The organism is Paenibacillus terrigena DSM 21567, from assembly GCF_000374845.1.
GTDB classification, from domain to species: domain Bacteria; phylum Bacillota; class Bacilli; order Paenibacillales; family Paenibacillaceae; genus Paenibacillus_K; species Paenibacillus_K terrigena.
Map to the genome: position 1 here is coordinate 230,687 of NZ_KB895414.1, position 57,671 is coordinate 288,357.

The window sequence follows — 57,671 nt, forward strand, 5'->3', positions numbered from 1 at the left end:
AATCGACTTAACACATTCTTACTCACAATATATCTCTAGATCACACCGTTCACTTTCCAAAATATGGTTTATTTTCACAATCGTCGCTTAAATAAAATAAAAATGCACTCCTTAGAATTCATCGGATTGGACGAGACTCGGATTGCTGAAGTGTTCCAAGCGATAACTAGAAATGGACGGTTCTTAGGGATCGTCCATTTCTAGTTGACTTCGTTGATAGAATACAGAAATCGTTGATGAGGAAAGTAGTTATACCTGTTGAGAGACTATAAAATATAGTACATAAGGCGGTGCTAGTGACATTTCAGGAATCGCTTTCATGACGAATCTAGTAGATGATTCTATACCATAAATGAACGGAGGGTATTACTGTGTCTATATTTGCAGTGGAAGGTAATCAATTTGTTTTTGACGGCAAGCCGGTCAGGCTTATTTCAGGTGCAATCCATTATTTTCGCGTCGTTCCCGAATATTGGCGGGATCGTCTGATGAAACTGAAGGCTTGCGGCTTCAATACGGTAGAAACCTATATACCGTGGAACTTGCATGAGCCAAAGGAAGGACAGTTCAACTTTGAAGGCATCGCCGACATCGTCAAGTTTATCGAGACGGCTGGCGAATTGGGGCTATATGTTATCGTTCGTCCAAGTCCGTATATTTGCGCAGAGTGGGAATTCGGCGGATTGCCGGCATGGCTGCTGGCCGATCCCGGCATGCGGTTGCGCTGTTTCCACCAACCATTCCTCGACAAAATTGACGCCTATTACGACGTCTTGTTGCCGAAGTTTGTTCCGCTGCTCTGTACCAATGGCGGGCCGATCATCGCGATGCAAATCGAGAACGAATACGGCAGTTACGGCAACGACACGCAATATCTAGAATATTTAAAAGAAAGCAAGATCAAGCGCGGTATCGACGTATTGCTGTTCACCTCCGATGGACCGGGAGACTTTATGCTCCAAGGCGGCATGGTGCCGGGAGTCCTCGAGACTGTCAATTTTGGTTCGCGGCCAGAGGAATATTTCCCTAAACTGCGCGAATATCAGCCGGAAGGCCCGATCATGTGCATGGAATATTGGAACGGCTGGTTCGACCATTGGTTCGAGCAGCACCATACTCGCGATGCCGCTGATGTGGCGAAAGTATTCGACGAAATGCTGGCGATGGACGCTTCGGTCAACTTCTATATGTTCCATGGAGGAACGAATTTCGGCTTCTGGAGCGGCGCGAATGACGACGGCACCACGTATATGCCGACAATCACAAGCTACGACTACGATGTACCGATCAGCGAATGCGGCGATTTGACGGACAAGTTCTATGCCGTACGCGAGGTTGTATCCAAATATATCGACCTAGGACCGCTGGAGTTGCCTGAACCGATCAAGAAGAAAGCTTACGGCCAAGTGAACATGTCGCAGCAGGTTTCACTGTTCGAATCACTCGATAAGCTGTCGACGCCGGTGCAAAGAACTTGCCCAGACCCTATGGAGCTGCTCGGACAAAACTACGGGTTTATCCTGTATACAACGCGGATATCCGGGCCGCGCCCAGAGACGAAGCTGAATCTGCAGGATGTGCACGATCGTGCGCAGATCTTTGTCAACGGTGAATTCAAAGGTGTCGTTGAACGCTGGAACAAAGACGCGGAGCCGATCACTTTCAGTATCCCGCCAGAAGGCGTCCAATTAAGCGTGCTTGTTGAAAATATGGGTCGAACCAACTACGGTCCATCCTTGCGAGATGTGAAAGGGATTACGGAAGGAATTCGCTTCGGAGCGCAGTTCCTGTACCATTGGACGATCCATACGCTGCCTATGGAAGATTTGTCGAAGCTGGAATATACGCCTACAATCGCGAAATGCGAAGGCAAGCCGACATTCTACAAAGGGACGTTCCAAGTGGATGAGGCGGCAGATACGTTCCTTGAGCTGAAAGGCTGGAACAAAGGCGTCGCGTACATTAATGGCTTCAACCTTGGTCGATATTGGGAAACAGTAGGTCCGCAAAAAACACTGTATATCCCGGCTCCACTTCTTCGCAAAGGAGAGAACGAGCTCGTGCTGTTCGAGCTGCATGGTGCCGAAGAGCCGGTCGTAATGCTGCGAGACAGCGCTATTCTCGGATAGAAATCCGCAAGAAAAAAGGAGAAGGCGATATCACGCCTTCTCCTTTCCCAATTAGGGGGCCTTTACTCAATAATTTTCTGTGCCAGTATGGCTAGGTCTTTAATGTCTACTTGGCCATCGTTATTCAAATCGGCTTGCTTATATTTCGCCCAATCTGGATCCGCTGTTGTCTTGCCATAAGCTGCTGCGACGATTGCGAGATCCCCGATCGAATATTTGCCATCGCCGTTCAGATCGCCCGGCTTCCCTTGGATCATGCTATCGGTAAAGGCCTTCAGTGCTACTGTCAATGCCGATACCGCTTGCTCGACCTGCTCCTTACTCGCATCGTTTAGATTTGCTACGGCTTTGGCTTGATCGATCGCTGCTCGAAGTATCGCTTTGGAACCTACTGGATACTGTCCAGCGCTCGTGCCTTCCACAGCCGCATCATAGATATGCTGTCCTTCTGTAATTAATGCGAGGAGGGCTCCTTTGTCGACTCCTTCTTGAATGATAGTCTTATACGTCGAACCGGTTAGCGGCATTTCCTTACCTTCACCATCCGCCAACACAAGATTCGAAAGTCCAACCGAGGCTTCACCCATCGATTTGGCAGTAAACCGCAGTTTTAATAGATCACCCTGAACTTGTGCACCCGATGTATTCGCCAAGAGGAGCCGCAGCTTCCCATCAGATGCTTTCTTCTCGACAATTAAGGTCTTCTCTTCTACAGTGCTGACGTCCATCAATTCCAACTGCTTCGCATCATAGTTGAACGTTAGATCTTGAGCATATACGCTCTGCGTTACATTGTTCAGACGATACGATAGATCAAAGGTTTGACCTTTAGCGATTATCGCAGGTCCTATTAGGGATGCCTCAGGTTCAAGCTTGATGCTAGGAACAAGAATGGCATCCGCCCAATCGCCATGGTCTTGCGTTATCCCGTCACCGTTATCTGCAACGACAAGCTTTAGCTCCTTCGCCCCTTTAATTGGCACTTCAATTGCTTTCGCTACGGTGGTCGCCCGCATCAGCCCGCTATCGTAAGCCATCTCGCCGTCCAAGAAGACTTGGAAGACAATCGTGTTCTGATTGGATGCCGTGCCGCTGATCTCCTGATCAACCCCGATAACCGCCTTAAACGTGTCGTAACTTCGTCCCGTCAGATCGTATACAATTTCCGAGTTGGCATGCGTTCCGATCCCTTTGTCATACGTTACCGTTCCCGAAGGACCACGCAGCCGAATCGGATTGCCTTCTACGCTCTGATCCTTCTGCACTGTAAGCCACCCTGACGTAGCACGAACCCACTCCATGTCGCTTAAATATTGATCCGTCACATTGAATTGAATCTCATACGTCTTCGAGAGCAGCCCATCTGAAGAGCTTGCTGTAACAATCGTCTTACCGGATAGATCTGCAGCCGGCGTTACCGTAATCCGTACATCTTTGCTCGTCGCAATAGCTTCAACTGTAGGTACCTTCTGTGTGCCGCGAAGCACGTTGTGCGTGTAGCTTGTTTTCTCCGGATCGAATCCAGTGAGCGCCCGCCCATCTACTTGAATTGAGCTGATCAAATTGACGGTCGAGATCGCTTTGCTCAGTTCCATCAAATTCGAAGTGCCAGCCGGGATCGGACGAAGCGTGTAGCTGTAGCTATATTCCTTGTTCGGTAGCAGAAGGTACGCTGGATGCGGTTTGGCTCCCCAACTGTCGTCACCGCCGACGCCCATTTGCTTATAATTCACGCGCAATGTGATGTCATCACGATGTGTAACTTGATACGGATGCAGCGGTCCATCCAGATCGTCTGGTGTGTAATGCAGCGCATTCGCCTCGATCGTCGGGGAGCCAATGGCCATAATTCCCGCGCCTTCTGGATTGGTTAGCGCTACGAATCGCACATCGGTCTTGTTCCCTGTCTCCGACGGCTCGATGTACGGGAAGAATTGCTCCTCTACCGTACCGCTGTACAGCCCGACATCCGATCCTGTATTGCGGTCCTGATAATTCTCGTAAGGTCCACGGCCATACCATGCCATTTGCTCAAATTCCTGCGGGACTGTCATGAGACTTCCTACTTCAGGAATTTCCGGAAGCGTGCTTGCCCCCGGCTTTAAGCTGTTCGAGACGGTAATGTCGCCATTACCGAAGATCGTATAAGACGTCTTATACGAGGAGACGGTCGTCGTTGGCAGCGTCCCTTCCACATCAATCCTCACGATTTTGTCGCCGATCTTCGTTACACTCACCTTGGTAACATCTCGATTCTTCCCAGCGTTCTTCCAAGTTGCCATCCGGGATGGGCCGCCGTTACCTTTGTCATTGTCAATCGGGGCACGCCAGTAATTCGGTATCGGCCCGTTTTTGATCAACGATTTGCCTTTATAATTGAAGGTCTGAATCGTTCCTGCCGCTTTATCAAAGGTCAATTCGATGTCGTCATTCTGGATCTTCACTTGCGTACCCTGCTCTTCCGTCGTCAGATTCGGCATCTTCGACAGATCAAGTGCGGTCTGCGCTGGCGTATTCACCGGTAATTTGAACTGCTGCTTCGCCACCACATGGCCCTTGGAAGCCCATAACGTATCGTTCTTCAACGTGAAGCTGATATTGAGCCAATACTCGACACCTGGTTGCTCTTTCGGCCACACATAAGGAACTGTAACTTGCTTGGACGTTAGCGCCGGGATATCCAATCCCGTTAGGTCTCCGTGCTGAACGACTTGATGATCTGCTCTTAACTCCCAGGTAGCATCGTATTGATTAACATTGCTAAATAAAAATTCATTCTTAATCTCGACGAGCCCTTTCTTAAGATCTACGTCCTTCACGTTAATGTTCTGGTAGACCTGCTTGACTTCCCATAGCTCAGGCTGTACGGTGCGATCAGCCGAAATCAAGCCATTGGCCATAAAGTTGCCGTCATTCGGATTGTCGCCGAAGTCGCCGCCGTAAGCGAGATATTCATGCGACTCCAGCGGGATGGACTTGGCATCCGATACATTGAAATCCATCCATAACACCGTATTCGAATCTGGTGTGCGGTCAGAATTATTTAACTCTGTCAAAGATAATCCTCGATTGTATACACGAATTTTGTCAAAGCTCATGTTGGAAGTTCGACCTCTCTCCGCATCTTTGCCGATCGTAAGCGGATATGAACTTGCGGCAATACTTCCTGTATAGACTTTAGTTGCGACGATTTGTCCATCAAGATAGAGACTCAAGTTCGAGCCGTCATAAGTACCTGCCACATGATGCCATTGATTCAGCCAATTCGCAGGCAAGTTCGCCGTCGCCGCGGTCCAGACGCCACCTTTGTAGACGAAAAACTCCAATTTGTCCGTACCGTTCATTTTCAGGGCAAATTGTGTGTCGCCTTTGGCGATGATTGGACTATTGGCGATGCTCGCGAGCGGTTTCACCCAAGCCTCGACGGTCAGTGGGCCTGTTAGGTTATACTTGGCATCGTTAGGCAGCGTAACCGAAGCAGAAGCCCGATCTTTCGCCTGTAGGACGCCAGTTACACCATCAGCCTGTTCCACGACACTTCCAGTGTAATCCGCTTGATAAGACTGATTCGCATCCGTCAGATAGAGCTTTTCTGACGGCGTCTTCATGCGCACCGCTTGATCCACCCAATCCCATATGAACCCGCCTTGCAAATTCGGATATTTCTTGATCATATCCCAATATTCTTGAAGATTGCCCGTACTGTTCCCCATTGAATGCGCATATTCGCACATAATATAAGGTCTTGGATCACTACTCTTCGCATACGTTTCAAGCGTCGAAACTACTGGATACATGTGGCTGACCATATCCGTGACCTTCGCGTCATTATAGCCTTCATAATGAATCGGGCGCGTCGGATCTAGACTGCGGATATAATCCGATTCCGTCTTGAAATTCGATCCTTGGCCAGCTTCATTGCCAAGGGACCAGATGAGGACAGACGGGTGGTTCTTATCGCGTTCGACCATGCTGCGGGCCCGATCCTTAATATTCTCGGTCCACTCCGCTTTGTTCGTCGGGACAGATCCGTTGACGCCGTGCGTCTCCAGGTTTACCTCGTCCAAAATATAAATCCCATATTGATTCGCAAGATCATACCAGAATGGATGATTCGGGTAATGCGAGGTACGGACCGCATTAATGTTAAACTGCTTCATCAATTTGATGTCTTGAATCATCAGATCCAGATCAATCGCATGACCCGTATCCGGACTGCTCTCATGCCGATTGGCACCTTTTAGCATAATCGGCTTACCATTGAGCAGCATTTGTTGCTTGCCGCTGTCGCCCACCATCACCTTCACTTCGAATTCCCGGAAGCCAACGCGCGTACCAGCTGTCTCAATGACCTTCCCCGTGTCATCTTTAAGACTAAATACGATGGTATACAAATTCGGTGTCTCGGCTGACCACTTGAGTGGATTCGCGACGAGTTGTGAGCCGCTAGCCTGAACTTCAGCTTGACCGTTCAGATCTGCCTTCATCACGACGGGCTCCGTCAGCACGGGTTGATTGCTCGCGTCATAGAGCATCGCTTCAACGGTATGCTTTTCCTCTGACGCGGTCGCACCATCTTTTTTCACGTTGACCTTCAATTGCAGATCTGCATCTTTATAGTTCGTGTCCAAGTCCGTCACGATTGTGAAATCCCGGATATGAACCGACGGCGTACTGTACAAGAACACATCGCGTTGAATGCCACTAACGCGCAAGAAGTCCTGGTCTTCAAGCCAACTGCCATCTGACCAACGGTAGACTTCTACGGCGAGGGAATTCTCGCCTTCTCTTAAATACGGCGTAATATTGAAATCCTTAGCCGTATAGCTGTCTTCAGCGTATCCAACCTGCTGGCCGTTCACCCACACATAGAATGCGCTTTCAACGCCTTGGAACGAAATAAATGTCTGCCGATCCTTCCAATCTGCCGGAATCGTGAAGGTACGCTTGTAAGAACCGACTGGGTTGTACTGCGTCGGCGCGAAAGGCGGCTGGACATTCGGCGTATTGCCGTTGCCCCAGAACGGGTATGTAACATTGGTATAAATCGGAAAATCATAGCCTTGCATCTGCCATTCCCCGGGCACTTTAATGTTCTTCCAAGCACTCGTATCATATGTATCCTGGTAGAAATCCACTGGGCGTGAGGCTGGGTTATTCGCCAGATTGAATTTCCATTCACCGTTCAACGAACGATAATAAGGCGACGGATATTTGGTCATCGCTGAGATCATATCTGCACCTTTCAATGCGGAATCGACATCCCCAAAGGGAATAAAAGATGCATGTGCTGGCTCGCGGTTCACCTGAAAAACAGTCGGGTTGTTATTCCATTCGGGGTAGCCGTTCGCAGGTGCAGCCCCCGCAGCTAATCCCCAGAATGTATTCGCCACCATGAGCAGCATGAGTAGTAACGACAATCTTTTTTTCATCAACGTTACAAAGCCTCCTTCTCAGATATTTAATGCCGTCCTCCTCTAAATTCTTGCTGCGTGCCTTACAATACCATTATTACGTTGCGCCCGTCGCAATTACATCCAAAATCCTCATATGTTCTAGGGAAATTCTCATCAATTCGTAGGAAAAGAAAAAAGGTAACTCCGTCGAAAGGAAGTTACCTTAACATGCATGTCTTCGTTTGGTTCGTCACTTCTGAGTAATCCATTAAAACTGAAGAGACACCTTTTGATCTTTGCTTATCTCCAAGGACAGATAACCTTCGATCGGTTCAAGGGTCCAGTCTTGCTTCCCATCTTCTTGGACAATTGCCGATTTATCGGATTTCATTCTAAACGTATTGTCGACACAGCAAGAGATCTCCAGCTGACAGACTTGCATGCGATCCCAGACAAGGGATATTTCGAACCCTCCGCGAACACGAACGCCCGATAACGATCCGCTCTGCCAAGCGGAAGGAATCGCAGGCAATAATTCAACATACCCTCTGTGGGATTGAACTAGCATCTCTGCAATGCCCGCCGTATAGCCGAAATTCCCGTCAATTTGAAAAGGAGGATGGGAGCCGAGAAGATTCGGAGATATGCCGCTGCCTCTCCCCCCATAGGCTGTAACGACGTTAAAAATGCGCTCTAGTAACAGAAAAGCACGTTCCCCATCCTTCAAACGAGCCCACAGACAAATTTTCCACCCGAGACTCCAGCCTGACCCGGCATCGCCGCGTCTGTTCAACGTTTTCCGGACGGCATCCAGCAAGACACCGTCAGTCAGTTGATACCCCGGAAAAACTCCGTAAAGGTGGGAAACATGACGATGGTCTTGATATTCATCCTCATAGTCTATGACCCATTCTTGCAGTTGGCCGTATTTGCCGATTTGCATCGGATGCAGACGTGCCTTGGCCGCAGCCATTTGCTTCACCCATTCATCCTCAACACCAAGAATAGCGACCATTTTAAAGCCATTTTCGAATAAATCGTTGATCATCTGAAGATCCATCGTCGCTCCCTGTGTGACAGCTCCCAACTGACCTTCATTCGAATAAAAATGATGCTCCGGCGATGTCGACGGCGATGTAATCAAATATCCGCTTTCATCCTCCACCAGCCAATCCAGACAAAATTGAACCGCGCCTTTCATTAACGGATACACTTCTTCGGCAAGAAATTGTTTATCCTGCGTGTACTCGTAGTGCTCCCATAAGTGGCGGCACAGCCAAACCCCGGACATCGGCCAGAACGCCCACGCCGGATCTCCGTTCCGCTCTGCGCCTACAGGCTGTGCATGTCTCCATAAATCCGAGTTGTGATGCGCCGTCCAGCCCTTTAGTCCAAACCGCTCCTCAACCATTTTTCTGCCGTTTACTGACAGCTCCTGAATCGCCTTAAGCAGCGGACGGTGGCATTCGGACAAATTCGTCACTTCCGCAGGCCAATAATTCATTTCCGTATTAATATTCAGCGTGTAATTGCATCCCCAAGGCGGCCGTACCATATCGTTCCATATCCCTTGCAGGTTGGCCGGCTGCGTCCCTTCCCGGGAAGAGGCAATCAGCAAGTAGCGTCCGAAATGGAATAACAAGGCAACCATTGCCGGGTCGCTAGCACCATATTTTTGGATCCGCTTATCGGTGTCAAGTATTTCGTCCCCCTGGTCAGTTTCACTTAGAGTGAAATCGACTCGATCAAACAGCTCGCGGTAATCGCGTATATGCTCTTGTTTCAATTGATCGTACGGAATTTCCATCGCTTTCGAAAGAATCGACTCATTCCGGCAGGCCAGTATGCCAAAATCAGTGCCGGGCAATTGATCGTAGCCGTTGAAGGACGTCGCAGCCGCAAAGTAAAGAATTACTTTCGTTGAGTCTTGCACGCACAGCTTGCCATTCCGATACACTGCTTGACCGTCTTCGATCGAAGCACCTAATCTCCCCTCGAAATGAATCGCTTTCGTTTTGCCTATTTCTCCATACACAATCGGCTGCAAATCCTCTTCATAATAACCCGGTGCGCAGTATTCGGGACAAATCCCTTGCACGAACAATGCATTGTCATCTTGCAACGTAAATGCTCTGTGCGGACTGTCCAAGGTCACATCAAAGTTAAGCTGCTTGGGAATGGAGCTTGTCAGTCGGATTGCCAACACTTGATGGGGATTGGATATGAAAGCTTCACGCGTATATTCGACCGGACCGATCGTGTACGTTACCGAAGAGAGCGCGCGTTCAAGATCTAGCGATCGTTTATACCGCCGGCCTTCCTCGCCGTGCATAAAGCGTATGGTCAAGTTCCCAAGAGGCATATACACTTGCGCATAAGGGCCGAACATGTTTTTCGTCTCCTCGTCCGCCTCGCTGTATTGGTGTTCTCGAAGGAGCTGCCTTACTTTCTGCAGCGATTCCCGGTCATCATGAGGCTTATACCGACTTGGGGGACCAGACCACAACGTATCTTCGTTCAGCTGAAAACGATCCTCTCCTACGCCTCCAAAATGCATGGCACCTATTCTCCCGTTGCCAAGCGGCAATGCCTCCGACCAATGCATCGCAGATTTGCTATATGATAAACGTTTCATATCGTTCTCACAACTCCTCATCCAGAATTCATTGCTTTTTGGCAATCATTTTTTTCCTCTAATTATAACAAGGAGCGTGACAACATCACGCTCCTAAGTTCAACTCAATTTATATCCATTATTTCTTAAAAGTCTCGTCATAGGCTTTATTGATTAGTTCCAGAGCTCGATCAGAGCCAAGTTTTTTAACCTGTGAAATAACTTCCGAATCCCAGGTATCAATGCTTTTCTTACCGATAATCACATTAACCGAAGCTTCCTCTACGTAGGTATCAATAGCCGTTTTGAGGTCGGTATATTCTTTTTTCTCATTCGTATCGCTGAATTTTGCATCAAAGACCGGCTTGCCAAAACCTTTGTTTTCTTCCAAAAATTGTACAGATTTTTTCATGGCAGCACCATTTAATTCAAACGTATTAATAGCCGCTTGATTTACAACGGTGAAAAGGTCTTGGTTGTTTAGCCCCGCATTCTTGATCGTACCATTCGGTGTAGCAGGCGTTTGAAAATCCTTTAAAAATTTAACAGTACCATCAGTATTCTTTTGATAAGATTCGCCTTCGATACCAAATTGCATGGCATCGATACCCTGCGGGCTGTACATCCAATTCAGGAAATTAACCAATTCATCTTTGTATTTCGTTTGGTTTGAAATTACTTTGTAACTCCCTAAATAGCCGCTTAAAACACCGGTACCAACTCTTTTATCGTTATACGCAGGTTGAAGCATCGCCGTAAATTCAAAGCCCTGTGGAATTTTGCTTCCCATTTGTTGAACAATCTCGTCGCCAACTTGTGGGTAGTCAAAGGTTACAAAACCTTTGTTGGTAGCTAAAAGTTCATTCCATTCTTCATCGGTAATCGTAGCAAAGTTTGGATTTAATAAGCCTTCAGAATATAATTTATTCAAGTAAACCAACGTATCCTTGTAGGCTTGGCTTTCTGGACCAAATAAATATTTTTGTTGATCTGGTTCAAGATAGAAAGAGGTGCTCGTTCCTCTAAAGTAAGCTTGGTTGCCAATGAGGTGAGGCGTCCCCCATCTTACAAAATAGGGGTAAGAATCCGGGTACAGTTTCTTCAGTTGAACTAAGGTATTGTATAAATCGTCAAACGTTTCGAACTTCGTGGATAGATTGTTTTTTGCAAAAATATCAGTTCTGCCAAGCATAACTTCGTCGGCACGATATGGCACATCATAAATTCTTGGGAAGCCATAATATTTTCCGTTAGGCGAACGAGTCAGATCCATGGCAGGTGGATATTTTTCTAACATCGCTTTGTAATTATCAAGTTTCCCTGCTTCCATATAAGGCGTTAAATCTAAGAATGCTCCTTGTGGACCATAACGGTCCGCATTATCTCTAGATAACGTAATCAAATCCGGTAGTGATCCAGATGCTAACACAGTATTCAGTTTTTGCGTAACGTCAGCACGGGCTACGCTAATGGGTTTGATTTTAATATTTGTGTACTTTTGAATTGTCTTAAAAATTTCTTCGTCGCCAGTGTATGGGGTATTAGACATAAAAAACCAAGAAACTTCAATTGGTTTTTCGCTAATTTTTTGTTCGGCGGCATTGGGGTCTGAAGTCTGTGACGGCTCTGTGTTTTTAGCAGGTTCGCTTGGCTTGCTACACGCTGTAACTAACAACATCATGGTAGCTAAAAATAAGACCAATAATCTTTTCATGATAAATCTCCTTTTTAGTAAATTTTATGAATTACCCTTTAATTGAGCCAACCATAAGACCCTTAACAAAGTACTTTTGTAAAAAAGGATAAATACACATAATAGGAAGGGTAGTAATGACAATGGATGCCATTTTTAAAGATTCCGTTGCCGAGTGATTTAATGCAGTATAAGCGTCTTTTTCGCTTGGATTGAAGGTTGCAGCTACCAGAATACTTCTTAAAATCATCTGCAAAGGATACTTTTCAGTGTCATTTAAGTAAAGCAACGCATTGAAATATCCATTCCAAATGCCAACAGCTGTAAATAAACCGATGGTTGCCATGATTGGCTTGGAAAGTGGCAAAATGATCTTTATTAATATTTGAGGATCAGTAGCCCCATCAATGTAAGCAGATTCACTTAGGCTTTCCGGTATATTCCTAAAGAAGGATCTCATGAGAATAATGTTCCATGCGGACAACGCTCCCGGAAGAACCATAACCCAAATGGTGTCTAATATACCCAGGGACTTATAAGCCAAATAGGTTGGAATCATACCGCCACCAAAAAACATGGTTATAAGGTACACCTTGGAGAGAAATGAACGCATTTGAAACTTATCTTTGGAAAGTGGATATGCTGTTATAGCTGTGAAAAATAAGGTGAAAAACGTTCCAAGCGCAGTATACACAATCGTGTTTTTATATGCCGTAAAAAAAATAGGATGGTTTATCATGGTCTTGAATGCACCTAGGTCAAAACCTTTTGGAAAAAAAGTAACTTTCCCCGCAATGACTTCTGCGGGATCGCTAATAGACACAGACACAACATAAACAAAGGGATAGAGCATAGCTAGTACAACAATAGCCAAAATGACGTACACAACGGAAAGAAAGACCCGATCTCCCAATGGTTCTTTGATTCTATAAGGACTCTTTTTCATGACATCACCATAAACTTTCCTTTAGAAGTTTTCTGGAAAAATAGTTTGCTCCAAATACAAAAACAATGGAAACCAAACTGTTAAACAACCCAATCGCACTTGAAAATCCATAATCTTGGTCGATAATACCTTTACGATAAACATAAGTAGAGATAACATCGGCAACATCATATGTGGCAGGGCTATACATTAACAGAATTTTATCGAATCCAACGCTGATAATACCGCCAATGGATAAAATTAGCAAAGTAATGATGGTTGGGCGGAGGCTGGGCAGGGTGATGTGAAAAATCTGTTTAAACTTAGAACAGCCATCCATCTTAGCCGCTTCATACATTTCTGAGTCAATCCCTGTAATAGCCGCCAAGTAGAGTATGCTGGAATAACCAATCTCCTGCCAAATACCTGAGCCAACATACAAGCTTCTAAAGAAACTGGATTCGTTAAAAAATTGGATCGGCTCAACACCGAAATTGGCTAACAATTCATTTACAATTCCAGTACCACTAAACATGGATTTCATAATGCCCACGATGACAACAATCGAAATAAAATAAGGTAAATACGTAGCGGTTTGAATAAATCTCTTCATTTTGGGATGTATCACTTCGTTAATCAACAAAGCCAGAATAATAGGTGCGGGAAAAGACCAAAGCAAGTTAAAAAGACCTAGAACAAACGTGTTTTTTATAATTCTAAAAAAGTTTGGATCATTAAAAAATCGAACAAAGTTGTCAAATCCAATCCATTCAGAGCCTTTAATTCCTAAAAACAAACTGTAATTTTGAAAAGCAGTTACGATACCGACCATAGGATAATAAGCAAACAAGGCAATCATGATTAACCCTGGAAGCGACATCAGTAAGAGAAAGCGGTTACATTTCCAATCGTAATTTAACTTAGAAATAAATGACTTTTTAGATATTTTTTCGATAGTCGTCGACAAGAGTTCACCTCATCCCCTATTTTTGAATCGTTCGAACTGCTTGAGTCCCACCCATTCGCTGCACTCGATACCCTTGGTTGGAAGAACTCCTTTCGCGTATGAAGGTCGGCAGCCGTACCAGGTCCTATCCCCATTTTTAGTCAATTGCATGCCAAGACACCCCCCTTTCTTAGATGTAAGCGGATTCACGTCATGTCGTGAATATCAATGAATCCATGTCATGATTAATACTTAAATCTTACTCTCCCGCCAATGTGAAGTTAATGACATTAATTTAGATTTCTTGATTTATTTTACGAATTATTCCGTAACAATAAATTATATCATTGCGCTTACTCCGTTAATCCTTTTCCCCAGACCCTTGACGCCAGTTTGCTCTTTATAAAATTGTGAAAGATATGCTCGTCTGATTTCTAATCTGAACGTCTCTTGTGCAGGAATGATTGTCTTCATTCTGGATTCCACATTAAAACAGCGCTTCCAATGTGTCTCTACCGAGTTCGTTATCAGCCTCCTAATTAATCACATTTTATGGGTTTTTGATGTAGAAAAATACTGCACTCAGCAACGATTTCTGCACTCTATCAATGAAATTCATCGCAATGAGTGAAAAAAAAGAAAAAATAAAAGGTCAGCCAGAATTGGCTAACCTTTTAGCGCGATGTCCCAATGAACTTGGGCTTCAATATGCAGCTGATAGAATGCAAAAATGGAGGGCTGATTAGATCAACTCTCCATCCTTGTCGCTGGTTAGAACAGACAGCTCCCGGTATAAAGGAATAACAACGCGAACCGTCGTCCCCACACCCAATTCGCTCTCGATCGTGATACCGAACGATTCTCCGAATTGCAGCTTGATCCGTTCATTCACATTTCGGATTCCATAACCAATACTTTGACCTTCAGATCCAAATATTTTACTCACCGTCTCCTCGCTCATCCCGACGCCGTTATCGATGACTTTCATGACGATGGTTCCTTCTTCCTGATAGGCGATGATCCGGATATGAAGGGGCTCTTCGGACATGGCATGCTCCAAGGCATTTTCAACGAACGGCTGTAAAATCAGCTTCACTGTATCGTATTCCAAGACAGAGAATTGAATGTCATAGCTGACATCCAGCCTGTCGACATGCTTTATCTTTTGAATGCCAATGTACGAGCGGACCTGCTGAATTTCCTCACGAATCGGGATGATCGATCTCCCCTGATTCAAGGTCAGACGATAGAACATGGCCAGCTCTGTGACCATTTGGTGGAGCTTCTCCGTTTCGCCTAAACGCGCGAGTCTGCTAATCGAAGATAATGTATTGTACAAAAAGTGCGGTTTAATTTGAGCCTGAAGTGCATCCAGCTCGGCTTCTTTCTTCTGCAAGTTGCTGATGTAGACCTCCTGAATGAGGTCTTCTATATTCTCAGCCATTTCATTAAATGCTATGGCAATTTGCGCAAACTCATCCGAGCCAGAATATTGGACCCGCTTCGCAAAATTCCCTTCCTGAAAGGCTCGGAGTGAGCGAACAATCCTGGAGATTTGCTTCGAAAACGTATTCGATATAATCGCGCTGATCACCACGAGTACCAAAAAACTTGCTAAACAGACGAGTAGTGTAACATTCTTTACTTTCTGCGCAGCATGTTCCAACTCCTGAAGCGGAACAAGCGCCATAATACGCCATTTTGTTCCGTCGATGGGCTCATGAATCTGCATATAAGCTTCCGCCTCAGATTGCCAATGCTGCGGGAGCGGATTGCTCCTATTCTCGTATACAGTTTCGTTCTGCTCGTTGATCACGGCGAAATACCCTGGGATGCCATCTCTGCTGTCGCTATAATTCAGGTTTCCAAATAAATCATCCATTTTGACGGTAATCCGCATCGTACCAATCGGCTTAATGGTCTGGAAATCCATCATCTTTCTAAGCCAAGAAACATTCCCAAATTTCGAATCCGAACCAACCTGCATCCATATGGAGTCTACAGGCATGTCGTCAAAACTTTTCACCCAATCCAGCTGCTCCATTCGAAGATAATGAATCAGATTATACCGTTTGCCATCCAAGAGTGGGTCTTCACCGGTCTCTGTATTATAAATTTCCGGTAAGCTTTCATTATGCAATAACAAATCAATCACGACGTTATTCGGAGACAAGTTCAATGCCGATTCCAGCTTTGGAATGATCTTATCCTTAACGGTCTGATAACTTTCCAAGGGCTCATACCGTTTGTTGAATGCCCGCTGCAGCGACTGGTCCAGATAAAGCTGATTATCGACCTGCTCTACCGTTTTCATTCTTCTCTCAACATTATCGTTAGCCTGCTTTAACGTGCTTTTCACATTTTGAACCGTCTGCTCTTTTACATATTGTACAGAGGTATTATAAGCGTAATAACCGATCGTAATAACTGGCACGATAACCAGGAGCATATAAGATGCCATTAGTTTATATCTGAAAGTGAACCGTTTCATGGTTGACCACGGCCTTGTTTACGATAATCGACCGGCGGAAGACCGAAGCTTTGCTTGAAATGTCTGCTGAACATCGTCAGATTCTGGTAACCTACCAGGTGCGCCGCTTCAAATATTTTCAATTTCGGGTCCTGAAGTAATTCCCGCGCTTTCTCCATCCGTTTCTTCGTGACAAAATCACTAAACTGTTCATCGGTTACCTCTTTGAACAAATAACCCAAATAGTTGGGTGAAAATCCGAACAGCTTGGCTACATTCCTGAGTTGCAGTGATTCTACCAGATTCGCTTCAACATATCTTTCAATTTCATCAATCAGCTTCCGGTTCGGATTTTTCTTCTTGTTATGCAGATGCTCAGAAACCTCATACAATTGCTTACGAAGCCACGACTTGATGTCGTCAATCGTCTCAAAATCGTACAGTATGTTCAAATTTTTCAGTTCGATGCTTAATAGGTCATATAGACTGACGTTCAGTGATTGCAGGAAAAAATCCGTTTTGGAAACGACATACAACGCAAAATTATAAACTGATAACTTGTCCTTCAGGCGTTGCACCAATTCGAAAAGCTGTTCCAAGCTGTCATGAATGCGTACAAGGTCATAGTTCGCTGTGGCCTCAAACATCTTGTCCATGATCTGCTCCAGGTTAAGCGATGTTTGAACGATCTCGCCCGCCGTTTGCTCCTGCGTGATGACCCGACATTTGCCGATGAACATTTTCGTTGCAAGCGCCTCTCGGGCTTGTAGGTAGGACTCAGGGGCGTCTTGAAGGGAGGCGACCTCTGAGCCCAGTCCAACCGTAATGGTCAAATTGGAATGGTTACAGACATGTTCAACCAAAGACTGCATCGCTTCCGCAGCATTGAGCCTTGCAGCGTTAATGACGATGACAACCTTATCATCACCTGTTTTACAATAAATCCCCAGCTGCCGGTCTTGAAGATAATCACTAATCAACCGAAATCCATGATCGATGGCGAATCTTCGCTGATCATCTGAAAACGCCTTCAACTTCCAGGCCATGTCATCCATTTCGATAATACCAACGCAGCATGGTCCGCCATGCCAATAGATTCCGCTTCTCTCATAAAGTCTGTACAGGGTGCTATAATCGATCGTCCGCCGAAGCCACTGATACATCATTTCATTCTGCAACAGCGGAATCGATGAGTCCAGTTGCTCTTCTTTCTTCATTTGTTCCTGTTCGTACTTCAATTGCTCTCTGACAAGCTGCAGCGTGTTCAGCAGCTCTTGATCATCCACAGGTTTTAGAATGTAAGAACTGGCATTCATCGCAATCGCTCTTTTGGCATATTGGAAATCCTGATGACCACTAATAAAAATGATTTTCAAATGGGGAAGCAAGCTTCTGGCCTGCTCGGCCATCTCCAATCCAGACATAATCGGCATCTGGATATCGGTGATCAGAATATCAACTGGCTGTTCACGCAACAGGTTCAAGGCTGCCCCTCCCCCGTGTACAGCACCAACGATCGCCATGTCAAGCTGCTCCCAAGGGGTAAAACGCTGCAATACTTCCAAATCTAACTGTTCATCATCTACTAGCAATACGTTATATATGGCAATCAGTCCTTATAAAAATGTATAGAGTATACTATAATAGTATACTCTTCCATTCGACAATTCTGTAGGTATTTGTTGCTATTTGTTACTATTTGTTACTATTTGTCGTTTAATTATAATCAGATTATCCTGCCACTTCTTCTGAACATGTTTCAGCATTAACTTCATTACTCCATTCACTATAACCAGCAACGTTTTTAGCCCTTACCTGTACCGTATGACTGGAGCGCGGTGAGAGACCCGTTTGTGAGAAATCACTAGTAATATTGCTAATAACACTGCCATCAAACATCATGTCATATTGCAGCGCTCCCGGTGATTCATCCCATTTCATATTTAGAATGGATTCATTTTCTGCCGCGACTGTCAAATTTTCTGGAACGGGAGGGATTTGAGGAAATTCTCCAGAACCAAACATAAACCAGTTCAGTTTGCACAGATCGTGATTCGCACCATGGAACACAAGATATACCTTTTGAATTCCAGTAACTTTTGTTGTAAGATCACTCTTCACATTGACATACTGGTTGATATCACCTGTATTGGGAATAGGAAATGTACTTATTACATGACCATCAATGCTGTCAAGTCTTACCTCTATCGTACCTCCAGTGAATGAACTTGCTACTCGTGCATTAAACCATGCTGCATCACCAGCACCAAAATCGACCTGATCATATTGCAACCAATCTCCGTCTTTCAGATTAGATATACTTAGATCATATTCACGGTTTGCATCATCACTTGTCCATTCTGTTTTGGCGTTGATTTGCAGTTCCTTATCGGATACAAACTTTTGATCATCATAGCGCTCCGCATCAATCTTTCTATTGATACCGAAGAGGTTTCCCTGATTTTCTGTCGTTGTTAATTCAAAGGAATCTACATCTACATATCCGCCAAGCTTGATGGTTGCATACTTGAAAATACCGAACCTCATTCCGACATAGGTTCCATATTGCATATCGTATCTTCCACCAAGTCTTGTAAAGTGGATGCCGTCTATACTATAGGAAAACTCCATTCGATATTCGTTTCTTGGCGTCTCAGCTCTGAACCATACTTCTTGAATGCTTTTGGGTAAGGTCAGGACTGCATGCTCAATCGAATTATCGTTAATCACGATCGACTGATGACCTTCTTCATATTTCATTCCGATAAAAGTAAATTCTTTTTGCATCAAACATAGACCCGCTACATCACCATTCGCCATATGACTCACATCGAGCTTCACGGTCCCTACACAATCCGGCCCAACGACGCGTTGCGTGAGCGTATTTCTGGCATAGGATAAATTATCGGTCACACTTGATGTATGCAGCCGCATAAATCCTGGTCTTTCTTCAAGACTCCATTTCCTGTTATCCGGATTGTGATTCCATTGCCACTGTAACCCTAATTTATTCGCGCTAAAATCATCCGAAGTTGGGAGTGCCTTAGGTTCAACATGCTCTACATTGGGTATGTTAGGGTTTCTATACGTAACAACGGCTTTTTCACCATCTACCTGTCCCATGTATGGCCAGCCATTCTTCCATGTTACTGGCTGCAGTGTAGGCACTCTTCCAAGTTTCGATCGATCTTGGAAAATGATCGCCCACCATTCTGAAGTACCATCCTCCTGAGGAACATCAACAATTCCCCCTTGATGAATACCATTACCCCAGAAATTCATAAAGCTTGTCATAATATCTTCAACTTCATAAGGTCCATTTGCTAAATCCTTTGTTCGAATGGCAACTTCTTTTTTGGAGCCATGCTTCCAAATCGGCGTCGTTAGAATATAGTAGAAACCATTAATTTTGTATACATGAGCTCCCTCATTATACCCATTGTAACGATGACCGGGAACTGGATAAGCATAAATCATCTTCCCGTTTCTTTTGGCACCAGCTTCTCTTTTAGAGATGATAGATAATTGGCCTGTTACTTCATCTACGATCTCTAACTCACTCAGATAGAGTTCTCCTTGTCCATGCACGACATAGATTTTCCCATCATCGTCAAACAATAATCCTGGATCATAAAGTTCGTCTTCCAGTTTATACAGTGTCCATGGACCTTTTGCGCTATCTGCAATACTTACATATGCAGAATCTCTATTGATATTAAACATAAGATAGAATTTATTGTTATGATATCTTAAACTCGTTGCCCACGGACCTTCATCATAGACATCACCATTGATAAGGTCGTATGGGTCACCTTCCATGCGATCCACAGCATAACTTTCATATGCCCAAGTCACTAAGTCTTTGGAACTCATAATGGGGCATCCTGGGAATAAATGCATACTGGTTGATGACATATAATAGGTGTCGCCAACTCTTATAATATCATTATCCGGATAGTCACCCCACATGATCGGATTTGTATAAGTACCATTCCCATTGTCAGCAATCCATCCATTGGTAGGAATCATTGTAGGAGTTGCAGGATCTGTAACTTCTCTTCTCATCGTTCGTAGTACCTCCATTTTTTAGGAATCACGATATTACGCAATAGGCAGAAATATATCAAAAAATGTAAGAGTATACACCACTAGTATACTCTTACATTCGACAAACCTGTAGTTATTTACCGTTTATTTTATTCAGGTTATCCTGCCATTTCTTCTGCACGAAATCGAGTACTTTAGGGAAACCAAGCTTCTGCATTTCTTCATTCGTCTTGGTCAGGATCGACTCTACTTCCGCGTCATTCTTGGCATAAATCATGGTGGAGAACGCTTGATCAAACATATCCTTCACCGACTGTAGAATAATGCCTTCTTCAGAGTCCCCTTGCGGGTCCGTATTCGCAAAGGCTGTAATATCCATAGACGTCTTCCAACCGAAGTTCACCTGCTGCTGCGTTTGGAAATCCTGCTGCTCTTTAGGAAGAAGACTTTCTCTGGCTACTTTGGCTAGATCGACCCAAGTTGCATTTCCGGCCATCATGTTGTCGGAAATGTGCATCTTGTCCAATTCTGCTTTGTCCATCGTTTTGTATTTGTCATTAGGGATTGGAATTCCGTTCTCGTCCTTCGTATCCCATAGGAATCCCGGAGGTCCAAACCAGAGAACTGACTGCCCCTCGTTGCTTGTCGCCCAATCCAGATAAGCGAAAATTCGTTCAGGATCTTTCGCATTCTTCGTAATGACGATTTTGCCGCCGCCTTCTCTACCGGTATAGTTAGGATAAATTTTGTTCTTGTCCAAACCTTCTTTGTGGATTGGCCAAATAAATTCATATCCACCATCAGGATCTTGTGCGCGGAGCGTAGAGTTCGGAACACGCGCTCTGCCCGATAAGTTCGCACTAATGGAAACAGCTACTTTCCCTTGGCTAAGCTTCTCTATCATTTGATCAGCCTTTTGAGTGAACACGTCCTGTGTCATCAGCTTGTCGCGATACAATCGGCTAGCGAACAGCATAAACTCTTTGAAAGCAGGGTCTTCCGTAATTGGCTTCAACGTGTTGCCTTCCGGATAGAACATTCTGCTCGCAAAATACGGCGTGCCGTTCTCTTTAAACGCGGAATACATCATCTTGATATCGTATGGAGCGCCGACTTCAAGCGGGATTACATTCGGATATTTTTCTTTCACTGCACGCAGATAGCTCTCTAATTCAGTTAACGTCTCCAGCTTCGGCGAGCCCATTTCTTTATAAATTTTGCGGTTGATGCCCCAACCGCCGTTCCCGTTCATATGATCGCCACCAACATACCATTCCGGGAAGACATACAGCTTGCCGTCTTCCGAGCGGTTAATATTAATGATCTGGTCACCAGCAGCCTTCTTCAAGTTCGGATATTTGTCGAGATACGGATCAAGCTCCACCAATTGGCCTTCACTGATTAACCTATCCAGCTCGGGTCCGGGACTAAGCGAAATCACTTCAGGCAGCTCGCCGCTGGCATACATGGCGTTAAATCGTTGTTTGGCGTTGCCGTTCGTTGGAAGATAATTGATGGATACCTTCTTGTTTTCCTGAATCCACTTGGTAGTAACCGTCTCTCCCCAAGGAGCAGGCTGCCATCCGTCATCAAAGTTGTACATCGAAAACTCTAGCGGTTGGTCTTGGCTTGCAGTTTCTCCGACTTTACCATTCTCTGTTGCAGCTTTGCTCTCGTCTTTATCGCTTCCGCAGCCAGATAACAGTGTACTGACTGATAGAACTGTAACCAATAAACAGGTCAGCCATTTTTTCTTGTTCATTGTTTCGATTACCCCTCTCGAACAATCTTTTTATATGTTATCACCTATCGGCGTATAACATCTCCCTATTCTTTCAATGATCCGACAAGTACCCCTTTGACAAAATACTTCTGCACGAATGGATACACCATAACAATTGGAATGGTTGCTACCATCGTAGTTGCCATAACGACCGATTTATGCGTGACACTCTGCGCGTTCTGCAGAAATTCCTGTTTGGTCGCACTGATCACCGTTGAGGATTCAAATGATAAAATCGATTGTATGGTTTGGTTCAGAATAACTTGTAGTGGCAGCAGTTTCTGATTCGAAATATAGATTGAAGCATCAAACCATGAGTTCCAGTGACCAACCGCCGTAAACAGCGATAGCGTCGCGATGACCGGTCCTGATACCGGCAGAACAATTCGGAAAAAAGTATTGATATGATTGCATCCGTCGATTCTGGCCGATTCCTCCAGTCCGTCAGGGAGCCCTAGGAAAAAGGTGCGGAAGATGATCATATTCCAGACGCTGATGAGACCAGGTATTACCATAACCCAGAAGGTGTTCATCAAATGCAAATCCTTGATTAATAGATAACTCGGGATGAGACCTCCGCTGAAATACATCGTAATGACGCACAGAATCATATAGAACTTTTTGCCGATCAACCCACGCCTGGACATGGCGTAAGCAAACATGGCGGTAAACAGAATCGATAGGACGGTTCCCGTAACGGTTCTTGCAACAGTGATCCAGAAAGCATTAACTAATCGAGCATCTTTGAAAACATATTTATAGTTCTCGAGTGTAAATTCTCTCGGCCAAATGGTAACGCCCCCAGCCGCCGTATCATTTCCTGCATTAAAGGAAAGGACCAGAGAATTCCAGAACGGATACAAAGTGACAATGGCTAGCAACAACAAGATTCCGTATACCACAATATCGATTATATTATCTTCGAGTGAGCGTTTCACAAGCTGCCTCCTTTCTTGAAGCCGTTACCATAAGCTAGAGTTCCCCAGTTTTCTAGCGATCCAGTTCGCGATTACAAGCAATCCGACGCTGATCACGCCCTTGAACAAACCAGCCGCCGTCGCATAGGAGAAGCGATAATTCTCGATCCCGACACGATAGACATACGTATCGATCGTCTCCGCCACCGGCCGCAATACGACGTTCTGCCCCTGATTGGTAAGCAGCAATATTTCTTCAAAACCTGCATTTAAGATTTGTCCTACTTGCAAAATGAGGAATATGATAATCACGGGTGCGATGGACGGAATTGTAATGGATACCAATTGCCGCATCCGGCCAGCGCCGTCAATCGAAGCCGCCTCGTACATGTGGGGATCGACTCCCGTAATTGCTGCCAAATACACGATTGCGCCGAAGCCGATATCTTTCCAGATCCCCGACGAGATCAGAATACTCCAGAAGTACTCGGGAATCGACAGCCAATGGACAGGCTCATCGATGATGTTAAGCTTCTGCAGCAGGATGTTCACACTGCCGTTATCAACTGACAATAAGGAGATGACGAATCCCGACACGATGACCCACGAAATAAAATGGGGCAAATAACTGACCGTCTGAACGAACCGCTTAAAGAACGCGTTTTTCACCTCATTCAGCATCAGTGCCAGGAAGATCGGCGCAGGAAACGCAATGAACAGCTTCAGAAGACTGATCACAATCGTGTTCCGCATGATCTGCCAAAATTCCGGAGCGTTAAAAAACATCCTAAAATGTTTGAACCCTACCCAATCGCTTCCAAAAAAGCCTTTCGCCGGACTATAATCCTGAAACGCGGTAAGAACACCCCACATAGGGATATAAGAAAATATAATGATCATGATGATCGCAGGGATGACCATAACTTGCAGGTCCCACTGCTGTATAAGACGTCTATTCAAACGACTCACCTCCTGCTATTCTGTGAAGTTCCGTTGAATCCAAATGTTCTATTTGATTGTGAATATGACGGTAGAGGATAATCCTTTCTCATGGGCCGTCAAGATCACTTCTCCAGGTACCGGACGCGATTGCAGCAGTACCGTCGCGATGCCCGCTTCGGCCTGAACCGGATTCTCGCCAATAATGACAGCGGATCCTTCCACTTCAAAAGTCACTTCATAGTCCGCAGAAGGGACGACAGTCCCGTTGGCATCCAGGATCTCGGCATAAGCAAAGACAAAATCGGATCCGTCTGCGGCAAGCGCTTTGCCGCCCATATCTATCCGGATAGACAGCACTTCAGGCTCAAGTGGGGTACACACGACGAAGGAGGCTTTTTCTACTCCTCCGATTCGTCCAATCGCCTTCAGTTCTCCGGGCTCATAGGCCACGCCTACAAACGTAAACGGCGCTCTAGCTAGATTGCGGCAATTCCCTCCATCATGTCTGTTTACCATCACAATGCCGGTGTCGTCTTTAGACTCCACACTGCCTTCTTTCCACTTATGCTGCTCCTCGTCGGTCAGCCAATAATCGACTTCATAGCCCGTTACGCGTTCACCGTATTCCGTGTCGGGTCCTTGGTCAGGCTTCCGTACACCCACCGATTTTCCGTTAACAAACAGTTCGATTTCATCACAGTTGGAATACACGACAATCTTGGCCGGTGAGACACGTTCCGTCCACTCATTCGCAATGAACACCATCGGTCCGCTATCGATTTGATCGTGAATAACATCCGGTCTTCTCTGACTCTGATAGAAATAATACACGTATTTAGGCAAACGGAAGGTATCTAGCGCTCCGCATTCCGCTACTCGCGGATAGCAGCCTCGGTTATGATCAATGCCAACCCACGAAGCGTCCCCAAGCGACCAGCGATTGCCACGGTTCCGGTTCAGCGACCATTGATAATTCCATGCTTGCAGCAGCAGCTTCTCTTCTCCAGCGCCGCGCGGCATACGGCTCGTACTCTCATGACCGCCAAATTCATAATCCCCGTACTCCCTGTCAAATCCTCCCTTGTCAGGCAGGACATCCTCCAATGGACGGGACAAATTACTATCTTCCCACATCGTGTACGGCACATCATAATTGACGTAGGCAGGGTCTACCCTACCGATTGTATCTCCCGATGTGTTCATTTGATCTCCCGGATATTCTTCATGAGCAATCAGGTGGCATTCGCGGAAAAATTCGTCTGTCGCGCCTTGCCGTCTGTTATAGGTCTCATTCAGACTGACCTCCCACATGATCATGCATGGATGATTCCGATCGCGGCGAATCATATCCCGGATATTCTGCTTGACGATCTCCTGGAATTCTCCAACCTCGCAGTACTGCCAGCCAGGAACCGGCTCAACCGTCATCAGTCCGAGCTCATCACAAGCATCCAGGAAAGCTGTAGCCTGCGGATAATGTCCGAGCCGTACGAAATTGAATCCGCCTTCCTTCAACTTCAACGCATCACGGTACTGAGCGTTGTTCGAAGCCGCATTGCCGATATATGGATATTGCTGATGGCGGTTCGTCCCACGGATGACCAATCTTTCCCCGTTGATCATAAAGCCATTCGACTTGCTGAACGAAATCGTGCGAATTCCGATTGGGGTGCGAAGTTCATCTGCCGTTCGACCGTCACCATCGATAATTTCTGTCAACAACGTGTACAAATAGGGATGATCCGGATGCCAAAGCTGAGGATCTGCGAGCGTAATCATTTGTGTGAATGTGCAATCACCGCCAGCAGTAACGCTTTCGATTAAGCTTTCTGTCGTCCCAACAATTGTGCCTTGCTTGTCCAAGATCGATGCCACGACTTTGACATCCTTGCCATGCTCATACTCATTCAGCACGTGAGTCTGTATTTCAACGGTAGCAGCTGCTTTCGAGACGTTCGAATATTTGACGAAGACCCCGCCTCCCGCCGGTTTCCCCGCATATACCGCATCAGTAACATGGAGCTTGTCCATGATATGGAGCTTCACGTTGCGATACAGTCCGCCGAAGTACGAAAAGTCCAGACTCTCGAGCGGCTTGCCGGGTGGTATTGCACCGTTGTTGCGGTTATCGAGCCGGATGGCTATCACATTCTCTGCCCCGAATTCAACATCCTCGGTGATGTCGATCATAAACGGCAAATAACCGCCTTTATGAACCAGCTTGAATGTTCCGTTAATCCATATATGAGCTTCATGCATGGCCGCCTCGAACTCAATGAAGAGCTTCATTCCTTTGTAAGCCTCGTCTGCAAGAAAACGCTTACGATACCAACAAAGACCTTGATAGTGCAGATCCACATGAAGGGATTCAATTTTAGGTGTATGCGGCAAACAGACGCTTTCCCATCCATTGGCGGGAAATTGCTTCTGCTCAGCCCCCAATTTATCTTCAAGGATAAACATCCAGTCCCTGTTAAAATTTTGTGTGATTCTACTGAGATTCGAACATTGCATTGTGACTAGCCCCTCCCTTATGAATCATATTTTATAGTTTCTCGACATGTATAACTACTTTCCTCATCAACGATTTCTGTATTCTATCAACGAAGTAAAACAAAACAAAAAAAACACGTGCTTCAATGAAATGAACTTTCATTTTAGCTCGTGCCTATTTTTACCCACTGAACACCAAGGCGCTCAATTGGTCCATTATGTCCTCTTCTTGCACAAAGTCATGATTTGCGAGCAATACGAGCAGGATCCGCTCTTCAGGATAACGTCTGATCTTGCACCAATACCCAGGCAGCCAACCTTTATGCTCAGCGTATTTCGGATAGATGTTCCAGCCGTATCCATAATGGTGGCTGTCGCTCACGTGTGCGTGCGGGGTGAACATCTGCCGGATGGATTCGGAGGATACCAGCTTTTCCGTGTACAGGCCTTGGTCCCACTTCAGCAGATCGCAGGCCGTAGAATAGAGATCTCCGGACGCCATGACGGTCCCGAGATCATAATACATCGCCGGAACGATGTCCCCTTCAACCGTACTATAGCCGTCTGATCGATGCTTCACGAATTTCGTGTGTGAATCGCAGCCGGTATCGTTCATCCCAAGCGGCTCGAAAATATGCTGGCGGAGGTACCGCTCATACGACAAACCGGTGACCGCTTCAATGATATAGGCAAGCATCGTATACCCGCAATTCCCGTATTTCCACCCCTCCCCTGGGGCGAAAAAGGGCGGCAAATCCTTGTACAACCCAATAAAACCTGGTTTATCGTAAGACAACTTTTCCAAATGTCCCGTAAATTGAGGTACGTCTTCAATATCACGAATACCGGACGTATGCGTTAGCAGGTGATGCAATGTGATACGTTCGTCCAACTCAGGGTATTCCGGCAAATACGTTCGTAATCTGTCCTGAAGCGAAAGGGAGCCTTGCTCCGCTAACTGCAGTACCGCCAAGGCCGTGAACGCTTTGGTTAGCGAGGCGATCCGGAATTTGGATCCGATCCGGTTCGGAACCTCGTGCTCTCGGTTCGCGAGTCCGAAAGCTTCCTTGTAAAGGATATCTCCTTCTTTCGCTGCGAGTACCGTGCCACTGAAATGATTTTCTTCCGCGAATCGATGCATCAGATCCGAGAACTTATTCTGCAAATGCATGTTGTCCCCTCCCCTACAGTCATTTAGTACTCCAATCTTTTTCCGTGATGACATTCATTTCTTTGCCGTCAGACGTAATCAAGATATTGCCATGCAGTCCCGTAACATATACCTTCACATCATTATTCTCGTAACGCTTGACGATATCCGACGACTGAAGAATATTGCTGCTGATAATGGCGATTTGCGGAGATACCGCTTTAACAAAAGAAGGTGATGATGACGTCTTATTCCCATGATGCGGCACGTGCATCATATCCGCCTTCAAAGCCTGTGCCTTGCTATCGACCAATTGATATTCACGCTCCTTGTAAATATCACCTGTGAACAAGAATGTTTTTTCCTTGTAGGTTAATTTCAAGACCATCGCTTGATTGTTGACCTCAGCAAAACTGAACCGTTTAACTGCACCCGGCAGCGCGCCTTTTGGCGGATTCAGCACTTCAACCGAGACATCCTTGCCGAGATGGAACGTTGCCCCATCCTCCAAATATTCGATTTTGACCTTTTTCTCCTGCAGCGCTTGAACGGCATTGCGGTATGCGTTCGAATCATACGGCAAATTCTCCATCACCATGGTGGAGATCTCCTTGGACTGCAGCACCGCTGCGAACCCGCCGATATGATCGGCATGCGGATGCGTATTTACAGCCACGTCAATTTTCTCAATGCCAAGCTTATCCAAATACTTCACGACTTGTGAACCAACCTGAGGGATCCCCGCGTCGATCAGCATGGTTTTACCGTCCGGCGTCTCAATCAGAATGCTGTCTCCGGTGTCTTCCGCCGATTGCAAATCAAAGTAACGAATCGTCAGTTGATCTTGGTATTTGGCAGCATCGAATATGTCATTCGTTCTCGAAGCCTCCTGTTTAACTTGAACAACAGGCTCGACCTGCACTGGATTAGTAGAATCGGTATGGTTTGTTGAACATCCCGATAGAAGTAATAAAGCAGCCATACCCAGGACAGCAGCATTTTTCACCAGCCGTAGCCATTTATCTAAGCTGAACATCCATTTCACTCCTCTCGGCATTACTTAAAGGTAGAATGGGACATCGCAGAAACGATATATTTCTGCGCAAAAACGAACAGAATTACGATCGGAGCAATGACGATGACACTGCCTGCCATCAGCAAATGCCAGTTCAGCATTTCCGAACCGCCTACCGAATTCTTGAGCATGGCGATCCCTACCGTCAGCACGCGCATATCATTCGTATTCGTCATGATGAGCGGCCAGAAATACGAGTTCCAGCTGCCAATGAACTTCAGAATAATGACCGTCACCACCGTCGGCATCGCCATCGGCACGAGGATGCGGTAGATGATATGAAGCCGATTCGAGCCATCCACCCTTGCCGCCTCCAGCACATCGTTGTTAAGTGACTTAAATGTTTGGCGTAGGAGGAAAATACTATAGGCCGAAACACCGTTCGGAATGATCAATGCTAGAAACGTATTCAACCATCCCAGCTTCGCCATCATCACATACACAGGCACGAACGTGACCTGATCCGGCACGATCAACGCTGCAATGACGAAGAAGAACCATTTATCCCTGCCCCAGAAGTTCCCTTTGGCGAAAGCATATGCGGCCAGCAAACTTATATTCAATTGCAGAAAAACAATACCGACCGTTTGAATCAGCGTATTAAGCGCATATCTCCCGAACGGTGCCGCGCGAAACGCATCTCGATAATTTTCCCACGCCAGCCGCTCCGGCCAGAAGGTCGGGATCGCCGCCTTCAATTCATCCGGGGATTTCAAGGAAGTAATCAGCAGCCAGTACATCGGAAAAAACATCAGCAGTGTTATCAGGATCGCCACCGTATATCTCGTCGTTATGAGTAGTCCTTTAGTCGACATCTGTTGATCTCCTATCCTTCATAATGTACCTTCCGCTTGGACAGCGAAAATTGAACGAACGTAAAGAAAATAATGATAAAGAAGAAAATAATAACAAGTGCAGACGCCTTGCCCGCTTTGAATTGCACGAACGCCATTTCGTAGATCCACATGACCATCACCTTCGTTGATCCTAACGGACCGCCACCCGTCATCACACTCACAGACTGGAAAACCTGCATCGAAGAAATAAAGGAGGTGATGATGAGAAATAGGGTTGTTGGCGAGAGAAGCGGAATCGTAATGTGAATAAGCTGCCTCCATTTACTAGCCCCATCGATGCTGGAAGCCTCGTAATATTCCGTCGGAATGCTGCGTAAGCCGGCAATGAAAATAATCATCACAAACCCGACGCCCTTCCACACCGACACACTCACGACAGACCATAACGCCGTGGACGTATCATTCAGCCAAAAGACCTTGTCGATGCCGAACACCTCGAGCGCCTTATTCAGCACACCGTATTCCGGATTCAGAATCCAGACGAACACCATCGATGCTATGACCATCGAAATGTAATAGGGCATAAATATGAGCAATCGCATGGCACCGAATGCCTTGGATCGATGGTTGAACAGCAAGGCCATCCCCAAACCGATCAACAACGATAGTGCCACATCCAGAACCGTGTATGTGAACGTAATCTTGAGCACGCGATAAAATTGATCGTCTTTTAACAACCGCTCGTAGTTCAGTAAACCAACGAATTTTTTAATCGGCTTGATTAAATCCCAATTGGTCAGACTGATATAAAATGATGATATGAGCGGGAAATATGTAAAAATCGCCAACAGCAGCAATGCCGGCAAAGCTAGAGAAAAATCCTTCCACTTCTCGAGCGTACTAAAGCTTAGCAATCTTTTCTTCGGCGTGAGTTGTCCACTCATTCTCATCCCTCCATCCCATGAAGTGTAGTTCGTTCAAACATCAGTCATATAAGCACAGGAGAGGAGAGACCCATGTCTCTCCTCCTGCCGAATGAACCGTCGATAATAGCGATAACGCAGCAGGTAGGATTACTTCGTTGCGTATTCCGCCAATACATCATTCATCTGTTTGGCCGCTTCCTTGAAGGACGCTTCGACATCCGCGTTCTCAAGAACGACCTTGCCTAATGCTTGCACATAGAACTCGCTGACTTCGTCGTATGCCGGGTGCTGATCACGAGGCATCACGTTGTCGAAGTTATCGAACACAGCTTTATATTGCGGATATTTCGAGAAGTATTGTTTGCCTTCCTCGGATTCGATCGCCGACTTGCGAGTTGGCAGGTAACCGGTAAACTCCGCCCACTTGATATTGTTCTCGGGTGCCGTCATAAACTGTACGAATTTCCATGCTGCTTCTTTTTCTTTCTCCGATGCCATATCCATCACGGCAATACCGGCCCCGCCAATTTGCGAGATACGCTTCTTATCACCTGGCAAGAAGGACACACCAACTTCGAATTTTGCTTTTTCCATATACCATTTGATCAACGCGGATGTGTGCTCCACCATGCCGATTTTACCGTCGAAGAACATCTGCCGCATTGTATCGGAAGCGCCTTTGCCGTAGCCGATATGCATGTAGCCTTTGTCTTTCCACTCTTTGAACTTATTCATGAACTTCATGCTGTCCGGCTGATCGATGGCAGACATGTTATCCTGAGTCAATACCGATCCACCGCCATTCATAATCCACGGGTCATAATACCACGAGGACCAGCCCGGTACGGAAAATGCAAAGCGCGTTGTCTTATTGCCTTCTTTCTTTGTCAGCTTCTGAGCGAACGCCTCAATTTCGTCCCATGATTGCGGAGGGGTAACACCTTCTTTGTCAAACATCGTTTTGTTGTATACGAATACCGACGTACTGACGATAAGCGGCAAGCCGTATTGCTTGTCTTGATAGTTATAAGCCTTCAGCATCCCTGTGGAAAAGTCAGCCGTATCCATCTTATCGCGAGCGATGTAAGGCGATAAATCCGCCAACATGCCGCTTTCGGAGAAGTTCGGAACTTTCGCCACTTCAACGTTCGTCACGGCTGGAACTTGCTTAGCAGCAACGGCAGCCATCAGCTTCTGCTGCAGCTCGTCATAATCGCCTTGGAATACCGGTTCAACCGTAATGTACGGGTATTTCTTATTAAACTCCTTGATCATGTAGTCAAGTCCCGCCGTTTGATCTTCATCATGACTATGCCAATATTGAATCTTAATCGGTGTCGTATCCTCTTGAGCCGGTGCGGGCGGAACCGTCGTTGCTTCCTCCTTCGCCTGGCTCTTGGAACAACCAACGGCTGATGTGACAGTCATCATCAACAGAGTTACGAGCAACAACCACTGCTTCATTTTCACGGGTAAATCTCCTCTCAGAAATGGGGTTTATGTATGAGTAACGTCGAATTGACGTTCATCATTGATATAGGAATAAAAGGAAAACAGCAAAAAGAGACAACGAACAAAAAGCCCTGAGCAATAATCTTTCTAACACCGAAGCGCAAAGAAGAAGATTATCGGCCCGTAGGGTTTTCTCATTGTCTCTGCCCTTATATCCCGATCGAATCATGTGGATTCACTATTCAATTCCATATTTCTACTATAACAACCATTTGTTAACTCTATCACAATCATTTGTAAATTCTACATTAATTCGTTGTAGAGGTACACCTAATGTTAGGTTAGAACAGATCAAACATAATTGTAAATCTGTTCCAATTACGAATATAATATTACTATATTATAGAAGATGTCAATTATTAATTACAAAAAGGAGAATGCTGCAAATAACTCGTATTAAATAGGAAGCAACGCATAGGGAATTCTCCTAGTCTTATGAAGATAAGAGCTGCTTCAACACACCCGGAAAATCCGTTATGATGCCGGATACGCCTTTATCGATCGCTTGCTGCATCGCATCCTTGGTGTTGATCGTCCACGGATATACCTGCAGGCCGTGGCTTGTAGCACGGAGAATATCTTCTTGGTCAATCAGCTTGCCATACGGGTGCAGGGCGTAGACCGGTACCCCTATGAGATTAGCTAATTCATGATGATCCACGGCGTTCATGGTATAGAGCAATCCGATTTTCACTTCAGGTTCGATATGCTTCAATCGACGAAGCGACTTATGGTCAAAGGAAGAAACGACAACTTGAGCCAGCCGATTGCTGTCCCGCAGTAATTGCAGCAGCCTCTCTTCGATTTGCCCTTCGTACGTTTCTTTGATTTCTACATTGATCATAATGTCTTGTGGTACGAGGTCAAATACCTCTTTAAGGAGAGGAATCCGTTCTCCTGCATACTTTTCATGAAACCATCGTCCAGCATCGAACTGTTTCAACTCGGTAACGGTCATCTCGCGTATAGCGCCGGAGCCGTCGGTTGTACGGTCGATTGTACGGTCGTGGCAGACGATCAGTTCGCCATCTTTGGACAGGTGAATATCAAGCTCGATCGCATCGCAGCCTTGCCGAAGGGCAAGTTCAAATGCCGCCATCGTGTTCTCAGGCGCTTCGCCTGCAGATCCCCGATGTGCGATAATCAAGGGGGTACGGGTATTCATGGAACTTGGTGATTTCATTAGCTATCATCCTCCTGGTTAAAATTCTATGTGATAAAAACCCCCTTCGGGAAAAGGCACGCTTAAATAAAGCAATGCCTCTCCAAAGGGGGTTCTCTTCATCTCTGTCCGCTTTGAGAGTAACATGATATGAAATATGTAATTACCACAAGTCGCTTCTACCGCACGATACGGCGAGTGCACCCGCCTCCAGCGCATCCATGATTTCCTGATGCGTTCCGATCAGACCGCCTGCGATGATCGGTAATGGTGTAAGATCCGTCATCCGCCGAATTATCTTAGGCAATAACCCAGGCATAACCTCCACGGCATCCGGCTGGCATTGCTCGACTGCCTTAATACCTTTGGTTACCGCATTATGATCGATCAGAAAGGTTCGTAGAATGGCCATCAGTTTCATTTCCTTAGCGAACCGGATCAAGTGGATCCGCGTCGAGATAATGCCAGTAGGCTTAATGTGCTGCGCCACGTAAGCGACGCCGCTGCGGTCCGCCGCAATACCCTCGATAAATTCCATGTGCAGAAAAACATGTTTGCCCGCATCTTTAATCCGGTCGACCATCGGTTTAACATTCATAATCGAACCGACCATCAAAAAAATGATGTTAACCTGGCTGTTTAAGGCAAGCTCCAGATCTGACTCATTCTGAATTGCAGCAATCGTTTGATGTTCTACCAAATCAACAATGGGATACATGCTGCCACCTCTGTTCTTCCATTCGTTTATCTATTGTAGCACGATACAATGCATATTTGACCTGATTTACAATTTTTATATATTTAGCACACATTGCCTTGTCTCTCCATCTTCAGCACTTCGCGTAAATATTTGCCTGTCAACGACCCTTCCGTCCTTGCGACTTCTTCCGGCGTACCGAACGCAACGACCGTACCACCCTTGCTGCCGCCTTCCGGCCCCATGTCGATCATATAATCAGCCACCTTAATAAGGTCCAGATGATGTTCAATGACAATGACTGAATGACCTGCATCTACGAGCTGCTCCAGACAATCAATCAGCTTCTGGATATCACTCAAATGCAGCCCGGTCGTCGGCTCATCAAGAATGTATAGGTTATGCGATCCCCTTTTAACCTTGCTTAGTTCTGTGGCTAGCTTAATCCGCTGTGCTTCCCCACCGGATAATGTGGTCGACGATTGGCCGATACGCAAATAGCCAAGGCCAAGCTGATTCAGAATGTTGAGTTTGTGCGCAATGTAAGATTGATCGGAGAAAAACTCAACGGCTTCCTTGATGCTCATCTCCAACACCTGTGCGATATTCATCTCCCGGATACGGACTTCCAAAACGTCTTCATTGAATCTCGCTCCTTGACATACGGGGCAGACGGATTCAATATCCGGCATGAATTGGAGCTGCGTCGTCACGCTTCCCTCGCCTTGGCAATTTTCACACCGCCCGCCATTTTTCTGATTGAAGCTGAAATCGTTCTTGGTCAGAGGCTTGCCCGCCGCGGTTGCCGCAGAAGCGTAAAGCTCGCGAATTTTATCGAAAAATCCAACGTATGTCGCAGGATTAGAGCGCGAGCTTCTGCCGATCGGAGACTGGTCAATGTTAATGATTCCCGTCAAATGCTCGTGCCCGAGCAGTTCGTCATGTTGGCCAGGCATAATACGCGCATCATGGAAATTTGCATACAGCTGCTTGCAGATGACTTCATTGATGAGCGTGCTCTTGCCTGAGCCTGAGACGCCGGTAATGCATACCAAGACACCCAGTGGTATATCCAGATTCACGTTACGTAAGTTGTTCGCTCTCGCTCCTCGCAGAGACAGCATCGGGCCAGCCGGCAGCCGACGCTTGGTAGGAACTTCGATTTTTCGGGTACCTGCCAAGAACGAACCCGTAATGGAATCAGAATGCGAGCGCAACTGCTCTGCAGTTCCTTCCGCAATAATGCGTCCACCCTGCGAACCCGGCTCCGGTCCAATCTCGATAATATAATCGGCGCTGTTGATCGTTTCCATATCATGTTCGACCACAATAATCGTATTACCGATATCTCGCAGCTTCTTCAAAGTATCGATAATGCGAACACTGTCTCTCGCATGTAGGCCGATGCTTGGCTCGTCGAGCACATACAACATCCCCATAAGTCCCGAACTGATTTGGGTGGAAAGTCGGATTCGCTGCGCTTCGCCGCCCGAGATTGTATCCGAACGACGACCCAAACTTAAATAATCTAACCCGATATCCAGCAGCAGCTTTAACCTTGATTGAATCTCGGCAATGATCTGTTGACCGACATTCGAACGTTCGGGTGCAAATACAATCGTATTCATAAAATCATACAGTTCGATGAGCGAACATGTAGAGAGCTGATGCAGGTCAGCACCGCCGACTTTTACAGAAAAACGCTGCGGCCTCAGCTTCTTACCATCACAATCGGGGCATGTATTCTCGACCATGACTCGCTTGTAGAATTCATCCTCGCCGGATGATTGCGTATTACGCTTCAAATAGAGCTTATACCACCAGTTAATGACATGCACAAATCCTCCAAACCCCATCATTTTACCGACGTGGCGTAACTGTGATTTGGAAGCATCTTCGCCCGGAAGAAACGGGAATTTCTCGCCTTTTGTACCGTACATCAAGAGTTGTTTCACCGATTCAGGCAAATCTTTGTACGGTGTATCAAGACTGAATCCGTAATGAACTGCCAAGCTGCGCACGATCGTCCAATGATAGGTGCTGGTGCTTGAGCCTAACAGCTTCGGATCGAAGGCACCCTTATTTATACTTTTATCCGCATTTTTTATTAGGAATTTGGCCTCGGCACGCATGAACGTCCCAATTCCGCCGCAAGTCCGACATGCGCTGTTAGGATCATTGAATGAGAAATAACTCGATTGCAGCTCGCCCATCGTAAGATGATGCTCAGGACAAGCAAACCCCCGATAAAATCGATCGATATCCACATGCTGTCCTTCCGGTTGGCTCTCAATTTCAAAGCGGATAAAGCCTTCTCCCACTAGTTTCAAGCTGTTCTCGATGGTCTTGGTTAGCACTTTGAACGTATCCGGCTGCACAATGACTTTGTCGACGACAACCTCAATCCGGTAATCCGCTTCCACATCAAGCTCTATGGCATCGCCAAGGTTGTGGCTTCTTCCGTCAATGCGTACGGTCCGAAATCCTTTCGCGCGGATTTCATCAAACACAGTCTCATAATTCTCGCCATATATCTTATATACAGGTGCAAGCACCTCAAGTACCGTCCCCGATGGAAGCAGGCGGAGATGATCGATCATTTGCCCTGCCGATCGGATCGGTACGATGCACTCACAGAACGGACAACACGCTTCTCCAACCGATGAAAATAGAAGCCGCATAAAATCATAGATATCGGTCATCGTACCCACCGTTGATCTCGGATTTACAATTCCTTTTTTCTGTTCAATCGCAATGACCGGCGATAGACCAAAAACAAAATCGACGTCCGGCTTCTTTAATTGATTCATTCGGCTTTTAGCAAATGTCGAGAGCGATTCGAGAAACCTGCGCTGTCCTTCTCCATAGATCACTTCGAATGCAAGAGACGATTTACCCGAGCCACTGACACCGGTAATTACCGTCAATTTATCCCGTGGAATATCGACGTCAATGTTTTTCAGATTGTTTTGTCTTGCTCCCCGTACTTCAATGAACTGTCTCACCAGGCTTCACCCATCTCCCATTCAAGCTCGTCATTTTCATACAAATACGCAGGCTCCAATAACATGATTCGGCTTTTGGGCGTCGCCTTCGTCTCTGAATCCATCTTGGCAAGCATTCCTAGCTCTGCCAGCCAATCGCACGCTGTAACCACACTCCCTGCATCTAATTCAATGACCATTCTAAATTTCATGACGATATCCGTCGCCGTACGAATGTCCGCCTCTTCTTTCAAATAGTCTAAAATCGGTTGAAACAGCAGATTTGCTCTCTCATTCAAGTAATGATTGATAAAATCGACACCCTCCCGCACTTTTGCCTCCGATACTTGACCGCACACCATCTCTGTATAGATGGCATGAAAAAAATCAGGGTTATAGGTCAGTGCCTGCTGAACCGATTCCCGCATGGGAATGTCTCTGTGGAGAAGCACTTCGATTTGCGAAAGAATGTCGACCATCTTGATCATCCAGAATGCACTATAGGGAGCGTCATTTTTCACATACAACCACTTCTCCGCTTTGGCAAGCAAACTAAGCGTATGACATCCAATCCGCAGTAATTGAAGTCGCCTGTCGCGTTCGCCAACATAGCGAATCTGTTCAAAGTATTCCGAAATTGAATCATCTTTCGTAAATAACAACGTACTGTTGGCAAGCATCGACTGATGAAACGAACCGCTTATCGAACGTTCTACCCAGCGTTTGAATTCATTACGAGTTTGGATGCTTGTATTGATAGGTACCTCATTCTCCACAAAACATACATAGCCCGCCGCCAGCTTCTGATCGTGTACAATCAGTTTGAGATCAATGTCCGATTTCTCCCATACCTGATCATAAGACAGACTTCCGAACAGAACAGCTGCGATTACCTGGTCATCCTTTTGAATCTTATCGACAAACCGACGCAGCGCCTCCCGAAATTGAGCTGTCATCTCATCCTTATCTTTCAACGGCTTCATGGGTCCCCTCCGTTTTCATTCACGCCTTCTCCCCGTAATCTTTCACCCGATATGTTACTTCATCTTAAAATCTTCTGATAATTCACTCCATACATCGTAACGATTTCCATCCGGATCCGTAATAATAAAATTTTTACCTTGATGGCCCCTATCTTCAATTTCTCCTACACAAACATTCTTAGCCGTTAATTGTTGATAGAGTTCCAATAACGCTTTCTCCCCATTAACTTCAAACGTAAAGGGAAACATCAATCCATCACGGATTGTTTGAAAATTGGCCGTTATTCCTTTCTGACTTTGAATCAGTATAAAGCTCTGATTTGCTAGATTAATAATTGCGTGATTGTTTCCATCGTCTAAATAAGTCATCTCCGCCCCTAGATTTGAACAAAACCACTCGGAGGATTCCTTTGGGTCTGTTACTGGAAGATAGTTGGTTCCAACTCTTAATAGTTTACTGGTCATATCGCAGTCTCCTCTGGGTAAAATTTAATTGCGTCCATTTCTCATAACGTAGCAGCAGGAAAACAGTGTTAGGTGATGCCGATTTGAGAAACCCGCAAATCATTCTTGCTTCTTTACTGGACAATATATTATTAATTCGTTCGCTTCATCATCATGGCTTGCCATCGTTCTTTCATCGTACCTTTCAAAATAGTGCTCCACTTCATCATATGTATATCCATTTTCTTTCAACCAATTTGAAGTATAATCATATGCTGTTTCAGTCTTACTGATCGGTCCTTTATAATAGGTCTTTGAATATGTCCGAGGCAATATATGAATGTGCACCATACCATGAGGTACATTTGCTATAGGACTAACTTCATAACAACAATAAAAATCTACCATGCTTTTATTTCCTTTATAATTAGGGGGACTGATGCCAAAAGTTACACTTGGATTAACAATGTTCTTTATTTCGTCTTGCCTATTCGTTAACTCTTTAAATGCATAATTAATACTCTGACCTAAATTCGAAAAGTATTCTGTAGCCCTAATCCCTGCATACGATGTAATTTTAGGGATATCTACAATTTCCACCTTCACTGAAATCACCTCTATTCCTTTATGATGCTGAAATATATAACTCAAGTATTGAATCTTCGGCCATTGGGTTAAATCGTTCATCATATCTTTCAAAACTCAAACCACTCAATTGACAATTATCTGAGATCTGATTCCAAGTGTTCATCAAAGTAAATATTGGTCCTTTATGAATGAACACATTATATGGTCTTTCAGGTATAATTATTGAAGACATACCTTCAGGAATATCATGAATTAATTCGACTTGTACACCAGCAATATATAATCCATTATCAATGACTCCATATCCAATTTTTGTATTCGTAATATGACTTATTTCAGCCATTCTGTCATAAAGTTGATCCCATAAATGCTTTGCTCCATTGGGTCCTAATTTATCCTGAAAACCAACTATAATAATTTCAGGAACATCTACTTGTTTGAAATCTATATTCTTATTCATTTTCCGCCTCCAGAATTTATTAATGATTTTTCTCCGTAATACAACGACGTCAATTAACCCACTGTTCTGACCAATATGCTTTCATAAAATCAAGAAGCGTCTCAAGCACCTCAATTCCCTTCTCTTCAGCTTCTTTCGCAATACGCAGCAGCTCAGCCGAACGATCGGCCGCCGTTGGATCGTCTGGCTGCCCACCTTGCGGGAAGGGGAACATCTCTCGCATCTCGACCAAAGCTTCCGCCGTGTGCTCATAATGCGCTGCTGCTTGGGAGGCCAATCGGCGAACCGTTCGCTCCACAACGTTCTCGCCATCCCAACGGTTCGCGAGCTCGCGTAGAAATTGTACGGCAAACTCACGCGCGTCACTGACAACGGCAATATTATAAGCGTTGCCGAAAGGGTCGGCACCGCGCCGCTCCATACACGCGATCCACGCATCGTAACCCGCTAGACCAATCGCATATTGGCCTTGGAAAATATGCTGCCACTCTCGGCCTCTCGTATGGTCGACGATCATATCCAGTGCCATGCGAAGAATTTCGTATTTGGAATGCGGAAGGCTCTCGCTGATCGTTGTCACCCATAGCATGTTCCGCTTCTCCACAAAATCGGTATAGGTGATCGTGCCTTCCTTGGAGACATCCTTCGCATGAAATAGTTGTCTCTCATCATCATATCCGTATATCAATCCAAACTCGGGCATGAATAAATCAAATGTAATCGCTGGGTATCCCTTATCGATGGACTGCTGAATAAGCGCTAGTACCTTCTCTACCTTCTCCGGTGTGTAAGGCTTCATCGTATCGGACAAATTGCTGATAAATCCCAGATTGCATAGGTTGCGTCTAACTAAAAAGCCGCCAGGGAACATGGTTGGTCCTGCGACATCAATATGATCCGGATCTATATTGATTCGGAAGGCATGCCCTGTAATGCCCATCACATCCACCAATGAGTAGTGATGTTTGTCTGTATAAGCGATCGCGCCGTGAATCGCCATCGCGGCGGTCGTCCATGTTCTCGTCCAATCCTTGTTCTGCATCTCGCTCATTGCGAACCTCCATAATATCGATAGATTTGAGGAAGGCTGGGGATGTCTTATATATGAGGCGCACGTAAAATATGAACTCGTTTCTGTCCTGTCTCGGCGCGTTGCTGCACATAATTGCGAATGCTGACGCGTATCCGTTCCTTTTGGACCTTGGCGCGGGATCGAGAGAGCAGGTTGTAGACATTGGCCGTCGTCATGCCGAATAAAGAAGCGATTTCGCTGGGAGACAGCTCGCTAAAAAAATGCGCTTCAAAGATCTGCCGCTCCCGCAAGCCGAGACCATGCATCAACATGCGAAGATTCTCTATCAGCTCATGGCAAAGCAGCCCCTTCATCGGATCACTGCTTCGCTTGGCCTCCTCCGCTGCGGAACGGGATAGCCGGAACAAAATCTGGTCGATATCTCCCCAGTCTATCGCCTGGTTGTCGCTGCCGAAGTCAACCGCTGCGCCGGCCCCGGCCGATCCAATCGTTGTAAAAGGCTGCTCTTTACCGAACGGTCCACCGCGCCTGAGCTTCATAAATGCCTGGTTGCGAATGATGCGCTGCAGCCAGGGCAGGAACCGGTTCGAGTCCACCAATGTGCCTAAGTGTAGAAATGCCCGGATTAACGCATCCTGCACAATATCTTCAGCTAGATGCGAATCCCGCGTGATCTTGTTCGCCCATCCATAGGCCTGTGCGCGGTGCGCTCTGACAAGCTCACTGAAAGCCTCTTGATCCCCCCTGCGCGCTCGTTCAACCAGTGCTTGATCCGCCACTTTTTGATGCTCCTGCAGCAACACTGGCAGTCGGTCTTCTGCGATCAGTTCATGGCCCATATCATTCCCTCCTTCCCCCTCTACATCACTTGATGCCAATCACTGCGAAAATCTATCATCTGTATCCTTAAATTTCTAATATTTTTGATCATACCATTATTTTCCTTTCGAAAATAGAATACTTTATACGATTTGCTACAACAAAAAACGCAACCTGAAGTGAGTTGCGTTGCATTGCTGCTACTTAAATAACAGCGGATAAAACGTCCGATTCTATATGCTTTTCCCGTGATAAATTTGCTTGACGTGCCTCCCGATACACGAGCAATCCGATGAACAAAGACACCACGCCAATAATGATGAGCAGTGCCCCGATCTCAAGGCCATAGGTGGTTAACCCTCCACTACGAAGTGCCATGCCGCGTAGGAGTCGATTCAGCCAGTTCATGGGCAGCGGCCATGCCGTAATTTGAAAAAATAACGGAAATGCAAGCGGAGTCAGCTGTATTCCGGTCGCAAGAAACGACGGATATAATACAAAGCTCGTTCGCAGACTCACCTTGGATGAATCTTGGGCAGAATAACCAATCAACATCCCCATGAGCGACAAGGCAAATGTATAAATGAGCAATGGGATCACAAAAAGGTAGGGCTCAGCTTCAAACCGCATATTTCCTACTTGCTTGAGCAATCCATAGCATAGAAGCAGTGAGATCGCGCTAAGAACAGCGTAAGGTATGCTGCGAGCCCATAACTGTGCAGGCGATGGCCCATTTACAAACAGCCTTCCCTCCTGTCTTAGACGCGGGGCAATCGATCCCGCCGCGGTCGTGGTTATCATTAACACGACGATGTTAACAAATCCTAGCACCATGAAGCCGACATAGCTCGTGGTCGGATTAAACAGCATCCGTTGTTGAAGGGACAATGGAGATATAAGCCCTTTCGACGCATCAGCAGACATCCCGCTCTGTGCCAACCTGGTCATGGAGAGGGTCATATTTTCCGTGGTAATGATCTCCTGAATTGCCGTTCGGATCCCGGTTAATCCTGAAGGCATCGTGTTATCCATGAGCATGCCAATGTTCGAGGATAACCCCTGCACTCGTCGCATCTCTAATCCGCTTGGTAGCATGATGACCGCGACAGCTTGCTCATTGGCTAACAAGTCCTCGGGAGCCATCCGGCTCGCGAATACATTCGTGACTTGCATATATTGGGACGCATTCAGTTTCGTAATCAGTTCCCGTGAATACGCACTATGGTCCTCGTCAATCACAACCACCGGAGATTTGTTAATTTGGTTATGAGAGAACATCAATCCAAAAAACAAAGCCGCAACCAGCGGGCCGATAAAGATACCCTTCAGAAATTTGCTGCCCTTCACATACTTCCACTCGTCAATCAGCGAGTTCATCAAGGTTCACCTCCGCTGTCATACCCGGAAGCAGGTCAGGACTTGCATCGACAGAAATTCGGACAAGGAACATACTTAAATCGGCTTGCCCCCTCTCCCGCGTCATACGCAGGTTGGCGAATTGCGGAGCAGCTGCGACGGAAGCGACAACGCCATGGACTTGATTCGGATGGTCCAGATATGGAAAATGCACTTGAACCCCTTGGTCGACCGCTAACTTCTGAATCTCACCTTCTTGCACGTATAGATCGGTGTAATAAGCTGGTTTCTGTATGATCGCGACAGGCATCCCGGGTTGGATCGGATCCCCCTCCTTGACAACAACTTTGCTCATCCGACCCGACTCCGGCGCGAGCACATCCACTTCAGTTCCTTCAGCGCTCTTTACTTTATAGAGCAGTTCTCCTTTTTGAACGGATTCGCCTATTCCTTTGGTCGCCTGAATGATCGTCCCTGGACCTTTATCATACACAACGGCCTTCTGCTCTGCCTCAAGGATGCCTTGCTTGCGATTCTCTGCTTGACTCACTGCATCTTTCCCTTTCGCAGCTAACAGTGATCCTCCTGCAATAAGAATGACCGCTAGACCTATATACACACCGAACTTGAGCTTCATTGTGCTACCTCGCTTTCTCTCCGAGCATGGATTTTCCGAACGGCATTCTCTGCTGCCTCCATAATGACTTCTCCCAATGTAGGGTGAGGATGAATCGTCATCGCTAGATCTTCGACCGTTGCCCCCATCTCGATCGCTAAGGCAAGCTCCGATACGAGGGATGATGCCTCAACACCTACAAGTTGTGCCCCCCGTACAATTCCTGACGAAGCATCTGCGATGATCTTGACGAACCCTTCCGTTGCTTGCAGCGCCAATGCTCTACCGTTAATCCCGAAGGCAGATTTGCCGATGACAAAAGGAACGGCGCGTTCCTTCGCTTCTGCCTCCCCCAAGCCAACACTAGCCAATTCCGGTTCCGAGAATACGACAAGCGGAATGGCTTTGTAATCCACGACAGAAGGCTCGCCAGCGATCGCTTCAGCGGCCACCTTCGCTTCGTAGGATGCTTTATGGGCTAGTGCCGCCCCTGCCGTGATATCCCCTATCGCAAAAATATGCGGAATCGCTGTCCTGCACTGTTCATCCGTTTCAATCAGACCTCTATTCGTGACAGGCAAGCCGATACGATCAAGACCTAATCTCCCATCCGTATTCGGTTTCCGACCGACCGTTACTAACGCATAATCCGCGCGAATCGTATGCCGCTCTTGATTGGTGACATAGTGTAGGGTAATCGCGTCTTCCTCCTGCTCCGCCGCTACCGCCGCAGCTTCGGTGATAATCGTGATGCCATCTGCTTTCAATTGCTTCATGACAGGCGCCGTCAGTTCCGTCTCAAACCCTGGGAGCACGCGCGCTCCGCCCTCTAGAATCGTCACTTTGGTACCAAATTTGGCATACATTTGTCCTAGCTCTATTCCGATATATCCACCGCCGACAATGATCAAGCTGTTCGGAATCTGTGACAGCGACAGTGCTTCTGTCGAGGATAGGATACGCCCGCCGAACGGCAGGGCTTGCAGCTCAATCGGACGAGAACCTGTTGCCAGAATGGCATGCTTAAACGATATCTGTTGTACTGTTCCCGCTGACTCTACTTGAGCGGTATGTGCATCCAGTAAGTTTGCTTCCCCCTGCATAATCGCGATCCCTGCAGTCTGCAGCAAGTACTTCACCCCGCCGGACTGCTTATTTACAATCATTTGTTTGAAAGCTTGCGCCTCTTCGAAGGATGTGGATGAAATCGTATTCTTCCACTGTTGTAATTGTTGATGCCGATGCGATTCAGCAATTAATGCTTTGGACGGAATACAGCCCACATGCGTGCAGACCCCGCCAATCTGTTCTCGTTCCACAACTGCTGTCTTCATGCCAAGTTGAGCGGACCGCAGCGCCGCAACATATCCTCCCGGCCCTGATCCAATAACCAATGTGTCTACTGATACAAGCTGACTCATACTCCATTCCTCCTAAACCCGTCTTTAAAATATGATGATCATAATATATTATAATCATCATATTTTGGAATCGTCAACATCCCCCGCCAATTGACATGCTTTAATATGATAAATATAATATTTTAAAGCGCAATACGAATGATTGGAGTGATTGCTGTGCCTTATCCGGAAGGCCATAAGATCAAAGTACGAGGCAAAATCATTGAAAGTGCTGCTCAAGCCTTTCGTACGCACGGGATACGCGACATTAGTGTTCCAGCTATTATGAAAGGCGCTGGCCTTACGCATGGCGGGTTCTATTCCCATTTTGAGAATAAAGAGCAACTGGTCGCTGAAGCCTGCCGATATGCAATCAGCGACACGATTGCCCTGCTGCAAGAAGCCGCCAATGAACGGACGAATGGGCCCAAGATCCATGCGGTCATTCAGTACTATTTGAGCCAACAGCACCGTGATCGAACGGAGATTGGATGCATTATCCCTGCCCTTTCCAGTGAAATCTCTCGAGCTTCGGAAGAAGTTCGGCACACCTTCACCCAAGAGGTAGAACGCATGATTGATTTTCTCTCCAGTGTAGCGGAAGTCGATAAATCTACAGCCAGTGCTCTGCTCAGCTCGATGGTCGGAACGCTGTTACTCGCCCGATCGGTTAGTGATGCCATGCTGAGTGACAGTCTCCTCACCGCGGGTAGACAGCATGCTAAAGAGCTCGTTAAGACTTGAAGTATCCTTGGATATCGATCAAATACCCAAATGTGGCTTTATTAATTCTATTGTGGTAAGAAAAAACTCCAACAAGTTGTTGGAGTTTGATCGAGTCAGAGCAGCTTCCATTGCGCCAGCGAAGTCGTCTGCCTGGCTCACCAAAGTATACGTATCCGAAAAGCAGACGCCTCAATGTTGCCTGACAATCCTGCACCTTCATAACCTTCAACACTTCTCTGAAATCCCGGTCCGCGCTGCGGCTTCTGCCACAGATCGTGATCCCCTTCTCAAGCACATCCCGTGTATTAATAGGAACACGTTCCTCACTAACTCCCATCGCGATCAAGTGACCGCCTGTCGTTTCTTGCAAATTTATTTTACTAGAAGTATAATAGCAAGTCTGAGTGACCGAAATTCACAATTAGTTCTGTAGTTCTAGAACCTGTTCGTAATCGCCTCTTTGCAGAAAGGAGGAATCCGTATGATCGTAGATCGAAGAACAAGGATTATAGAGGCAGCAACACAGTCATTTTCATTATATGGTTATAAGGGCAGCACAATGGATCAGATTGCGAGACTTGCTCATGTGGGCAAGGGGACGATTTATCGTTTTTTCCCAACGAAAGAAGAGCTGCTGGAAGCCATTATGGATAGATTCATTCAAGACATACTGGAGGTTGCACAGTCATCCGTTCAGGCAGGGAGAACCTTCACAGAGAACTTGCACCGTACTCTGCACAATGTGTTGGAATTCCGATCCAAGCATGAGATGATGGTTATTCTCTCACACGAGATGCGGGAGATGGGGACCGAGATTGTGATGTCTGAGATGAGCAAGGTGGAAGATGCGCTTCAGCACTTTGTGAAAGAGCAGGTAGAACTAGCTATTGATTCAGGCGAGCTGCAGAGTTGTGATGCCGAGCTGACTGCTTTCCTATTTATTAAGACCTACGCAGCGCTTGTAGTGGAATGGCCGAAGCGTGCGAAGGCTATCCATCAGGATCAAATTCCTCATTTGCTTGAATTCTATTTGCTGAATGGGGCAGCTCAGAAGGGGATTGCTAGAATTGGATAACGCATTTCATATTATAAGTAGAACGGTGGTGGCAGTGGGATGAAGAACATCTTACACATTTATAAAACGGATCTTCGCAACATTATTACAAATCCTGCTGCAATTATTGTTATTTTAGCAGTAGTGATCCTGCCCTCCCTATATGCATGGTTCAACATTCTCCCATCATGGGATCCGTACTCCAATACGAAGGATGTATCGGTTGCGGTTGCGAACTTGGATAAAGGTACCAAGGTAGAAGGCAAGGATCTTGATGTTGGGGCAAAGGTTATCGAACAGTTAAAGGAAAATAAGAAGTTAGGTTGGAGATTTGTTACGAAGGATGAGGCAATCAAAGGGGTTAATCATGGCGATTATTATGCAGCCATTATTATCCCAGAGGATTTCTCTGAGAAGATCTCTTCCGTCATCTCTGATCATCCGGAGAAGGCACAGCTTGATTATTATATCAATGAAAAGATTAACGCGATCTCGCCGAAGGTCGCTGGGGCAGGAGCCTCGACGCTGGTGTCGAACATTAGCAGCAACTTCGTAGAAACGGCGAACAAAGCGATATTCGATATTTTCAATGATGTCGGCCTTCAGCTTGAAACGAATGAGCCGGACATTAAGAAGCTAAGAGATAACATCTTCAAATTGGATGAGAAGCTGCCGGAGATCGAGAAGCTGATGAAGACAGGCCAAGTCGATATTATCAAGGCGAAGGACTTCATTAGCAAGGCAGAGTCTGCCATTCGTGTCATCAAGCGCTACGAGAACCGACCGGATTCGGTAATTACAGATGCAGAGAATTTGCTCGATAAGGGCAGTGATTCTTTCCATAAGGAAGTACCAGTTGTCAAAGACAATCTGCGGAAGCTTCAGGGTGCCGTAACGGATACATCGAATGTCGTGGAGAATATCATGAACTCTGACTTCGATCTTGGCAAGGTAGAGACAGAGCTGGCCAAGAAGAGCGTCGAAGTGGAGTCAGGGATGAATTCCTTACAGCGTCTCATTACGACAGTTGAAGATGTAGATCGGAATTTGAAAAATAATGGTCTGTTCGATAATGTGCTCACGTCCTTGACTGATGCGAAACGGGGCGCGGAGGATCTGAAGACGCGTCTGGATGAAGCACAAAAAACAGTTGAGTCTGCAAAATCGATTGCGGATGATAAGCTGAGGGATATTCGCAATAAGGCAATCGAAGTCAACTCGATTCTGGATAAAGCCAGAACAAGCTTGAATTCACAGATTGCGCCGACAGTATCAAAGGCGTTCGATGATGCAGAACGATTAGGCAAGACGTACCGAGAGCATCTCGGTCAGCTGCAAGAAAAGGTTGATCGCGTCAACAAGCTTATTCAGGGTAGTGAGACAGATGCGTCACTAACCGAAAAGCTGAATGCAGCTGTCGAGGATATGACGAATCAGTTGAAGCTCACATTAGGCTCCTTAGAGAAGTATAAGGATCAGCTGAATAAGCTGGCCCAAGTGACAGGTATAGACACTGATCTGTTGATTACTCAATTGAAGGGCATGGAGACGAAGCTCACACTGCTGCAGGAGCGATTGGCTGGCGGCAAACAGATTGGCGCAGAAGCGGCAGCAAGGGCAAGTGAGGTCGTTGCTCAGCTCATTAGCGATTATGATAATGGAATTAAACCAAAATTCCATACGATCCGCGGGGATATGGAGGCATTGAATCGTGATGCTTTGAAGATGATCGATAAGATGCAGGCAAGCACTAACAATGTCATCGTAATGACAGATAAGATCATGAACCGGAATACGGCGAACAAGGTAATTGATCAAATCAATAATGCACAGAAGCACATCAGTAACGGTCAGAATCTAGCGGATAAGCTTATCACCTCCACTGAGAAAATGAAGCAAACGGTAGATGATGGTGCTATTACAGACATTGTCGATAGTATGTATAAGGTAAAAGGGAAACTGGCCGATTTGTCGGATATGCTGAAGCGTGCAAGTGAAGCGGCCGGCAAGGCGAATCAACCGACGAAGGATGCGCTGCAAAAGATATATGATTCCACGAAGGATACGAGCGCGTCAATCGATAGAGTAATCGGGAAGATCGATTCGGATGTTGTCCCTGCCTTCGACAAGGGTGTCAGAGATTCCCGCAAAGGCTTGGACTTCATCAAGAATGTGAAAAAAGAAGTATTCTCGATGATTCCAGAAGTCGAGGCTTCACTGGCTGATGTGAAGGGCAAGATTCACACTGGGGACGTGGGACTGGATGAATTCAGTGATAAGTTCCCAGAAATCAAAAAGAAAGTGAAAGACATTGCATCCAAAATCCGCGAATTGGAAGCGAAAGGTAATCTGGATCAAGTCATTGATTTGCTTCGTAAGGATGCGGCTAAGGAAAGCCAGTTCTTCGCGGAGCCGGTATTGCTTAATCAGCATGAACTGTTCCCTGTACCGAACTACGGTTCAGCGATGTCACCGTTCTTCACGACATTGGCATTGTGGGTCGGCGGCTTGCTGCTCATCTCCATGCTGATTGTAGACATCGAGAACAAGCATGACTATAAGAGCTACCAAGTGTACTTCGGACGTTGGCTGACCTTTGTGACGATCGGTATAAGTCAGAGTATGATCGTGACACTGGGTGACATGTTCCTGCTCAAAACATATGTCGTTCACAAGTTCTGGTTCTTCGCGTTCGGGATTTTCATCAGTATCATATTCGTCAGCATCGTCTATACGTTGGTATCGGTATTCGGTAATGTAGGTAAGGCGTTGTCCATTGTATTGCTTGTGTTCCAATTGGCGGCCTCTGGTGGTACATTCCCGATTCAAATGACGCCGAAGTTCTTCCAGCAGCTGAACCCGTTCCTGCCGTTCACACATGCGATAGGCATTATGCGTGAGGCAGTGGGGGGAATACTATGGGATGTTGTGACGAAGCATGTACTTATCCTGTTGATCTATATCGGAATTGCCTTTGTACTTGGTATAGGCTTGAAGAAGACAATTAATAAGAACAGCGATAAGTTCTTGAAGAAAGCGAAGCAAAGTAAGCTGTTGTAGGTTTGTAGATTTGCAGGCGAATAGACTTGTAGAGGAACAGCAAGAGGTTTTATTAAGATAATAATAGCGTATTATGCAATCATCATATGGTTATATAAAAAATCGCTGCCTGGATTATCAGGCAGCGATTCAGACTGTCGACAAAGTACCGTCGATAGTCTTTTTTATGTCTCCTCGGTTTATCAAATCACCGCGTTAATATGATACAATAATAACCAATGTCGCCTACCGCTGGTTCATTGGCTACAAGGAATGTGTTGGGAAGCCAACCGCCATAGCAGTTGACGCAGGCTACAAAACACCATACATATAAGCATATTGGATGAGAAGATTCGCCCTGTCATGCCTTGAGATGGACGACTTTGAGAGGAATTGGCAAAGTGTCTATCCAGGCGATGCTAGTTTTTGCTGCAATGAACCTCAAAAAAATGGCGACCTGGCTTTGGAAGGCAGGTCACGTCTCTTCGGATCAGTCAACCCTCGATTACAGCCCAAGTGAAAAAACTCGAACGAGGGATGGCACTGACGGAAGCTGGAGAACAAATGGCACTCCTCGCCAAAAGACTGTTTGCTGTCGAAGAGCAAATCGGGCAGTTTACGCAAGACTACTTGCACGGCACCACGGGTCATATTCGATTAGCGGCTACATATTTGCCTGCCCATTTCCTCATTCCAACTTGGATTGCAAAATTCAAACAAAGCTACGAGCATGTCGAAATGACCATTATTACGACCAATTCAACAGAAGCAGCTACTGAACGTCGAGGTGGATATTGCTATTTATGGCGGGCTGCCAGAAGCTTATCCTGATACCATTCAGACCGAGGAGTTATTTCAAGATGAATTATGGTTCGTTGTAGCCCCCCACCATCGCTACGCCAACCAGCGCGTGTCGCTTGAGGAGATGATGAAGGAACCGTTCGTCATGCGGGAAGAAGGAAGCTCGACACGCGAGAGATTACTGGCGCTCTGCCGCACTTATAACACTACAGCCCCGCAGATTCCCCTGCAATTTAATGGATTGCACGAAGCGATTACCGCCGTCATTGCCGGATACGGCGCGAACTTCGTGTCGTCGATCGTCGTCCGTGAATATGTCGAGCGTGGCGAGCTGTGCCGTGTGTATGTAGAGGCCATCCATTTGCAGAATACGATTGCCATTTGCACGCGTAAGAATGAGCCGCTATCTGCTGCAGCAACAAACCTGATTCAGAGAATTCGTCAGAATCCCATTCCATCATCGTAAACGCAAAAAAACGCTGCTGAGCGAAACCACAAAAAACCCCACCAGCCGCAGCTCATGGGGTTATAACATGAATTATTTCGATATATCTAAGAATCCTTCGCCAAACACATCACGAACGTCATGAATGGTAATAAATGCATCTTTATCCGTCGCTCTAACGATTTTCTTAAGTGTAGAAACTTCCTGCTTACTAATGACGATATAGAGGATTTCTTTCGGTGTTTTCGTATAATAACCATGTCCAGATAGTACCGTAACGCCTCGATCCATCACGACATTCACTTGCTCAGCAATTTTATCCTGCTCATTGGAAATGATGGTGACTGCTTTCTTCGGATTAAGCCCTTCGATAATAAACTCCATGACCTTCGTCCCTACGAAGAGCAGCACGATCGTAAACATAAGCTTCTCGGCGCCAATAATGAAATAAGAAGAAAAAGCCACAATCAAATCGAAGAATAATAACGCGTAGCTAACACTCCAGTCCAAATACTTATTCGCAATTCTTGCGAGGATCACCGTCCCTGCCGTGGTTCCTCCAACGCGAACGATTAAGCCGATCCCAACGCCAGCAAAGACCCCGCCGAAAATCGCATTGATCATCAGTTCATTCGAAGCAATACTCCAGCTCTCCGTTAAATGAAGGAATAAGGAATTACAGAGGACAGCGATAATTGTATAATAAGTGGTCGTCTTGTCCAGAAACTTATAACCCACCACCAGCAATATAGCATTGAATATTAGATTAACGAGTCCAGGCGACCACTGGAAAAGATAGTAGAGGATGATCGTAATCCCTGTGACGCCCCCTTCACCGAGCTCATTAGGAATGACGAACAGATTCACCGCTAATGCAAAAATAAAAGCACCGAGCATAATAAATAGAATGTCTGCTAACCTTTTTTTCACCGATTTCACCTCATATGATGTCTAAAAATAACAACGCCTGTCCACAATCCGAATATTATAGCTTAAAACAACAATTTTAGCCAACAACAATCCTGTCATACAAAAAGAGCCACATCCATGGATGTGACCCTATAATCGATTATCCAAAATCCATACAATTAATGAATATTCGTTAATTGTATCCCTGCAACAACATCTCTAAATCCTGGCTCGTTAAAATGAATGACCTTAATCGTGCCTGTTTGTTCTAATTCATACAGCTTGATCTTAATATCGTACTTCCGTCCCAAATCGTGGTGCGATAAAGATTCATAAATTTCTGGAAAACAAATGAGTACCCCATGATCCCGGTCTTGCTGACAAGGCAGCGTGTGTAACACTTCTAGAATTTGATCATGATTCATTTGGAATTCCCCTCTCTGAGTAGAATGCCTTAGACACCTTCATTTTAACAGCTAATGGTAACGCTTACAGTGATATAACTCATACCCTATAAAATACTTAAGCCAATCGCCTCTTCAATAGAAGAGAGACTGGCTTCAAGCAGCATCTCCATTTGCCAGTCATCGCAGTCGGAAACCTGCATACTCGCAGTCTTGCCGACCGAATCCTGGAGGATCAGCTAGCCGATAGTATCGCCATTGGCCGTCCTCTCCTTCGTGACCCGGCTTATGCGAAACAACTATTAACTCCTGACCCAAAGAGCATGAGCACTTCCTAATAAAATCAATCTAGAGGTGGACTTTTTCCTTTCGTCCTTGATTTATACTGGCACTAACGAAATAGAAAGAGAAAAGAGGAACCGTATTGAGCACACTATCGATTTATTTAATTGTCCTGGTTATCATCCTTCTTCGCATGGGTAGAGAGAAAGAAATTCAGCCCTCCCGCATGTGGATCACGCCGGCGCTATTTGTCTGGCTAGCTTATTCGAGTATTTCCCACTCCTTGAACCTGACTGTACTAAGCTTCCTGCTCTATTTGGTATGTTTAGTCGTTGGACTTGGTATAGGCCTATGGCGTGGATCGATGGATAAGGTTCGGTTGAATCCTTCCACTGGTAAAGTAACATCCCAGAGCTCCATCGGCGGCATTATCATTTTCATGGCTGTCATGCTTCTTCGTCTGCTGGTAGGATATTGGGGAAAAGAGCATGCTCTGGTATCATTAAGTAATGCGCTCCTATTCATACCACTCGGGAGCATCTGCGCTCGCCGGTATGTCATCTATATGAAATATCAACGATTACAGGGGCAGCGTAGATACTAAATGCCTTATCCTTACGGGCGGAAAGTGTGATTGAAGACAGATGCCTTCCAAGCCATGGTCACAACTCATTCAAACCATATCATCGCGTTCGAGAACCATCACGTTAAGCTCGATTTTAATTGTTTTACTAGTACAAACGATCAATCTAAACTCCCTTACAAGTGCATTACTCGAAATCTTATGTTTCCTTGCTTATTTGGTTCTCATTTGGACAACCGACGAATGGCTTAAACGTAACCGAAATCGCGCATCAGCCGTCATGTTCATTTGGTTGTTGATGGCATTGTCATGGATAGGTTTCGATACCTATAATTCTTCGGTTGTACTCATCTTCTGCATTGTAGCCTATATCGCTCTTCGATTACCGGGCAACCTCTCTGTGATGCTAACCGGTACCATCATCGTATTGGATGCGTCTATTTGGTTCTTTACGCAGCGTGCCGACGTTCATGAAATTCTGATGTACTCGATTATTCATGCAGGAACGTACGGATTTTCCTGGGGAGCCAGAATGAGGCGAGAAGCCAACGAGATTAAACAACAACATTATCAGGAGCTGCGTGAGATGCATACGCAATTAGAGAAGACACATCGCGCGCTCCAACAATCACATTTGGAATTAGAAGAAGCTGCTGTCCGATCATTGCGATATGCCGTCCTCGAGGAACGTACGCGCATTGCGCGGGATATTCACGACAGCATCGGCCACGGGCTCACCTCAGTCATCGTCCAACTTCAAGCACTGCCCTATATGATCAAAGCGAACACGGCTGAAGCCGATACAACCCTGGCCAACGTGCTCGATGTCACCCGCAGCTGCCTTACGGAAGTACGCACCGTAGTTCATCAGATGGCGATAGACGATGACGGACTCGGATTGCTCGCGCTGAAGAGTCTTATCAGTTCCGTGCAGGAACAGAGCGGGTTGACGGCCCATTTCGATGTATCCGGGACCATAACGCCATGGAAGCCTGAGCTATCTGAACTCCTGTACCGTGTGCTTCAAGAAGCGTTAACCAATGTCATTCGGCATGCGCATGCGACACAAGTCGAAGTATCAATCCGTGAGCATATCCAGGAGATTACAATGACCATAAAAGACAATGGAATATGGACCATTGATACCTCACCTTCCCCCGGCTTCGGCATATCGAGCATGCAAGCGAGATGTGTACGTGCAGGTGGTTCCTTTCGGATTCGGACAAATCAACCACATGGTCTCATCATTATCGTAACAGTGCCGGTGGATAACCATTCGATGGAAGGAGAATGACAATGCAACCGATTCAGGTCGCCATTATCGATGATCAGCCGTTCGTTCGGCATGGTCTGAGTTATATCATTAATGCACAAGAGGACATGGAAGTGGTAGGTGAGGCTGCAAATGGACGAGAAGCTGTTGATCTGGCTACGTGCACTCGTCCTCAGGTTCTGCTGATGGACGTACAGATGCCAGAATACAATGGGATTGATGCTACGCGCGAAATTTTGTCCCTGCTGCCAGGCAGCAAGATCGTGATTCTGACCACGTTTGATACGGAGGAATATGTATATGGCGGTATTCGTGCGGGGGCTGTCGGTTATTTGCTGAAAGACGCTGCTCCTGACGAGCTCATTGATGCGATTCGGGCCGCACACCGAGGGGAGGCCATCTTCCGAACGTCGATCGCAGCTAAAGTCATCGCTCAAGCTCTAAATGGTGCAATTGAGGCGCCGACCAATCCGTCTTCTAACCATATTCATATGTTGGATTCCTTCACCGAGCGAGAGCTTGAGGTGCTTCAGCATATGGCGTACGGATTACGTAACGAAGAAATCGCAAGCCAGCTTCATATCAGTGAAAGTACGGTAAAAACCCACGTTCATCGCATTTTACAGAAATTCGGTGTCCAGGATCGTACCCAAGCCGTGGTGTATGCGATTCGCAATCGAATCGTTCAATGATGAACAGCCTTGTTAAGCAAGGCTGTTTTTGTTCAATAAATAAAAAAAAACGGCATTTCTGCCGTTCGGATCAAGCCTCTAACCCATGGTCTTCTTGAATTTTGTATAACCCTTCGAGAATCAAATCCGCAGGATCCCGATTCAATAGCAGCTGCATCATCAAGAAATGGATCGGGAAGGCACAGGTGTTGTTTCCCTCAATGATCGATGGGAATCCAGCTTCGAACACCGGACCATGTTCTTCATTCCAATCCAGCCCTGCATGAACATGCTCAGGGAACTCTTCTTGAACTGCTGCAAGACATTGCGGAATGAGCACTTGATCAATGAGCGCCTTCGCTTCGTCCTCATTCTCTGGAGATTTAGGCAGCAATTTCCCACCCTTAGTCTTCATCAGCTCCACGAAGAAGGAAGCCATCCATTGTTCCGGCTTGTCGCTCGATTGGAACTTCTCGATGAGCTCACGAAGGAAAAATCCGCATACATACCCGTCGTTCGATTCGTCCTTGACTTGATAAATAAAGATAGGGCCGTAAACTTCGTGGTTCAACACCTGTCCTTGGACATCATTGTAGTATCTTCGTAAAGCAACAAGGCCATTATGATGAACAGCATTGACCAATTCCGTAAATTTCTCTGCCGAAGCAGTATCTTCATTGCTGTTGTTCGTTGTTTCATTGTTTTTGGTTTCATTTGTCATCTTATTCACCCATTATCCATCATATCATTCGATAACTTCGAGCGTCTAGTCCTATACATCATTCCGACCCTTCACAATTCGAAAAGATATGAAGAAACTCAATATAACGAATAGCAGCTGAGTACATAAGGCCAACAGGACCCCCATAAAGATACCACCGCTAAAATGTTCACTCAGCGCGATCATAGCCCCGCCGATCCCCATGCTCACGCCTGGACAGAAGGCGTCGACAAATTGCAGAAAAGAGGAAATCTCACCTTCTTCTCCTGACTTAGCATGATGCAGTGCAATTGCCCCCGTCGTCGGGTTTGCCAAGCCGATACCGAAGCCGGTACAGATCTGCGAGATTATGGCAAAGACAATCCCGCCACGCTCGAATCCGACGACAATGATAACCATTGAGACGCCAATGATCATAATTCCGATACCGGAAATGACCCGTTTCTTTCTGCCGCGGCCGTGATCCTTATCATCCCATTTGGACTGCAACCAAGCTGCCATCGACCAACTCAACGCACCCGCCGCAACAATCAACCCGGCAAGATCTGCCGACAAGCCCTTCACCTTGATTAAAGCCAATACCACAAAACTCTCTGTTGCAACATAACACGCAACATATAGTCCCCTAGATACAATAGTTGCCGGGAGCCCTCTTTTGACCGTAAATGTGCCTTCGGGGAGCAACTTCTGCAGTGGTCTAACCATCATGATCAGGCCAATGAACGAAAGTGCAATACCTTTCCAATCGATTATGAATCCAAGTCCGGTCAGCAGTAAACCTGTACCTATGGTTAGTAAGATGGCGTAACCTTCTTTATGGCTCTTTTTGTGAATCGAGTGGTTGCCCGCATGCAGCTTGCTAAATGAAGGAAGCGTCAGCAAAACAGCTAAAGCGATCAATGGTATGACAAGCCAGAACACAAATCTCCACGATACATAGGCAGCCAGCAGCCCGGCAATATATGGCCCGATTAGTGCAGGCAAAATATAGGCGCTGGAGAAAGCAGCTAATATTTTCGTTCGAAGCGCATCCGGATAGCTAAGTGTAATACTGTAGTAAACACAAGTTACTATTGCTCCGGCGCCAAAGCCTTGGAACACTCTCCCCCCAATCATCATGGACATATTCATGGAAGCAGCTGCAATGATAATCCCCACTACAAAAATAACGATAGATAAGGCAAAAGAACGATACACACCGATTTTACCGATTTGCTGGCCAATGATCATTGTCCCTAAAATTTGTGACAGCAGAAATGCGCTGAAAATCCAACCGTAGAGAGAAATACCGTTTAACTGCTGCGCAATACTTGGCGCAATCGTCGTAATCGCCAAACCTTCAAAAGCTACAGTCGTTACAGCTAAAATGATGCCAATGGTTAGAGCTCTATAACTTACATCAAATATTCCCATTTTACTTACTCCTTGTTCCACACTCGCACCCCCATTATTTAATAGTCTTGATCATAGTTGTCATGTCATCTATATGGCTAAAAAAATATATAAAAGTGATAAGACCTGAATCGGATTACAGGTCTTTCACGTTGTTGTGCATCACCGCTAAGATTCTTCGAAAGGTCTCCACCTCTTGCTCTGATAAACCCTCAATCGTTTTCTGATAAGCCTCGATCGACGGCGCAAGAATTTCCTCTTTGATCTCTCTGCCTTTGGCCGTCAAATAGACACGTAGGGATCTTCGGTCTGTCTCATGGGTGACCCGATGAACAAAGCCTTTTTTCTCCAACTTGAACAGCATGCGGGCAATATTCGTCTGGTCTTTATACAGCCGTTCCGCAATGTCTTTTTGGGTAATCCCTTCCTTTTCCCACAGGATGACCAATATCTCCCACTGATCTACCGTAATATCAAAAGGGTTAACCACTTTCTGATAATAATTGTTCAGCTTCAAATCTGCCCGGTGTACGATCACGCCGATATACTTTTCTAATTCCAAGCGTAGGTCTCCTTATCATATGACATGATTATAGTTGCTATGACCATTATATTTTCATCATTCCTAAATATCAATACCCATCACTTTTGGCTAAAGGCTATTTTAAATCCAATCAGAGCGAATAGGGACCCTTGAATCAGATTTATTCTTCTAGCGATGGACGGAACTTCTGCGAATGAAGTGACCGAGTTTCCCCGCAAACACGCTGATCAAGCTGAAAATAATGAGAGTCTGAAACAAGAATATGAAGCCATACACCAGCATTTGTTCCGTAACATGGCCCGCAGCGCTATTGATGAACTGAGGGAAAAAGGCAAAAAAAAATAACGAGACCTTCGGGTTCAAAATATTCATGATGACGCCTTTTCTATACAAAGAGGAATAACTTAATGAGCTTCCCTCCTTGATCGTTAGCGCCGAAGTATTATCTCGGAATGATTTGTAAGCTAAAT

General features: G+C 46.0%; 43 protein-coding genes and 4 pseudogenes (1 of these 47 cut by a window edge). 11 read left to right on the forward strand and 36 right to left on the reverse strand.

Going from position 1 to position 57,671, the window contains the following annotated elements:
* The first annotated feature begins 371 nt into the window (after nt 1-371).
* Complete coding sequence (locus C558_RS0109025) at nt 372-2,129, forward strand: glycoside hydrolase family 35 protein (RefSeq protein ID WP_018755939.1); 1,758 nt, start codon at nt 372-374, stop codon at nt 2,127-2,129.
* Nucleotides 2,130-2,191: 62 nt separating this feature from the next.
* Here the strand turns inward: C558_RS0109025 and C558_RS0109030 are convergent, their stop codons facing one another.
* From C558_RS0109030 to C558_RS0109050, 5 genes are all read right to left on the reverse strand, one after another.
* Nucleotides 2,192-7,561 (reverse strand): glycoside hydrolase family 2 TIM barrel-domain containing protein, encoded by a 5,370-nt coding sequence (locus C558_RS0109030; protein ID WP_245583783.1) that lies wholly within the window; start codon nt 7,559-7,561, stop codon nt 2,192-2,194.
* Between the two features lie 232 nt (nt 7,562-7,793).
* Nucleotides 7,794-10,160: a glycoside hydrolase family 95 protein gene (locus tag C558_RS0109035; RefSeq protein ID WP_018755941.1), complete on the reverse strand. Its 2,367-nt coding sequence runs from the start codon at nt 10,158-10,160 to the stop codon at nt 7,794-7,796.
* A gap of 118 nt (nt 10,161-10,278) precedes the next feature.
* Complete coding sequence (locus tag C558_RS0109040; protein WP_018755942.1) at nt 10,279-11,853, reverse strand: extracellular solute-binding protein; 1,575 nt, start codon at nt 11,851-11,853, stop codon at nt 10,279-10,281.
* Nucleotides 11,854-11,884: 31 nt separating this feature from the next.
* Nucleotides 11,885-12,706, reverse strand: coding sequence for a carbohydrate ABC transporter permease (locus C558_RS0109045; protein ID WP_245583767.1), 822 nt, complete (start codon nt 12,704-12,706; stop codon nt 11,885-11,887).
* A 76-nt stretch (nt 12,707-12,782) separates the two neighbouring features.
* Nucleotides 12,783-13,724, reverse strand: a complete 942-nt coding sequence (locus tag C558_RS0109050; protein ID WP_018755944.1) for an ABC transporter permease — start codon at nt 13,722-13,724, stop codon at nt 12,783-12,785.
* Between the two features lie 587 nt (nt 13,725-14,311).
* Here C558_RS0109050 and C558_RS34220 point away from each other — a divergent pair.
* Complete coding sequence (locus C558_RS34220) at nt 14,312-14,449, forward strand: hypothetical protein (protein WP_169445335.1); 138 nt, start codon at nt 14,312-14,314, stop codon at nt 14,447-14,449.
* Here C558_RS34220 and C558_RS30755 read toward each other — a convergent pair.
* From C558_RS30755 to lpdA, 24 genes are all read right to left on the reverse strand, one after another.
* Nucleotides 14,446-16,164 (reverse strand): sensor histidine kinase, encoded by a 1,719-nt coding sequence (locus C558_RS30755; RefSeq protein WP_051106853.1) that lies wholly within the window; start codon nt 16,162-16,164, stop codon nt 14,446-14,448. The two genes, C558_RS34220 and C558_RS30755, sit on opposite strands and share 4 nt — an antisense overlap.
* Before the next feature lie 26 nt (nt 16,165-16,190).
* Entirely contained in the window at nt 16,191-17,765 is a 1,575-nt protein-coding gene (locus C558_RS0109075; RefSeq protein ID WP_083927133.1) for a response regulator, read from the reverse strand.
* Between the two features lie 139 nt (nt 17,766-17,904).
* On the reverse strand, nt 17,905-20,238 hold the full coding sequence (locus C558_RS30760) for a family 43 glycosylhydrolase (protein ID WP_018755949.1): 2,334 nt from the start codon (nt 20,236-20,238) through the stop codon (nt 17,905-17,907).
* Between the two features lie 115 nt (nt 20,239-20,353).
* Nucleotides 20,354-21,982 carry an extracellular solute-binding protein gene (locus tag C558_RS0109085; RefSeq protein ID WP_018755950.1) on the reverse strand — a complete coding sequence of 543 codons (1,629 nt, stop codon included), beginning with the start codon at nt 21,980-21,982 and terminating at the stop codon, nt 20,354-20,356.
* Between the two features lie 65 nt (nt 21,983-22,047).
* On the reverse strand, nt 22,048-22,941 hold the full coding sequence (locus C558_RS0109090) for a carbohydrate ABC transporter permease (protein ID WP_018755951.1): 894 nt from the start codon (nt 22,939-22,941) through the stop codon (nt 22,048-22,050).
* A gap of 24 nt (nt 22,942-22,965) precedes the next feature.
* Nucleotides 22,966-23,841: an ABC transporter permease gene (locus C558_RS0109095; protein WP_083927156.1), complete on the reverse strand. Its 876-nt coding sequence runs from the start codon at nt 23,839-23,841 to the stop codon at nt 22,966-22,968.
* Between the two features lie 87 nt (nt 23,842-23,928).
* Nucleotides 23,929-26,325, reverse strand: coding sequence for a glycoside hydrolase family 2 protein (locus C558_RS30765; RefSeq protein ID WP_169445337.1), 2,397 nt, complete (start codon nt 26,323-26,325; stop codon nt 23,929-23,931).
* Between the two features lie 211 nt (nt 26,326-26,536).
* On the reverse strand, nt 26,537-27,526 hold the full coding sequence (locus tag C558_RS30770; RefSeq protein WP_018755954.1) for a serine hydrolase domain-containing protein: 990 nt from the start codon (nt 27,524-27,526) through the stop codon (nt 26,537-26,539).
* Nucleotides 27,527-27,545: 19 nt separating this feature from the next.
* A complete protein-coding gene (locus tag C558_RS0109110) occupies nt 27,546-28,541 on the reverse strand; it encodes a ComEC/Rec2 family competence protein (protein WP_018755955.1) in 996 nt (331 codons plus the stop codon).
* A 20-nt stretch (nt 28,542-28,561) separates the two neighbouring features.
* The gene (locus C558_RS0109115; protein WP_018755956.1) at nt 28,562-29,395 is read right to left on the reverse strand and encodes a carbohydrate ABC transporter permease; all 834 of its coding nucleotides are present in this window, start codon (nt 29,393-29,395) and stop codon (nt 28,562-28,564) included.
* Nucleotides 29,396-29,406: 11 nt separating this feature from the next.
* A complete protein-coding gene (locus tag C558_RS0109120; protein WP_018755957.1) occupies nt 29,407-30,321 on the reverse strand; it encodes a carbohydrate ABC transporter permease in 915 nt (304 codons plus the stop codon).
* 129 nt (nt 30,322-30,450) lie between these two features.
* Nucleotides 30,451-31,767, reverse strand: coding sequence for an ABC transporter substrate-binding protein (locus tag C558_RS0109125; RefSeq protein WP_245583784.1), 1,317 nt, complete (start codon nt 31,765-31,767; stop codon nt 30,451-30,453).
* Between the two features lie 481 nt (nt 31,768-32,248).
* Nucleotides 32,249-32,998 carry a glycerophosphodiester phosphodiesterase gene (locus C558_RS0109135; RefSeq protein WP_018755959.1) on the reverse strand — a complete coding sequence of 250 codons (750 nt, stop codon included), beginning with the start codon at nt 32,996-32,998 and terminating at the stop codon, nt 32,249-32,251.
* Between the two features lie 142 nt (nt 32,999-33,140).
* Nucleotides 33,141-33,695 carry a glycerol-3-phosphate responsive antiterminator gene (locus C558_RS0109140; RefSeq protein WP_018755960.1) on the reverse strand — a complete coding sequence of 185 codons (555 nt, stop codon included), beginning with the start codon at nt 33,693-33,695 and terminating at the stop codon, nt 33,141-33,143.
* An 83-nt stretch (nt 33,696-33,778) separates the two neighbouring features.
* A complete protein-coding gene (gene uvrA, locus C558_RS0109145) occupies nt 33,779-36,679 on the reverse strand; it encodes an excinuclease ABC subunit UvrA (protein ID WP_018755961.1) in 2,901 nt (966 codons plus the stop codon).
* Complete coding sequence (locus tag C558_RS0109150; protein ID WP_018755962.1) at nt 36,676-37,641, reverse strand: nucleotidyltransferase domain-containing protein; 966 nt, start codon at nt 37,639-37,641, stop codon at nt 36,676-36,678. The genes uvrA and C558_RS0109150 overlap by 4 nt, the downstream gene beginning before the upstream one ends.
* Nucleotides 37,642-37,695: 54 nt before the next feature.
* Entirely contained in the window at nt 37,696-38,106 is a 411-nt protein-coding gene (locus C558_RS0109155; protein ID WP_018755963.1) for a VOC family protein, read from the reverse strand.
* A 99-nt stretch (nt 38,107-38,205) separates the two neighbouring features.
* Nucleotides 38,206-38,685: a GyrI-like domain-containing protein gene (locus C558_RS0109160; RefSeq protein WP_245583768.1), complete on the reverse strand. Its 480-nt coding sequence runs from the start codon at nt 38,683-38,685 to the stop codon at nt 38,206-38,208.
* Between the two features lie 25 nt (nt 38,686-38,710).
* On the reverse strand, nt 38,711-39,133 hold the full coding sequence (locus C558_RS32515) for a GyrI-like domain-containing protein (RefSeq protein WP_018755965.1): 423 nt from the start codon (nt 39,131-39,133) through the stop codon (nt 38,711-38,713).
* A gap of 49 nt (nt 39,134-39,182) precedes the next feature.
* On the reverse strand, nt 39,183-40,184 hold the full coding sequence (locus C558_RS0109170) for a hypothetical protein (protein ID WP_026263813.1): 1,002 nt from the start codon (nt 40,182-40,184) through the stop codon (nt 39,183-39,185).
* Between the two features lie 47 nt (nt 40,185-40,231).
* Complete coding sequence (locus C558_RS30780) at nt 40,232-41,044, reverse strand: RNA polymerase sigma factor (RefSeq protein WP_245583769.1); 813 nt, start codon at nt 41,042-41,044, stop codon at nt 40,232-40,234.
* A gap of 145 nt (nt 41,045-41,189) precedes the next feature.
* The gene (locus tag C558_RS0109180; protein WP_018755966.1) at nt 41,190-42,362 is read right to left on the reverse strand and encodes an ABC transporter permease; all 1,173 of its coding nucleotides are present in this window, start codon (nt 42,360-42,362) and stop codon (nt 41,190-41,192) included.
* Complete coding sequence (locus C558_RS0109185; RefSeq protein WP_018755967.1) at nt 42,346-42,978, reverse strand: biotin/lipoyl-containing protein; 633 nt, start codon at nt 42,976-42,978, stop codon at nt 42,346-42,348. The genes C558_RS0109180 and C558_RS0109185 overlap by 17 nt, the downstream gene beginning before the upstream one ends.
* On the reverse strand, nt 42,975-44,378 hold the full coding sequence (lpdA, locus tag C558_RS0109190; RefSeq protein WP_018755968.1) for a dihydrolipoyl dehydrogenase: 1,404 nt from the start codon (nt 44,376-44,378) through the stop codon (nt 42,975-42,977). The genes C558_RS0109185 and lpdA overlap by 4 nt, the downstream gene beginning before the upstream one ends.
* A 156-nt stretch (nt 44,379-44,534) precedes the next feature.
* Between lpdA and C558_RS0109195 the strand changes: the two genes are divergently transcribed.
* On the forward strand, nt 44,535-45,101 hold the full coding sequence (locus tag C558_RS0109195; protein ID WP_018755969.1) for a TetR/AcrR family transcriptional regulator: 567 nt from the start codon (nt 44,535-44,537) through the stop codon (nt 45,099-45,101).
* Here C558_RS0109195 and C558_RS0109200 read toward each other — a convergent pair.
* The gene (locus C558_RS0109200) at nt 45,091-45,453 is read right to left on the reverse strand and encodes a hypothetical protein (RefSeq protein ID WP_156826050.1); all 363 of its coding nucleotides are present in this window, start codon (nt 45,451-45,453) and stop codon (nt 45,091-45,093) included. The genes C558_RS0109195 and C558_RS0109200 overlap by 11 nt on opposite strands.
* A gap of 111 nt (nt 45,454-45,564) precedes the next feature.
* Between C558_RS0109200 and C558_RS0109205 the strand changes: the two genes are divergently transcribed.
* The 4 genes and pseudogenes from C558_RS0109205 to C558_RS30785 all read left to right on the forward strand — a co-directional run.
* The gene (locus tag C558_RS0109205; RefSeq protein ID WP_018755970.1) at nt 45,565-46,158 is read left to right on the forward strand and encodes a TetR/AcrR family transcriptional regulator; all 594 of its coding nucleotides are present in this window, start codon (nt 45,565-45,567) and stop codon (nt 46,156-46,158) included.
* A 39-nt stretch (nt 46,159-46,197) separates the two neighbouring features.
* The gene (locus C558_RS0109210; protein WP_018755971.1) at nt 46,198-49,197 is read left to right on the forward strand and encodes a YhgE/Pip domain-containing protein; all 3,000 of its coding nucleotides are present in this window, start codon (nt 46,198-46,200) and stop codon (nt 49,195-49,197) included.
* A 341-nt stretch (nt 49,198-49,538) separates the two neighbouring features.
* Nucleotides 49,539-49,646 (forward strand): annotated as a pseudogene (locus tag C558_RS34460) (transposase); the annotation flags it as partial.
* A 13-nt stretch (nt 49,647-49,659) separates the two neighbouring features.
* A pseudogene (locus C558_RS30785) lies at nt 49,660-50,443 on the forward strand (LysR family transcriptional regulator); the annotation flags it as partial.
* 72 nt (nt 50,444-50,515) lie between these two features.
* On the opposite strand, the gene C558_RS0109220 reads toward C558_RS30785, so the two are convergent.
* Nucleotides 50,516-51,352 carry a YitT family protein gene (locus C558_RS0109220; protein WP_018755972.1) on the reverse strand — a complete coding sequence of 279 codons (837 nt, stop codon included), beginning with the start codon at nt 51,350-51,352 and terminating at the stop codon, nt 50,516-50,518.
* 158 nt (nt 51,353-51,510) lie between these two features.
* Entirely contained in the window at nt 51,511-51,756 is a 246-nt protein-coding gene (locus tag C558_RS0109225) for a hypothetical protein (protein WP_018755973.1), read from the reverse strand.
* A gap of 146 nt (nt 51,757-51,902) precedes the next feature.
* On the opposite strand from C558_RS0109225, the pseudogene C558_RS33075 reads away from it, so the two are divergent.
* From C558_RS33075 to C558_RS0109240, 4 genes and pseudogenes are all read left to right on the forward strand, one after another.
* Nucleotides 51,903-52,073, forward strand: a pseudogene (locus C558_RS33075) (hypothetical protein); the annotation flags it as partial.
* A gap of 86 nt (nt 52,074-52,159) precedes the next feature.
* Nucleotides 52,160-52,621, forward strand: coding sequence for a CcdC protein domain-containing protein (locus C558_RS0109230; protein WP_018755974.1), 462 nt, complete (start codon nt 52,160-52,162; stop codon nt 52,619-52,621).
* 196 nt (nt 52,622-52,817) lie between these two features.
* Nucleotides 52,818-53,894, forward strand: a complete 1,077-nt coding sequence (locus C558_RS30790) for a sensor histidine kinase (protein WP_211220749.1) — start codon at nt 52,818-52,820, stop codon at nt 53,892-53,894.
* Nucleotides 53,895-53,896: 2 nt separating this feature from the next.
* Nucleotides 53,897-54,565 carry a response regulator gene (locus tag C558_RS0109240; RefSeq protein WP_018755976.1) on the forward strand — a complete coding sequence of 223 codons (669 nt, stop codon included), beginning with the start codon at nt 53,897-53,899 and terminating at the stop codon, nt 54,563-54,565.
* Nucleotides 54,566-54,635: 70 nt separating this feature from the next.
* On the opposite strand, the gene C558_RS0109245 is transcribed toward C558_RS0109240, so the two are convergent.
* The 4 genes and pseudogenes from C558_RS0109245 to C558_RS30795 all read right to left on the reverse strand — a co-directional run.
* Nucleotides 54,636-55,265 (reverse strand): hypothetical protein, encoded by a 630-nt coding sequence (locus C558_RS0109245; protein WP_018755977.1) that lies wholly within the window; start codon nt 55,263-55,265, stop codon nt 54,636-54,638.
* A 51-nt stretch (nt 55,266-55,316) separates the two neighbouring features.
* Complete coding sequence (locus C558_RS0109250; RefSeq protein ID WP_018755978.1) at nt 55,317-56,678, reverse strand: MFS transporter; 1,362 nt, start codon at nt 56,676-56,678, stop codon at nt 55,317-55,319.
* 115 nt (nt 56,679-56,793) lie between these two features.
* Nucleotides 56,794-57,219, reverse strand: a complete 426-nt coding sequence (locus tag C558_RS0109255) for a MarR family winged helix-turn-helix transcriptional regulator (protein WP_018755979.1) — start codon at nt 57,217-57,219, stop codon at nt 56,794-56,796.
* A gap of 80 nt (nt 57,220-57,299) precedes the next feature.
* Nucleotides 57,300-57,671, reverse strand: a pseudogene (locus C558_RS30795) (LysE family translocator); it runs 242 nt beyond the window's last position.

What these genes read in the sequence shown, in the direction of transcription:
- C558_RS0109030 (WP_245583783.1), bottom strand. Translation starts at nt 7,561, where the DNA reads ATGAAAAAAAGATTGTCGTTACTACTCATGCTGCTCATGGTGGCGAAT.
- C558_RS0109035 (WP_018755941.1), bottom strand. Translation starts at nt 10,160, where the DNA reads ATGAAACGTTTATCATATAGCAAATCTGCGATGCATTGGTCGGAGGCA.
- C558_RS0109040 (WP_018755942.1), bottom strand. Translation starts at nt 11,853, where the DNA reads ATGAAAAGATTATTGGTCTTATTTTTAGCTACCATGATGTTGTTAGTT.
- C558_RS34220 (WP_169445335.1), top strand. Translation starts at nt 14,312, where the DNA reads ATGAAATTCATCGCAATGAGTGAAAAAAAAGAAAAAATAAAAGGTCAG.
- C558_RS30755 (WP_051106853.1), bottom strand. Translation starts at nt 16,164, where the DNA reads ATGGCATCTTATATGCTCCTGGTTATCGTGCCAGTTATTACGATCGGT.
- C558_RS30760 (WP_018755949.1), bottom strand. Translation starts at nt 20,238, where the DNA reads ATGAGAAGAGAAGTTACAGATCCTGCAACTCCTACAATGATTCCTACC.
- C558_RS0109085 (WP_018755950.1), bottom strand. Translation starts at nt 21,982, where the DNA reads ATGAACAAGAAAAAATGGCTGACCTGTTTATTGGTTACAGTTCTATCA.
- C558_RS0109095 (WP_083927156.1), bottom strand. Translation starts at nt 23,841, where the DNA reads ATGGTCATCCCTGCGATCATCATGATCATTATATTTTCTTATATCCCT.
- C558_RS30765 (WP_169445337.1), bottom strand. Translation starts at nt 26,325, where the DNA reads ATGTTTATCCTTGAAGATAAATTGGGGGCTGAGCAGAAGCAATTTCCC.
- C558_RS30770 (WP_018755954.1), bottom strand. Translation starts at nt 27,526, where the DNA reads ATGCATTTGCAGAATAAGTTCTCGGATCTGATGCATCGATTCGCGGAA.
- C558_RS0109110 (WP_018755955.1), bottom strand. Translation starts at nt 28,541, where the DNA reads ATGTTCAGCTTAGATAAATGGCTACGGCTGGTGAAAAATGCTGCTGTC.
- C558_RS0109115 (WP_018755956.1), bottom strand. Translation starts at nt 29,395, where the DNA reads ATGTCGACTAAAGGACTACTCATAACGACGAGATATACGGTGGCGATC.
- C558_RS0109120 (WP_018755957.1), bottom strand. Translation starts at nt 30,321, where the DNA reads ATGAGTGGACAACTCACGCCGAAGAAAAGATTGCTAAGCTTTAGTACG.
- C558_RS0109125 (WP_245583784.1), bottom strand. Translation starts at nt 31,767, where the DNA reads ATGAAGCAGTGGTTGTTGCTCGTAACTCTGTTGATGATGACTGTCACA.
- C558_RS0109135 (WP_018755959.1), bottom strand. Translation starts at nt 32,998, where the DNA reads ATGAAATCACCAAGTTCCATGAATACCCGTACCCCCTTGATTATCGCA.
- C558_RS0109140 (WP_018755960.1), bottom strand. Translation starts at nt 33,695, where the DNA reads ATGTATCCCATTGTTGATTTGGTAGAACATCAAACGATTGCTGCAATT.
- C558_RS0109150 (WP_018755962.1), bottom strand. Translation starts at nt 37,641, where the DNA reads ATGAAGCCGTTGAAAGATAAGGATGAGATGACAGCTCAATTTCGGGAG.
- C558_RS0109155 (WP_018755963.1), bottom strand. Translation starts at nt 38,106, where the DNA reads ATGACCAGTAAACTATTAAGAGTTGGAACCAACTATCTTCCAGTAACA.
- C558_RS32515 (WP_018755965.1), bottom strand. Translation starts at nt 39,133, where the DNA reads ATGAATAAGAATATAGATTTCAAACAAGTAGATGTTCCTGAAATTATT.
- C558_RS0109170 (WP_026263813.1), bottom strand. Translation starts at nt 40,184, where the DNA reads ATGAGCGAGATGCAGAACAAGGATTGGACGAGAACATGGACGACCGCC.
- C558_RS0109180 (WP_018755966.1), bottom strand. Translation starts at nt 42,362, where the DNA reads ATGAACTCGCTGATTGACGAGTGGAAGTATGTGAAGGGCAGCAAATTT.
- C558_RS0109185 (WP_018755967.1), bottom strand. Translation starts at nt 42,978, where the DNA reads ATGAAGCTCAAGTTCGGTGTGTATATAGGTCTAGCGGTCATTCTTATT.
- lpdA (WP_018755968.1), bottom strand. Translation starts at nt 44,378, where the DNA reads ATGAGTCAGCTTGTATCAGTAGACACATTGGTTATTGGATCAGGGCCG.
- C558_RS0109205 (WP_018755970.1), top strand. Translation starts at nt 45,565, where the DNA reads ATGATCGTAGATCGAAGAACAAGGATTATAGAGGCAGCAACACAGTCA.
- C558_RS0109210 (WP_018755971.1), top strand. Translation starts at nt 46,198, where the DNA reads ATGAAGAACATCTTACACATTTATAAAACGGATCTTCGCAACATTATT.
- C558_RS0109225 (WP_018755973.1), bottom strand. Translation starts at nt 51,756, where the DNA reads ATGAATCATGATCAAATTCTAGAAGTGTTACACACGCTGCCTTGTCAG.
- C558_RS0109240 (WP_018755976.1), top strand. Translation starts at nt 53,897, where the DNA reads ATGCAACCGATTCAGGTCGCCATTATCGATGATCAGCCGTTCGTTCGG.
- C558_RS0109245 (WP_018755977.1), bottom strand. Translation starts at nt 55,265, where the DNA reads ATGACAAATGAAACCAAAAACAATGAAACAACGAACAACAGCAATGAA.
- C558_RS0109250 (WP_018755978.1), bottom strand. Translation starts at nt 56,678, where the DNA reads ATGGGAATATTTGATGTAAGTTATAGAGCTCTAACCATTGGCATCATT.